This is a genomic window from Rhodobacter sp. Har01, assembly GCF_020564565.1.
Classification (GTDB): domain Bacteria; phylum Pseudomonadota; class Alphaproteobacteria; order Rhodobacterales; family Rhodobacteraceae; genus Pseudogemmobacter.
The window spans coordinates 275753-328120 of sequence record NZ_JAJCTD010000005.1; the positions used below are offsets into that span (position 1 = coordinate 275753).

The 52368-nt window shown below is 68.5% G+C and carries 53 protein-coding genes and 2 pseudogenes (1 of these 55 running past the window's edge); 21 read left to right on the forward strand and 34 right to left on the reverse strand.

All coding sequences use genetic code 11. The features are described from left to right. The 4 genes from LHP98_RS14225 to LHP98_RS14240 all read right to left on the reverse strand — a co-directional run. On the reverse strand, positions 1 to 685 hold the 5' portion of the coding sequence (locus LHP98_RS14225) for a hypothetical protein (protein ID WP_227253202.1). 662 nt of this gene lie to the left of the window's left edge; the window shows 685 of its 1347 coding nt (coding positions 1–685); it begins with the start codon at positions 683 to 685; the stop codon falls past the left edge of the window. Between the two features lie 290 nt (positions 686 to 975). Next, positions 976 to 2208 carry a DUF2201 family putative metallopeptidase gene (locus tag LHP98_RS14230; protein WP_227253203.1) on the reverse strand — a complete coding sequence of 411 codons (1233 nt, stop codon included), beginning with the start codon at positions 2206 to 2208 and terminating at the stop codon, positions 976 to 978. Beyond that, the gene (locus LHP98_RS14235; RefSeq protein WP_227253204.1) at positions 2205 to 3305 is read right to left on the reverse strand and encodes an AAA family ATPase; all 1101 of its coding nucleotides are present in this window, start codon (positions 3303 to 3305) and stop codon (positions 2205 to 2207) included. Before LHP98_RS14235 ends, LHP98_RS14230 begins: the two co-directional genes overlap by 4 nt. Beyond that, positions 3302 to 3988 (reverse strand): hypothetical protein, encoded by a 687-nt coding sequence (locus LHP98_RS14240; protein WP_227253205.1) that lies wholly within the window; start codon positions 3986 to 3988, stop codon positions 3302 to 3304. Before LHP98_RS14240 ends, LHP98_RS14235 begins: the two co-directional genes overlap by 4 nt. A gap of 334 nt (positions 3989 to 4322) precedes the next feature. Between LHP98_RS14240 and LHP98_RS14245 the strand changes: the two genes are divergently transcribed. The 4 genes from LHP98_RS14245 (at position 4323) to LHP98_RS14260 (ending at position 9223) form a co-directional block, all read left to right on the forward strand. Then, a complete protein-coding gene (locus tag LHP98_RS14245; RefSeq protein WP_227253206.1) occupies positions 4323 to 5324 on the forward strand; it encodes a TRAP transporter substrate-binding protein in 1002 nt (333 codons plus the stop codon). Between the two features lie 71 nt (positions 5325 to 5395). Then, positions 5396 to 6076 (forward strand): TRAP transporter small permease, encoded by a 681-nt coding sequence (locus tag LHP98_RS14250; protein ID WP_227253207.1) that lies wholly within the window; start codon positions 5396 to 5398, stop codon positions 6074 to 6076. Between the two features lies 1 nt (position 6077). Further along, the gene (locus tag LHP98_RS14255; RefSeq protein WP_227253208.1) at positions 6078 to 7400 is read left to right on the forward strand and encodes a TRAP transporter large permease; all 1323 of its coding nucleotides are present in this window, start codon (positions 6078 to 6080) and stop codon (positions 7398 to 7400) included. A 755-nt stretch (positions 7401 to 8155) separates the two neighbouring features. After that, complete coding sequence (locus tag LHP98_RS14260) at positions 8156 to 9223, forward strand: YeeE/YedE family protein (RefSeq protein ID WP_227253209.1); 1068 nt, start codon at positions 8156 to 8158, stop codon at positions 9221 to 9223. A gap of 102 nt (positions 9224 to 9325) precedes the next feature. Here the strand turns inward: LHP98_RS14260 and LHP98_RS14265 are convergent, their stop codons facing one another. The 13 genes from LHP98_RS14265 to LHP98_RS14325 all read right to left on the reverse strand — a co-directional run bounded on the left by LHP98_RS14265 (position 9326) and on the right by LHP98_RS14325 (position 21027). Continuing rightward, positions 9326 to 10270, reverse strand: coding sequence for an MBL fold metallo-hydrolase (locus LHP98_RS14265; protein WP_227253210.1), 945 nt, complete (start codon positions 10268 to 10270; stop codon positions 9326 to 9328). Continuing rightward, the gene (locus LHP98_RS14270; protein ID WP_227253211.1) at positions 10270 to 11172 is read right to left on the reverse strand and encodes an MBL fold metallo-hydrolase; all 903 of its coding nucleotides are present in this window, start codon (positions 11170 to 11172) and stop codon (positions 10270 to 10272) included. The genes LHP98_RS14265 and LHP98_RS14270 overlap by 1 nt, the downstream gene beginning before the upstream one ends. Before the next feature lie 63 nt (positions 11173 to 11235). After that, positions 11236 to 12498, reverse strand: coding sequence for an NAD(P)/FAD-dependent oxidoreductase (locus tag LHP98_RS14275; protein ID WP_227253212.1), 1263 nt, complete (start codon positions 12496 to 12498; stop codon positions 11236 to 11238). A 59-nt stretch (positions 12499 to 12557) separates the two neighbouring features. Next, positions 12558 to 13283: a c-type cytochrome gene (locus LHP98_RS14280; RefSeq protein WP_227253213.1), complete on the reverse strand. Its 726-nt coding sequence runs from the start codon at positions 13281 to 13283 to the stop codon at positions 12558 to 12560. A 3-nt stretch (positions 13284 to 13286) separates the two neighbouring features. Further along, complete coding sequence (locus tag LHP98_RS14285; protein WP_227253214.1) at positions 13287 to 14339, reverse strand: c-type cytochrome; 1053 nt, start codon at positions 14337 to 14339, stop codon at positions 13287 to 13289. Continuing rightward, positions 14323 to 15594, reverse strand: a complete 1272-nt coding sequence (soxC, locus tag LHP98_RS14290) for a sulfite dehydrogenase (protein WP_227253215.1) — start codon at positions 15592 to 15594, stop codon at positions 14323 to 14325. Before soxC ends, LHP98_RS14285 begins: the two co-directional genes overlap by 17 nt. Positions 15595 to 15614: 20 nt before the next feature. Next, positions 15615 to 17306 carry a thiosulfohydrolase SoxB gene (gene soxB / locus LHP98_RS14295; RefSeq protein WP_227253216.1) on the reverse strand — a complete coding sequence of 564 codons (1692 nt, stop codon included), beginning with the start codon at positions 17304 to 17306 and terminating at the stop codon, positions 15615 to 15617. Between the two features lie 107 nt (positions 17307 to 17413). Beyond that, positions 17414 to 18277, reverse strand: a complete 864-nt coding sequence (gene soxA, locus LHP98_RS14300) for a sulfur oxidation c-type cytochrome SoxA (protein ID WP_227253217.1) — start codon at positions 18275 to 18277, stop codon at positions 17414 to 17416. A 27-nt stretch (positions 18278 to 18304) separates the two neighbouring features. Continuing rightward, the gene (soxZ, locus tag LHP98_RS14305) at positions 18305 to 18634 is read right to left on the reverse strand and encodes a thiosulfate oxidation carrier complex protein SoxZ (RefSeq protein ID WP_227253218.1); all 330 of its coding nucleotides are present in this window, start codon (positions 18632 to 18634) and stop codon (positions 18305 to 18307) included. A gap of 23 nt (positions 18635 to 18657) precedes the next feature. Next, positions 18658 to 19074, reverse strand: coding sequence for a thiosulfate oxidation carrier protein SoxY (gene soxY / locus LHP98_RS14310; protein ID WP_227253219.1), 417 nt, complete (start codon positions 19072 to 19074; stop codon positions 18658 to 18660). Between the two features lie 28 nt (positions 19075 to 19102). Beyond that, on the reverse strand, positions 19103 to 19576 hold the full coding sequence (gene soxX, locus LHP98_RS14315; RefSeq protein ID WP_227253220.1) for a sulfur oxidation c-type cytochrome SoxX: 474 nt from the start codon (positions 19574 to 19576) through the stop codon (positions 19103 to 19105). Positions 19577 to 19708: 132 nt separating this feature from the next. Beyond that, positions 19709 to 20275: a SoxW family protein gene (locus LHP98_RS14320; RefSeq protein ID WP_227253221.1), complete on the reverse strand. Its 567-nt coding sequence runs from the start codon at positions 20273 to 20275 to the stop codon at positions 19709 to 19711. Between the two features lie 14 nt (positions 20276 to 20289). After that, the gene (locus LHP98_RS14325) at positions 20290 to 21027 is read right to left on the reverse strand and encodes a cytochrome c biogenesis CcdA family protein (RefSeq protein ID WP_227253222.1); all 738 of its coding nucleotides are present in this window, start codon (positions 21025 to 21027) and stop codon (positions 20290 to 20292) included. Between the two features lie 84 nt (positions 21028 to 21111). Here LHP98_RS14325 and LHP98_RS14330 point away from each other — a divergent pair, with 84 nt between their 5' ends. From LHP98_RS14330 to LHP98_RS14345, 4 genes are all read left to right on the forward strand, one after another. Beyond that, on the forward strand, positions 21112 to 21504 hold the full coding sequence (locus tag LHP98_RS14330; RefSeq protein WP_227253223.1) for a thioredoxin family protein: 393 nt from the start codon (positions 21112 to 21114) through the stop codon (positions 21502 to 21504). Positions 21505 to 21561: 57 nt separating this feature from the next. Further along, positions 21562 to 21927 (forward strand): ArsR/SmtB family transcription factor, encoded by a 366-nt coding sequence (locus LHP98_RS14335; protein WP_227253263.1) that lies wholly within the window; start codon positions 21562 to 21564, stop codon positions 21925 to 21927. A gap of 45 nt (positions 21928 to 21972) precedes the next feature. Further along, on the forward strand, positions 21973 to 23016 hold the full coding sequence (locus tag LHP98_RS14340; protein WP_227253224.1) for a YeeE/YedE family protein: 1044 nt from the start codon (positions 21973 to 21975) through the stop codon (positions 23014 to 23016). A 92-nt stretch (positions 23017 to 23108) separates the two neighbouring features. Next, a complete protein-coding gene (locus LHP98_RS14345; RefSeq protein ID WP_227253225.1) occupies positions 23109 to 23684 on the forward strand; it encodes a CIA30 family protein in 576 nt (191 codons plus the stop codon). A 30-nt stretch (positions 23685 to 23714) separates the two neighbouring features. On the opposite strand, the gene LHP98_RS14350 is transcribed toward LHP98_RS14345, so the two are convergent. The 4 genes from LHP98_RS14350 to LHP98_RS14365 form a co-directional block, all read right to left on the reverse strand. Continuing rightward, positions 23715 to 24749, reverse strand: a complete 1035-nt coding sequence (locus LHP98_RS14350; RefSeq protein WP_227253226.1) for a lipocalin-like domain-containing protein — start codon at positions 24747 to 24749, stop codon at positions 23715 to 23717. Next, the gene (locus LHP98_RS14355; RefSeq protein ID WP_227253227.1) at positions 24739 to 27126 is read right to left on the reverse strand and encodes an FtsX-like permease family protein; all 2388 of its coding nucleotides are present in this window, start codon (positions 27124 to 27126) and stop codon (positions 24739 to 24741) included. The genes LHP98_RS14350 and LHP98_RS14355 overlap by 11 nt, the downstream gene beginning before the upstream one ends. Next, the gene (locus LHP98_RS14360; protein WP_227253228.1) at positions 27123 to 27773 is read right to left on the reverse strand and encodes an ABC transporter ATP-binding protein; all 651 of its coding nucleotides are present in this window, start codon (positions 27771 to 27773) and stop codon (positions 27123 to 27125) included. The genes LHP98_RS14355 and LHP98_RS14360 overlap by 4 nt, the downstream gene beginning before the upstream one ends. 274 nt (positions 27774 to 28047) lie before the next feature. After that, complete coding sequence (locus tag LHP98_RS14365) at positions 28048 to 28557, reverse strand: DUF2478 domain-containing protein (protein ID WP_227253229.1); 510 nt, start codon at positions 28555 to 28557, stop codon at positions 28048 to 28050. Between the two features lie 491 nt (positions 28558 to 29048). Between LHP98_RS14365 and modA the strand changes: the two genes are divergently transcribed. From modA to modC, 3 genes are read left to right on the forward strand one after another with little or no spacing between them, the layout of a single operon-like run. Continuing rightward, positions 29049 to 29837 (forward strand): molybdate ABC transporter substrate-binding protein, encoded by a 789-nt coding sequence (gene modA, locus LHP98_RS14370; protein WP_227253230.1) that lies wholly within the window; start codon positions 29049 to 29051, stop codon positions 29835 to 29837. A gap of 46 nt (positions 29838 to 29883) precedes the next feature. Beyond that, on the forward strand, positions 29884 to 30582 hold the full coding sequence (gene modB, locus LHP98_RS14375) for a molybdate ABC transporter permease subunit (protein ID WP_227253231.1): 699 nt from the start codon (positions 29884 to 29886) through the stop codon (positions 30580 to 30582). Beyond that, positions 30579 to 31670: a molybdenum ABC transporter ATP-binding protein gene (modC, locus tag LHP98_RS14380; RefSeq protein WP_227253232.1), complete on the forward strand. Its 1092-nt coding sequence runs from the start codon at positions 30579 to 30581 to the stop codon at positions 31668 to 31670. Before modB ends, modC begins: the two co-directional genes overlap by 4 nt. 102 nt (positions 31671 to 31772) lie before the next feature. Here modC and LHP98_RS14385 read toward each other — a convergent pair whose 3' ends face one another. Both LHP98_RS14385 and LHP98_RS14390 read right to left on the reverse strand, forming a co-directional pair. Then, the gene (locus tag LHP98_RS14385; protein ID WP_227253233.1) at positions 31773 to 32531 is read right to left on the reverse strand and encodes an SDR family NAD(P)-dependent oxidoreductase; all 759 of its coding nucleotides are present in this window, start codon (positions 32529 to 32531) and stop codon (positions 31773 to 31775) included. A 59-nt stretch (positions 32532 to 32590) separates the two neighbouring features. Beyond that, positions 32591 to 33382, reverse strand: coding sequence for a DeoR/GlpR family DNA-binding transcription regulator (locus tag LHP98_RS14390; RefSeq protein ID WP_227253234.1), 792 nt, complete (start codon positions 33380 to 33382; stop codon positions 32591 to 32593). Positions 33383 to 33622: 240 nt separating this feature from the next. Here LHP98_RS14390 and LHP98_RS14395 point away from each other — a divergent pair, with 240 nt between their 5' ends. The 8 genes from LHP98_RS14395 (at position 33623) to LHP98_RS14430 (ending at position 39721) form a co-directional block, all read left to right on the forward strand. After that, complete coding sequence (locus LHP98_RS14395; protein WP_227253235.1) at positions 33623 to 34897, forward strand: aspartate aminotransferase family protein; 1275 nt, start codon at positions 33623 to 33625, stop codon at positions 34895 to 34897. 4 nt (positions 34898 to 34901) lie between these two features. Beyond that, a complete protein-coding gene (locus tag LHP98_RS14400; RefSeq protein WP_227253236.1) occupies positions 34902 to 36521 on the forward strand; it encodes an aldehyde dehydrogenase family protein in 1620 nt (539 codons plus the stop codon). 3 nt (positions 36522 to 36524) lie between these two features. Then, a complete protein-coding gene (locus LHP98_RS14405; RefSeq protein ID WP_227253237.1) occupies positions 36525 to 37130 on the forward strand; it encodes a BMC domain-containing protein in 606 nt (201 codons plus the stop codon). Beyond that, positions 37127 to 37387, forward strand: a complete 261-nt coding sequence (locus LHP98_RS14410; RefSeq protein WP_227253238.1) for a hypothetical protein — start codon at positions 37127 to 37129, stop codon at positions 37385 to 37387. Before LHP98_RS14405 ends, LHP98_RS14410 begins: the two co-directional genes overlap by 4 nt. Next, on the forward strand, positions 37387 to 37644 hold the full coding sequence (locus LHP98_RS14415; RefSeq protein ID WP_227253239.1) for a EutN/CcmL family microcompartment protein: 258 nt from the start codon (positions 37387 to 37389) through the stop codon (positions 37642 to 37644). The genes LHP98_RS14410 and LHP98_RS14415 overlap by 1 nt, the downstream gene beginning before the upstream one ends. Positions 37645 to 37669: 25 nt before the next feature. Further along, the gene (locus LHP98_RS14420) at positions 37670 to 37951 is read left to right on the forward strand and encodes a BMC domain-containing protein (RefSeq protein WP_227253240.1); all 282 of its coding nucleotides are present in this window, start codon (positions 37670 to 37672) and stop codon (positions 37949 to 37951) included. Positions 37952 to 37969: 18 nt separating this feature from the next. After that, entirely contained in the window at positions 37970 to 38632 is a 663-nt protein-coding gene (locus LHP98_RS14425; RefSeq protein WP_227253241.1) for a hypothetical protein, read from the forward strand. 63 nt (positions 38633 to 38695) lie between these two features. Continuing rightward, complete coding sequence (locus LHP98_RS14430) at positions 38696 to 39721, forward strand: phosphotransferase enzyme family protein (protein WP_227253242.1); 1026 nt, start codon at positions 38696 to 38698, stop codon at positions 39719 to 39721. Between the two features lie 73 nt (positions 39722 to 39794). Here the strand turns inward: LHP98_RS14430 and fabG are convergent, their stop codons facing one another. From fabG to katG, 10 genes are all read right to left on the reverse strand, one after another. Next, the gene (gene fabG / locus LHP98_RS14435; RefSeq protein WP_227253243.1) at positions 39795 to 40565 is read right to left on the reverse strand and encodes a 3-oxoacyl-ACP reductase FabG; all 771 of its coding nucleotides are present in this window, start codon (positions 40563 to 40565) and stop codon (positions 39795 to 39797) included. A gap of 16 nt (positions 40566 to 40581) precedes the next feature. After that, the gene (locus tag LHP98_RS14440; protein WP_227253244.1) at positions 40582 to 41271 is read right to left on the reverse strand and encodes a cysteine hydrolase family protein; all 690 of its coding nucleotides are present in this window, start codon (positions 41269 to 41271) and stop codon (positions 40582 to 40584) included. A gap of 9 nt (positions 41272 to 41280) precedes the next feature. Further along, positions 41281 to 41691, reverse strand: coding sequence for a diol dehydratase small subunit (locus LHP98_RS14445; RefSeq protein ID WP_227253245.1), 411 nt, complete (start codon positions 41689 to 41691; stop codon positions 41281 to 41283). Continuing rightward, entirely contained in the window at positions 41688 to 43949 is a 2262-nt protein-coding gene (locus LHP98_RS14450; protein WP_227253246.1) for a propanediol/glycerol family dehydratase large subunit, read from the reverse strand. The genes LHP98_RS14445 and LHP98_RS14450 overlap by 4 nt, the downstream gene beginning before the upstream one ends. Further along, entirely contained in the window at positions 43946 to 44761 is an 816-nt protein-coding gene (locus LHP98_RS14455; protein ID WP_227253247.1) for an ABC transporter permease, read from the reverse strand. The genes LHP98_RS14450 and LHP98_RS14455 overlap by 4 nt, the downstream gene beginning before the upstream one ends. Then, complete coding sequence (locus LHP98_RS14460) at positions 44758 to 45675, reverse strand: ABC transporter permease (RefSeq protein ID WP_227253248.1); 918 nt, start codon at positions 45673 to 45675, stop codon at positions 44758 to 44760. Before LHP98_RS14460 ends, LHP98_RS14455 begins: the two co-directional genes overlap by 4 nt. A 3-nt stretch (positions 45676 to 45678) precedes the next feature. Further along, complete coding sequence (locus LHP98_RS14465; protein WP_227253264.1) at positions 45679 to 46773, reverse strand: ABC transporter ATP-binding protein; 1095 nt, start codon at positions 46771 to 46773, stop codon at positions 45679 to 45681. 103 nt (positions 46774 to 46876) lie between these two features. Further along, the gene (locus tag LHP98_RS14470) at positions 46877 to 48022 is read right to left on the reverse strand and encodes an ABC transporter substrate-binding protein (protein WP_227253249.1); all 1146 of its coding nucleotides are present in this window, start codon (positions 48020 to 48022) and stop codon (positions 46877 to 46879) included. 55 nt (positions 48023 to 48077) lie between these two features. After that, positions 48078 to 48245, reverse strand: a complete 168-nt coding sequence (locus tag LHP98_RS14475; protein WP_227253250.1) for a hypothetical protein — start codon at positions 48243 to 48245, stop codon at positions 48078 to 48080. A gap of 343 nt (positions 48246 to 48588) precedes the next feature. Beyond that, on the reverse strand, positions 48589 to 50763 hold the full coding sequence (katG, locus tag LHP98_RS14480) for a catalase/peroxidase HPI (RefSeq protein WP_227253251.1): 2175 nt from the start codon (positions 50761 to 50763) through the stop codon (positions 48589 to 48591). A 151-nt stretch (positions 50764 to 50914) separates the two neighbouring features. Here katG and LHP98_RS14485 point away from each other — a divergent pair, with 151 nt between their 5' ends. Next, the gene (locus tag LHP98_RS14485) at positions 50915 to 51805 is read left to right on the forward strand and encodes a hydrogen peroxide-inducible genes activator (protein WP_227253252.1); all 891 of its coding nucleotides are present in this window, start codon (positions 50915 to 50917) and stop codon (positions 51803 to 51805) included. A 136-nt stretch (positions 51806 to 51941) separates the two neighbouring features. On the opposite strand, the pseudogene LHP98_RS14490 reads toward LHP98_RS14485, so the two are convergent. After that, positions 51942 to 52091 (reverse strand): annotated as a pseudogene (locus tag LHP98_RS14490) (IS5/IS1182 family transposase); the annotation flags it as partial. 35 nt (positions 52092 to 52126) lie between these two features. Between LHP98_RS14490 and LHP98_RS14495 the strand changes: the two are divergent. Then, positions 52127 to 52368 (forward strand): annotated as a pseudogene (locus LHP98_RS14495) (transposase); the annotation flags it as partial.

Consider the following 52368-nt stretch of genomic DNA (forward strand, 5'->3'; position numbering starts at 1 on the left):
GGCTGAAGGCGACCAGGTCTTGGTGACGCGGCAAGGCCGCCAGCAGCAGGGCTGCGGCCAGCGCCCCCAGCCAGACCGGTACGGCGCGGCGCAGGCCGCCGGGCGCCGGCAGGCACAGCTGCCAGGCCAGCAGCAACAGCGGCACGATCAGCGCCGTCTCGCGGGCCAGCGGCGCCAGGGCCGCAGACAGGAAGGCCGCAACGGGCCAGGGGCGCGGGCCGGTCGCCGCCCAGAGCGCGGCAAGCGACAGAACCCCCGACAGTCCGGCAGAGCGGCCCGAGACGTAGCTGACGGTTTCAGCCGAAGCCGGATGCACGGCCCAGAGCGCGGCCGTCAGCGCAGCCAGGCGCAGCGCGGCGAGCTCGGGCGTTCCGGCCAGGGTGGCGGCCCGCCGGACCAGCGCCAGGACCAGGGCGGTTGCCACCAGGTGCAGCGCCAGATTGACCGCGTGAAAGCCGAAGGGGTTTGGCCCGTGCAGCGCATCCTGCAGGGCGTAGCTGGCCTTGAGCAGCGGCCGCGCCATCTGCGGCAGGCGCTGGAAGAACTGCCCGGCCTGCGCCGAGGGGTTCCGCACGACATCGTTGAAGTCGTCATAGACAAAGCCGCCCCAAAGCGCCGGGGCATGGGCCAGGACCGCCAGACCCAGCACCAGCGCACAGACCCGGCGCGCCGACCGGTCCGGCATGTCGGGCCGGTTGGCAGCGCAGCTGGCGGGGGGTGATGGACCTTGGCGCTGCACCGGCGAACCCGACCTTTCCGCAGCCCGGCCCGGGCCGACGCCGCGACGCTAGCGCAGCGCCGAAAACCCGTCCATCCCGGGCGGCCGGACGGACCCCGCCGATCCCCTGCGCCACGCCGAAACCGCGGCCTGCCCGCTGCCCGCCGGAGAATGGCATGATCGCGTGCGGTCCGGACGCTGCCCGAAGATCGGGCCGCAGCCGAACATCCGATTGGCCGAATGCCGCGGCGGTCGGCTCACGCGCATCCCTGGGCATCGCCGATGCGAAGCACCCGGCCATAGGGCGGATCGGTCCCCGCGCGCGGCACCGCCCAAAGCAGGGGAAACCCCGGTGCGGGGGGCAAGGGCGCGTCGAGATCGGTCAGGATCACGGCAAGCGAGGGGCGCAGCTTTGCGGCCTTATGGAACAGATCATGAAAATCGGTGCCGCCGCCGGTGCGGAGCTGCCCGTCGCGCAGGCCAGTCCAGCCGGTCTGGTCCAGCCGCTCTTCGGCGAAGACCACCTCGTCGAAGGCCAAGAGATGCGCCTCGGCGCCGGTGCGGCGGGCAATGGCCTCGGCCTCGGCGGTGAACAGCCGCAGCGTCTGGGCGTCGATCGATGACGAGGTGTCGAGGCCGATCACGATGCGGGGGCGGTGGTCCATCCGCTGCCGGCCCGGTTCGAACACCGGGACGGGGCCGCCGGTGCGCTCGGCCTCGGCCATGCGGGCGACCCAGCGGCCCGAGGGGCGGCGCCAGCTGAGGTGCGGGCGTTCGGTCAGCGCGCGGGCCAGAAGGCCGCGCAGGTGCACCTCCCACGGCACGCTGTCGGGGGCCAGGTCGGCCAGGATCGCGCCCAGCCGGCCGATGCCGGTGCCGGCCTTGCGCCCGGCCTCAAGCGCGCGGAGGATGTGGTTGCGCCAGTCCGAGGCGGATTGCGCGCGGCCTTCGTCCTGTGGTTCCCCGGCGGCCAGGTCCACCGCAAAGCCCCGCGTCCTGCCCCAGTCGCGCAGCCGTTCGGCGCGCTTGGGGTCGCTGTGCAGGGCCATCGCCAGGCGGTCGGCGTCCCAGCGTTCCAGCGCGGCAACGGGGCTGGGTTCGGGTATCCCGGCCTGCTCCAGCAGGTCGGTCAGGGTGACGGCAGGGCGCGGGATGGCGTGGCCGGCCAGGATCAGCGTGTCGTTGATGATGCCGTCGGCAGCCAGGCCGAAGAGGGCGGCGTCGAAGGCCGTGCCAAGGCGTTCGGCCAGCGCCGCGGACCGGGCCGAATGGCGCAGCGCCACATGCAGGACGTGATGCGCGACAAGGCCCACCTGTTCGGGCAGGGCCAGCCGCTCGAAAGCAGGGCCATAGGTGATGGTGTCGCCCTCGGTGCGGGTCAGGCCGTCGCCGTCGCGGTGGCGGCACCACAGCGCCAGCACGGCAAGGGCGGCGTCCACCTCGCCCAGGTGCGCAATCGCCCGGGCCGCGCGGGCAGAGGGGCCGGTCACGGCAGGCCGGCAGCCTGCCGCTCGGCGGCGTATCCGGCATAGGCGTCCGAAGTGGCGAAGGCCTCTTGCCAGCCCTTGTCCAGCGCGCGGCCGATCAGCAGTTCGAACCCGAAGCTGGCCAGGTCGGCCAGCGGCAGGCCCGGCGGAGCGCCGGGCAACCCGCGCAGGTCGGCGAGGATCTCGATGGCCTGCGGAAGGGTCTGTTCGGTGACCGACCCCACCAGGCCATAGACCAGCGCGGTCAGCCCGTGCAGCGTGCGGGGATACAGCGCTGCACGGTCTGCCCGCGGGGCGGCCAGCAGTGCGTCGATCTGCACGGTCGCCGCGATCTCGTCGGCCAGCAGCGCGAATTCCGCGGCGGGAGCGGCACCCACCGTGCCCGCGATCATCACCTGCCGCAGCGCCCGGTCGGACATACAAGTCATGATCTGGCTGACGCGGGTCCAGCTGCGCGGGGTGCAGGCGATCATCTGGCCGCGGCGCAGACTGTCTTCGGTGGTCTCCAGAAGGTCGGGCCGGGTGCGGATGAAGGCCGCGACCGAGGGGTGAATGCCCGCCGGCACGGCGTAATTCTTCAGCCAGTCGTCGGGGTTGGCCTGCATCACCATGTGGATCAGCCGGTCGCTGAGGGCGGTGCCCATGTCATAGGCGATGGCGCCGTCTTCCACCCGGTTGCCGGCGGCCACCACCAGCACGTTGGCGGGCAGCCGGTGGCGGCCGACGCGGCGTTCCTGCAACAGGCCATAGACGGTGGGCTGCAAGGCCGGCGCGGCCGAGGTCAATTCATCGAGGAACAGGATCGCCGGGGCCTCGGTATCGGGGAGGTCTTCGGGGCGATACCAGACGGTCTTGGCGGTGGCGTGGTCAAAGTAGGGCAGGCCGCGCAGATCCTGCGGCTCGATCGTGGTCAGGCGCAGATCGTACAGCTCGGCGCCGATGCGCCGGGCCAGGGTCTGCACAACCTCGGTCTTGCCGACGCCGGGGCGGCCGTGCAGCATCCAGCTTGCGGTCATGCCGCCGGCGCGCTGCGCCTCCCACCCGGCGTGCAGCACGCGCAGCGCCTCGCCGGCCGAGATGGTGGTGGCATTCACGCTCATGATGCGGCTTTCTTTTCCAGGAAGGCGGCCAGCCGGGCATGGGCCGAAACCGCGCGCGCCTCTTGCGCGATGTCGCGGATGTAGGTGACGTCGCGGTGGTTGACGGCCAGCAGATCGCGCTCGGTGAAGCCGGCATCGAACAGGCCGTCCCGCAGGGCCGCACGGTCCGCCGCGTCCAGCGACAGAAGGCGCGGCTCCGGCGTGTCGGTCTGCACCGAAACAAGGGTCAGCGGCGGAACCCGGGCCAGTTCGGACTGCTCGACGACAAGGCGCAACTGGCCCTCGGTCAGGTTCTGGCGGGCGGCGATGCGGCGCAGGCAGGCACGGGCGCGGAAGGCCAGCGTGTCCAGCCGCCGGGCGGCCTCATCCGCGCCCACGGTGCGGGCGCGGGCGGCTTTCGACAGGCGCAGCAACTTAAGCTCGACCAGCGCGACCACGACCAGCATCAGGGCCGGCGCCTGCATCACCAGCAGCACAAGGTCGCGCGACAGGAGGGGCATCACCACGAAAGGGCTGAGCGCCACCAGGTAGCGCAGCAGCTGCATTTCCACCATAAGCCGCAGCCAGACCCCAAGGCTCGCCCGGCGCGGCACCAGCAACACCCGGCCGAGGAACTTCTTCGGCAGGCTGCGGGTCTCAAGGACGCCGCGGTTGGCAATGGTGGCGTCCGTGACGATCAGCATGGGGTCTCCGCCGCTTGTGCAATCATATAGCGGTGGTCGCAGGGGCGGCCAGTGCCCTGACGCCCGTATGGGGCGGAAGGCCGGCTTGCGCGGCTCCCCTGGAGAATGCTCCCGGACGCCCGCCGATCAGGGGGCCGGCCATTCCAGGCCAGGCCTTCGACACCTGCGGCACAGGCGGCCCCCTGCCACAGGAACAGGCCAAGGCCCCCGGCAACCCGGCGCCTCGCACTGCGGCAAAGTCGTCCAGCGCGAATATCCGGAATTGCGCGGGGGCGGGCGAAGGGCGCAAACAAGGACATTCCGCCGAGGAGGGCGGAGACCAGAGGAGATTCGCATGCTGACCCGTCGCACCCTGGCTGCCCTTGCGGGCGCCTCTGCCCTGAGCCTTGCCCTTGTCGCCCCGGCCCTGGCCGAGCCGATCGTCATCAAGTTCAGCCACGTCGTCGCCCCCGACACGCCCAAGGGCAAGGGCGCCGCCAAGTTCGAGGAACTGGCCGAGAAATACACCAACGGCGCGGTGGACGTCGAAGTCTACCCCAACAGCCAGCTGTACAAGGACAAGGAAGAGCTTGAGGCGCTGCAACTGGGCGCCGTGCAGATGCTGGCGCCGAGCCTTGCCAAGTTCGGCCCGCTGGGCGTGCAGGACTTCGAGGTGTTCGACCTGCCCTTCATCTTCCCCAGCTACGAGGCCCTGCACAAGGTGACCGAGGGCGAGGTGGGCAAGATGCTGTTCGGCAAGCTGGCCGAGAAGGGCATCACCGGCCTGGCCTACTGGGACAACGGCTTCAAGATCATGTCGGCCAACAGCCCGCTGAACACGCCCGACGATTTCCTGGGCCTGAAGATGCGCATCCAGTCGTCCAAGGTGCTGGAAGCCGAGATGAACGCGCTGGGCGCGGTGCCGCAGGTGATGGCCTTCAGCGAGGTCTACCAGGCGCTGCAGACCGGCGTGGTGGACGGCACCGAAAACCCGCCGTCGAACATGTTCACCCAGAAGATGAACGAGGTGCAGACGCACGCCACGGTGTCGAACCACGGCTACCTGGGCTATGCGGTGATCGTGAACAAGCAGTTCTGGGACGGCCTGCCCGCCGACGTGCGCGCCGGGATGGAACTGGCGATGGTCGAGGCCACCGCCTATGCCAACGGCATCGCCAAGGAAGAGAACGACAAGGCGCTGCAGGCGATGAAGGATGCCGGCACGACCGAATTCCATGACCTGACCGACGAAGAGCGCGCCGCCTGGGTGGCCGCGCTTGAGCCGGTGCATGACGAAATGGCCGAACGCATCGGCGCCGAGACCATCGCCGCGGTGAAGGCCGCGGTCAGCCAATAGACCCCGGTCGTCCGGGCGGCCCCTGATCCGGGGCCGCCCTTTCCCCCCTTTCCTGCCGTATGGGGGCAGCCATGCTGCGCTTTCTGGACCGGGCCGAGGAAATATTGATCGGCGCGCTGATCGCGGCGGCGACGGTGCTGATCTTCGTCTCGGTCACCCACCGCTATTCGCTGGGCCTGACGGCCGATGTCGTCGGCTGGTTCAAGGCGCATGACATGCCCGATGCCTCGGCGGCGGCGAAGTCGTTCTACTTCGCGCTGCGCAGCATCAACCTGGTCTGGGCGCAGGAACTGACCATCATCTTCTTCGTCTGGATGGCCAAGTTCGGCGCCGCCTATGGCGTCCGCACCGGCATCCATGTCGGCATCGACGTGCTGATCAACCGCCTGGACGCCCCGAGGCGCCGCTTCTTCATCCTGTTCGGCCTGGGCGCCGGGGCGCTGTTCACCGGCATCATCGCCACGCTGGGCGCCAACTTCGTCTGGCACATGTATCACGCCTCGGCCACCTCGCCCGATCTGGAACTGCCGATGTGGCTGGTCTACCTGGCCATCCCGCTGGGGTCGGCGCTGATGTGTTTCCGCTTTCTGCAAGTGGCGGTCGGCTTTGCCCGCACCGGGGAATTGCCGCACCACGACCACGGCAAGGTGGATGGCGTGGACGAAGACGCGGGCATCGACGATCTGGGCGAGGCCTTCCTGGCCAGCCCGCTGACGCCGCGCGACCTGTCCGAGAAGCCGAAGGAAGACTGAGATGAGCGCGCTGATCATCTTCGGGCTGCTCATCGTCCTCATGCTGACCGGGATGCCGATCTCCATCTCGCTTGGCCTGACGGTGCTGACCTTCCTGTTCACCATGACAGAAGTGCCGATCGACACGGTGGCGCTCAAGCTGTTCACCGGCATCGAAAAGTTCGAGATCATGGCGATCCCGTTCTTCATTCTGGCCGGCAACTTCCTGACCCATGGCGGGGTGGCGAAGCGGATGATCGCCTTTGCCACCGCCATGGTCGGCCACTGGCACGGCGGGCTGGGCCTGGCCGGCGTCATCGCCTGTGCGCTGTTCGCGGCCGTCTCCGGCTCGTCGCCCGCCACGGTGGTCGCCATCGGCTCGGTCATCCTGCCGGCGATGGTGGCGCAAGGCTTCCCCAAGCAGTTCGGCGCCGGGGTCATCACCACTTCGGGCGCGCTGGGCATCCTGATCCCGCCGTCCATCGTGATGGTGATGTATGCGGTCGCCACCAGCGGCATGCAGGTGCAGGGCCCCGATGGCGAGATGGTCGATTCCGCATCGGTGGGCGAATTGTTCATGGCCGGCGTGGTGCCCGGGCTGATGCTGGCGGGGTTCCTGGCCCTGACCACCTGGTACCGCGCCCGAAAGTTCGGCTATCCGCGGCTGACCCGCGCCAGCCTGCGCCAGCGCTGGCTGGCCTTCCGCGAGGCGCTCTGGGGCCTGTTGCTGATCATCGTCGTCATCGGCGGCATCTACGCCGGCATCTTCACCCCCACCGAGGCGGCGGCGATGAGCGCGGTCTATGCCTTCGTGATCTCGGTCTTCGTCTACAAGGACCTGACCCTGCGCGACGTGCCGCGGGTGCTGCTGGCCTCGGCCAACATGTCGGCGATGCTTCTCTACATCATCACCAACGCGGTGCTGTTCAGCTTCCTGCTGGCGCATGAGAACATTCCGCAGGCCCTGGGCCAGTGGATGGTGGATGCCGGCCTGTCGTGGTGGATGTTCCTGATCATCGTCAACATCCTGCTGCTGGCCGCCGGCAACTTCATGGAGCCGTCGTCCATCGTCCTGATCATGGCGCCGATCCTGTTCCCGGTGGCCATCCGGCTGGGCATCGACCCGGTGCACTTCGGCATTATGATCGTGGTCAACATGGAGGTGGGCATGTGCCACCCGCCGGTGGGCCTGAACCTCTATGTCGCCAGCGGCATCACCAAGATGGGCATCACCGAGCTGACCATCGCGGTCTGGCCCTGGCTGCTGACGATGCTGTTCTTTCTCTTGCTGGTCACCTACGTGCCCGCGATCAGCCTGTTCCTGCCGCAGCTTCTGGGCATGTGACGTCGCCTGGACGGATGATGTGGCGGCGGCCGCACGACCTGAGCTTCCGATCGAGGCGATCGCCGGCAGGGACAGCCCGGGCCACCGCGTGGGACCGGACAGTCCGAAGACAAGCCGGGGATCCGGTTCGGACATGATCCACGGCATGGCATCAATCTCTGCCGCAAGCCTGTCTTTGCGCCGCGCAGAGACCGCCAAGCTTTGCATCCTGGCCCCTGCCCCGGCAACCTTTACCCTTGCGGGCACCGCGCGCCTGGATGTCCGGCCAGCACACCCGAGGGTCGGCAGCGCTGTTCCCAGTCGGGTGATCCGCAGGCTCCGGCACCGGTCGTTCAGCGCCGGAACGCCGGCTCGGGTGACACGTGGCGGGGGGCGGTCGTCGCCTTGCCCGGGGGCGTGTCGGACAGCCGAGACCCGGTGGGGATGGGTCTGCCGGCGGTCCTGCCCCCCTCGCCGGCTTCGGAAGCCGCGGGCGGGACTGGACTGGCACCTGCGCGCTTCCCGCGGCGGTCGGCAACCAGGACCCCGGTCTTTCCTTGCGCAACCGGGGCAGCCCAGACGGGCCCCAGTCTTTGGCCACAGCGACCCCGCGCATCGCAAAAAGCCTGCTCTTGCGTCTTGGAAGATGCTATCTCATGCAGGAAAGAAGCTGGTCTTTCGGGATCGTAGCGCAGGGGAAAGCGTCGCGCCCGGGTCACATCGACCCTGACCGCAGCGCCGGACGACTGCCTTCGCGGGACCAGCGGGAGGTGCGAATGGATCTGCTGCCGCTGCTGGACCACTTCGACGAAGCCGAGCTTGCGGCCCTGATGGGGCTGCTGACCGGTGCCGTCTTCGGGTATGCGGCCCAGCGGTCATCGTTCTGTCTGCGCGCGGCGACGGTTGAGTTCGCCCGGGGCCGGATGGGGCCGCGGGTTGCGGTCTGGCTGCTGACGTTCTCGACCGCACTGATCTGGGTGCAGGGCGCGCAGGTGCTCGGCCTGTTCCGGGCGGAAGATGCCCGCATGATGGCCGTCGCCGGGTCCTGGTCGGGCGCGGCCATCGGCGGGCTGATGTTCGGCGCGGGGATGGTGCTGGCGCGCGGCTGCTCGGGGCGGCTTCTGGTGCTGGCGGCGACCGGCAACCTAAGGTCGGTGGTGTCGGGCCTGATCTTCGCCGTGGTGGCGCAGATGTCGCTGCACGGCTGGCTGGCGCCGCTGCGCGGGTGGCTGGCAGGTCTTTGGGTCACGCCGGGCGGGCAGAACGTGGACCTTCTGGCGATGATCTCGCTTCCCAAAGAGGCGGGCCTGCTGATCGGCCTGGCCTTCGCCCTGCCGGCCTTCTGGCTGGTGGTGCGCAACCGGATTGCCTGGTCGACGGTGGTCTTCGCCTCGGGCGTGGGCTTTGCCGTCGCGCTGGGGTGGGTGCTGACCTTCAGCCTCAGCCAGGTGGCGTTCGAGCCGGTCAGCGTGACCTCGGCCACCTTCTCGGGGCCGTCGGCCAATACGCTGATGTTCTTCCTGACCGAGAACCCGGTGCTGGATTTCGACATCGGGCTGGTGCCGGGGGTGTTCCTGGGGGCCTTTCTTGCGGCGGCGGTGCGGCGCGAGTTCCGGTTCCAGGGCTTCGACGGGGAAAGCCAGATGCGGCGGTCGATGTTCGGGGCGGTGCTGATGGGGTTCGGAGCCATGCTGGCGGGGGGCTGCGCGATTGGGGCGGGGGTCACCGGCGGGTCGATCTTCGTGGCGACGGCCTGGCTGGCGCTTCTTTGCATGTGGATCGGGGCGGTCATCACCGACCGGATGGTGGACCAGCTAGGCGGGCGGGTGCCGGCGCCGATTTGAGGTGTCCCATGATGGGACACCATCTCGGCTGAACGAGTCCAATGGCTTGCGCGCGGACTTTAACCGAATCTTAAGATTCGGCGCAGCCGCAGGGCACCAGGCTCACTCGAACTCCATCTCGGAGAACACCACGCCGGCGTTCCTGGTGGCCAGTTCCTCGAAGGTGTCGAGGTGCTGCCAGCGCGACTGGTCCACGTAATAGGCGCCCGCCAGATCGCCGCCTTCGTCGATGTGCGCGGCGATCTTTTCGCGCAGGTCGGCCACGTAGTCGCGGGTGTAGCGGGTGACCTGCGCCAGGTTGGTGGGGTGGCCGTGGCCCGGGATCACATAGGTCGGCGCCAGCGGCGCGAACTTCGTCTCCCAGGTCTCGATCCAGCAGGAGGTGCAGGTGCCTTCGAAGATCGGCGGCATGCGTTCGTGAAAGGCGATGTCGCCGGCGATCATCATCGACCACTGCGGAATCCAGACCTGGGTGTCGCCGGGCGAATGGGCCGGGCCAAGGTGCAGCACCTGCACGGTGACCTCGCCCAGGATGATGGTCTTCTCGTCGGTGAAGGTCTCGGTCGGCGCCACCACGGTGGTGCCTTCGGCGTTCTCGCGGGCGTAGCCGCGCAGCGCGATCAGCGCCTGGTCGCCGGTTTCCGCGAATTCGGCGGCGGCCTCTTCCTGGGCAAGGATCGGCACACCCTGCGCCGCCCAGTAGCTGTTGCCCAGCATCGAATGGCCCTGGCCGTTCTCGTTCACCACCAGTTTCACCGGCTGGTCGGTGACGGCGCGGATCTCGGCGTGCATCGCCTCGGCCAATTTCCACGACGCGCCGCCGTTCACGACAATCACCCCGTCACCGGTGACGATGAAGGACAGGTTGTTGTTGTGCCCGGCGTTTTCATAGGTGGGCGGCGCGGTGGCGCCGATGGCGGAGAAGACGTGCGGGATCACCTCAACCGGTTTCGAGTAGAGGACCGAGCCGGGATATTGGTCGGGGATGTCTTCAGACGCGAAGGCCGCAGAGGACATGAGGCAGGCGGCAAGGGTCAGGCGCAGCATCACAGATCCTCGACGAAACGATAGCCGGTGTCGGCCTTTTCGGCCCGGCCGATGCCGCCGCCGGGCAGGTGGTAGCCGATGATGGCGTGCTGATCGGCCGTCAGCCGGTCCAGCAGCGCGACGCGGGTGGCGGCGGCCAGATTCTTGTCCTGGTCCGAGCCGCTGGCCCAGTCGGGGCGCTCAAAACCGACGTGATGGTTGCCGATGCAATCGCCCAGAACCATGGCCGGCGTCGGGCCGGCAATCTCAAAGGCCAGGTGGCCGGGGGTGTGGCCCGGCGTCAGGCGGGCGGCGATGCCGGGAATCGGTTCTTCGGCATCGGCCAGCAGGCGGACGCTATCGGCAATGACGGCCAGCCTGCGGGCGGCGCCGACGGCAAAGGTGGTGCGCGCCTCACCGATGCTGGCCACGGTATCGGGGTTGGTCCAGTAGTCGAACTCGGCCTGGCCGATCATGTGCTGGGCATTGGGGAACACGGGTTCGTCGAAGTCGTCCAGCAGGCCCCAGAGGTGGTCGGGGTGGGCATGGGTGAAGAGGACATGGGTCACGTCCTCTGGGGTCAGGTCAAGGGCGGAGAGCGCCTCGAGCAGCTTGCCGGCGGTGGGCTGGAAATCGGGGCCGGAGCCTGCGTCGAACAGCACCGTATTGGTGCCGTCGCGCAGAAGGGTGACGTTGCAGGGCGGCGTCAGCCGGTCGGTCGGCAGGCCGTATTTCGCGACGATGGCCTGCATCTCGTCCTGCGGCATGCCGCCCAGGATGAAGTCGCCGGGCAGGACAAGGCTGCCGTCGGACAGCGTATCGATCTGCACGCTGCCCAGAGTCAGCGTGCTGGCGGCCCAAAGCTGGCGGGGCGCGGCAAGGGCCGCGGCGGCGGCGGTCAGAAGGAAGCGGCGGGTCAGCATGGGCCGGGCCTTTCCGGGAAGGCTGCGGGCGCACGGAGAGGCGCCCGCAGGTCAGGCGGCAGGTCAGCCGAAGATGTCGGCGGTGATCCCGGCATACCAGCCGAGCGATTCCTCGTAGGTCGCCTTGCGCAGGGCGGCGTCTTCGCCGGTCGCCGAGATGAAGCTGTCGACCGAGGCGATCTTTTCCGGCGTGGGTTCATACGAGGCGCCGACCTTCACGCCGTCGTCGGTGTCGATCAGCGACCAGCAGGTGTTGGTGTACTTGGCCGGAAAGACCTTGGAGCCGGTCAGTTCGCCCCGGATCGCCATTGCGGCGACCTTGGCCTGCGAATTGGCCGAGAAGGCGGATTTCGGCATGTCGCCCTGGGCGGCGGCATCGCCCAGCACCCAGATGTTTTCATCGGCCTTGGCCTTCATGCTGTCGGGATGCACCGGCGCCCAGCCGCTGTCATCGGTCACCCCGGCGAGGGCCGCGATCTTGCCGGCGACCTGGCCGGGAATGACGTTGCAGACATCGACCTTCTGCGCCTCGCCCTCGACCACGACCTCCATCGTGTCGGGGCGCACCTCGACCGCGCCGCCGCCGAAGTCGGGGCCGACCCATTCGACCATGCCGTCGTAGTGCTTGCCCCAGCCTTCCTCGAACAGCGGCTGCTTCGAGAACTTGTCCTTGGGGTCCAGGATCAGGATCTTGGCGGTGGGGTTCGTCGCCTTGAGCACATGGGCGACCATGGAGATGCGTTCGTAAGGCCCGGGCGGGCAGCGGTAGGGGTTGGGCGGCGCGACCATGGCGAAGGTGCCGCCTTGCGGCATTTCCTCGACCATCTTCTTCAGCAGCTGGGTCTGCGGGCCGGCCTTGTAGGCATGCGGCATGATCTCGGCGGCGTCCAGCGACCAGCCGGGAACCGAGCCGTCCTTGAAGTCGATGCCGGGCGACAGCACCAACCGGTCATAGGGCAGCACCTGGCCGCCGGCCAGGGTGACGGTCCTGGCGGCGCGGTCCACCGCGGTGGCCATGTCGTTGATCACGGTGATGCCGGCGCCGGCCAGCTTGTCATAGCCGTGCTGCAGGCTTTCGAATTCGCGGAAGCCGCCGATGTAGAGGTTGGAAAAGAAGCAGGTGGTGTAGATCGGGTTGGCGTCGATGAGCGTCACCTCGACCGCGCCCTCGCTGTCCTTGGCGATGTAGCGGGCGCAGGTGGCGCCCCCTGCCCCGCCGCCGATGACCACCACCTTGGCCTTGGCCTGGCCCCAGACCGTGGGGGCCGCGAGAAATGCGCCAGTGGCAAGGCCGGTGGCGATGAAATGCCGTCTGTTCAGGGTCATGCGGGGGCTCCTCCGGGATGTAGGGTTGGGCGGCGCAGTTGGCTCTGCGCGCGTGGGCTTCAGTCGAGTGTGGCGAAATAGGCCGCCAGTGCCGCGATCTCTTCTTCGGTCAGGCGGCCGGCCATCATCTGCATCACCGGATGCGGCCGCAGCTTCTGCTTGTAGGCGTGCATGGCGATGACGAAATCCTCGACCGGCCATTGGGTGATCGAGGGGATGCCCTGGTCGCTGCCGTCGCGCTGGTGGCAGGTCTGGCATTCGGACGAGAGGTATTCGCCGTATTCCGGGTCGCCCTCGATGGCCAGCACGGTGGGCGACAGGTCGGGGTCGGTCTTGCGGGCGGTGGGTTCGGCCTCGGGGATGTTCTGCGGCTTGTCGGACCATTCGCGCAGGAAGGCCAGCAGGGCCGCGCGGGCCTCGGGGTCCGCCATGCCCCTGTAGGCCATGCGGGTGCCCGAGACCAGCGCCTTGGGGTTCTCGATGTAGGGGTCCAGGGTTTCCAGCGTCCAGGTCAGCCCGTCGGCGCCCATGCGGGCCATCGACCTGGAATAGGCGTAATCCGGAACGCTTGCGGCGCGGCGGCCGAAGAGGCCGGTCAGCCGCGGGCCGACGCGGTTCTGCGCCTGGGCCCCGATCTGGTGGCAGGCACTGCACTGGCGCTGGAACAGGGTCGCGCCGCGTTCGGCATCGCCGATTGCCTCGGCCGGGGCCGGAGCCGGGGCCAGAGCCGGGGCCAGTCCGGCCGCCAGCCCGGCAAGCGTTGCAAGGATCGCGGCCCGGCGCATCGGCTATCCGCCGAAGGTGGCGAGATAGGCGATGACCGCCGCACGGTCTTCGGGTTTCTTCAGGCCCGCGAAGGACATCTTGTTCTTGGGGATATAGCCCTTGGGATCGGCCAGATAGGCGTCGATGGTGGCGGCATCCCAGACCAGACCGGCCGCGCCCTTCTCGGCCATCGGTTTGGAATACTTGAAGCCTTCGCCGGTTCCGGCGGTGCGGCCGATCACGCCGTTCAGCACCGGCCCGGTCGAGTTCTTGGCCCCCTCGCCAAGTCTGTGGCAGGCCGAGCAGACCTTGAACACCTTTTCTCCGGCCGCGACCAGCGCCTGGTCTGCGCCGGCGGCGGGCGGCGCGGACGAAGCCTCGGCCGGGGCAGCCGGGGCGGCGGCCGTGACCAGCGGCAGCGAACCCGCCGGCCGGCCGTCGGGGTCTTCGGGCGTGACGTTCAACTCGATGGCGCGCTTGGTCACCTGCGGCGGCGCGGAGCGGCAGCTTTCCATGCAGGGCTGCACCGTGAACAGCGGGTATTCGCTTTGTGCCCGGTCGTCGGGGTAGAAGCCATCGGCGTTGGGCAGGGTGACGGTGGTGAAATTCTCTTTCGAAAGCTCGAAGTCGTCTTCGACCAGGCCATTGGAATACAGCAGGAAGGCCGCGATGGCATAGGTCTCGTCGGTGGTCACCGTCTGCGCCGAGCCGAAGGGCATCGAGCGGTGGACGTAGTCGAAGACGGTCGAGAGATGCGGCCAGTAGCTGCCGATGGTCTTGACCGGCCGCGCGTCGGTCAGCGTGCCCGCCCCCCCGGCCAGCACCGGCCAGGCATCCAGGCCTTCGGCAAACTCGCCGTGGCAGGTGGCGCATTTCTCGGCAAACACCTCTTCGCCGGTCAGCACGTCGCCGCTGCCTTCCGGCAGGCCGGTGCCGTCGGGCAGAACGGCCAGGTCCCAGGCGGCGACTTCCTCGGGCAGGGCGGGCCGGCCAAGGCCCAGCTTGTCGGCCAGCGCGGGGCCCGCAAGGCAGGCCGCAGCGACCGAGGCCAGCAGAAGGTCACGCGATCTCGACATTCTCGACCTCCCCATCCGGCTTGACCCACCAGGTCTGGATGGCGTTGTTGTGGTAAACGTTGTTCACGCCGCGAATGGCGCGGAGCGCGTCCTTGGTGGGCTGGACATAGCCGGTCTCGTCGGTGCAGCGGGACATCAGGAACATCTCTGACCCATCCCAGTTCAGGTCGAAATGGAACCGGGTCAGCGCCTTGGCCTTGACCTCGCCCGACAGCCGCGCCGGAACCCAGGTGTTGCCGCCGTCAATCGAGACATCCACGGCGGTCACCTTGCCAAGGCCGCTCCAGGCCAGGCCGGTGATGACCAGCGGCCCGGCGCCGTGGCGGATGGGGGCCTGCGGGCTGGGCGAGGTGATCACCGACTTTGCGTCCATGATCCAGGTCCATTTCCGCGCCCGGCCGTCCGGCATCAGGTCGGTGTATTTCGAGGTCTCCTCGCGGCTTTCCACCGCCTGATCATAGACCCCGATGCGGCGCAACCACTTGATCCACATGTTGCCTTCGAAGCCCGGCACGACCAGCCGGACCGGGTAGCCATGTTCCTTGCGCAGCGCCTCGCCATTGGCGAAGAAGGCGACCATGACGTCGTCCAGCGCCTTTTCCAGCGGCATCGAGCGGCCGTTCGAGGATGCGTCGGCGCCTTCGGCATAGATCCACTTGCCTTCGGGTTTCACCCCCGCCTCGGCCAGAAGGTCGCGCAGCATGACCCCGGTGTATTCCATGTTGTGGATCATGCCCTGGGTGAACTGGCAGCCCTCAAGCTGCGCCCCGCCCCATTCCATGCCGCCATTGGCCGCGCATTCGCAGAAGGCGGTCAGGACGTGGCGGGGAAACCGGGTCAGGTCTTCGTAGGTGAAGACCAGCGGCGTTTCCACCAGGCCGTTGATCATCAGCCGGTAGTCGGGTTTTGACAGTTCGATGGCGCCCGAGTGGTGCCGTTCGAAAGCGCAGCCCTGCGGGGTGATGGTGCCTTCAAGCGCGTGGATCGGCGTGAAGTTGATCGACGAGGCGGTGCTTTCGGTCAGCCATTCGACGTTGCGGCGCACGACATGGGATTCGAATTCGATCGGCATCCCGTAGGGCGTGGCATCCACCGGGTCGCCGAAGGCCGAGGCCCAGGGCTGCACTTCGGTGATCAGCGGGTCGGGGTCGGCGGCGCGGGCCACGCTGGCGCCGGCCACCAGCCCCGCCCCGGCCAGCGCCGAGTGCCGCAGAAAGGCGCGGCGGGAGGGTCCGGTCTGCGGGTCGTCGGACATTTACGAACGCTCCTTCGGTTTCATATCCCGGTCACGCGGACCGAGGTGTTCGGGTCAAGCCGGACGGTGCCCAGCTTGCGGACATGGGCTTCGACCACGTCCCAGATCTGCGGGCCTTCGGTGCCCTCGTTGACCGAGGCCCAGCCGGCGACGGTGTAGGACTTCGCCGCGTCGATCGCCTCGCCGGTGCCGGACAGCGTCATCTCGGAGATGCGGTTGCCGATCGGCTGCGACACGTCGCAGGCAAAGCCCATGCCGCCGACGCGCACCATGTCGCCGCCCTGCTGATAGTAGGGGTCGGTGTTGAAGATGTTGTCGGCGACGTCTTCGAGGATGGTCTTGAGCATCTCGCCGGTCATTTCGGACCGGTAGACCTGGCCGTAGGTCATCGAGGTGACGTTGTGGATGTCTTCGCGGGTGATGGCGTCGCCGGGCAGCAGCGACGGCCCCCAGCGCACGCCGGGCGACAGGGCGATCTGGGCATCACGCTCGCTGCGGACGGCGTTGCATATCAGGTCATCCCAGGTGCCCTGGAAGTTGCCGCGGCGGTAAAGCAGGCTTTCGGTGCTGCCGATCTGCTCTTCCAGTTGCGCCTTGAAGGGCGCGCGCTCGGCGTCGATCAGGGCCGACATTTCGGGGTCGGGCGTGATGACGTCGGCGAAGATCGGGATCAGCTTGTGGCGGAAGCCCATCATCCGCCCGTCGCGGACGTCGAGGTCCAGCCGGCTGACGAACTTGCCGTTCGAGCCGCTGGCGATCAGGATGGTATCGCCGATGATCACCGGTTCGGGCACCGCGTCGTGGGTGTGGCCGGTCAGGATCACGTCGATGCCGGTGACGCGCGACACCATCTTGCGGTCAACGTCAAAGCCGTTGTGCGACAGGCAGACCACCAGATCGACGCCGTCGGCGCGGACCTCGTCCACCAGTTCCTGCATGCGCTCTTCACGGATACCGAACGAATATTCGGGAAACATCCATTTCGGGTTGGCGATCGGCATGTAGGGGAAGGCCTGGCCGATGACGGCGACGCGCAGGCCGGCGGTTTCGAAGATCTTGTAGGGTTCGAAGGCGGGCTCGTCCCATTCGGCATCGAAGATGTTGGCGCCAAGGAAGGGGAACGGCAGCGTCTCGACGATTTCCTTCACCCGTTCGGTGCCAAGGGTCCATTCCCAGTGGCTGGTCATCGCCTGAACCCCCAGCAGGTTCATGGCGTTCACCATGTCCTGACCGCGGGTCAGCAGGCTGGTCATCGAGCCGTGCCAGGTGTCGCCGCCGTCCAGCAGAATGCTGTCGGGCCGGGCGGCGCGGATCGACTTGACCACGGTCGCCACCCGGTCAAGGCCGCCCATCTTGCCATAGGCGCGACCAAGGGCGGCGAAATCCTCATGCGTCAGGGCATAGGCTTCGGGGCTGCCGGGGGCGATGCCGAACATGTCAAGGAAGGCGCGGCCGACGACATGCGGCGGCACGCCCTTCGCCGCGCCGACGCCGATGTTCCATTCCGGCTCGCGGAACCAGACCGGTTTCAGTTGCGCATGCAGGTCGGTAATGTGGATCAGCGTGAGATTGCCGAAATCGTCGAACTGCAGCAGTTGATCTTGCGTCAGGGCCTGCTGGGCCGCCAGCCGCGACCAGGTGCCGAAGCCCGAGGCGCCGACGATGGCCGAGGCGGCAAGCGAGGCCTGCAGGAATTCGCGCCGGGTGATCATCCGGGTCTCCTTGGCAAAGCGGGACAGGGCGACCGGACGCGCCGGCGCAGCGGGGTTGGGAAAGGACGAAGCTGCGGCCACCGGGGAGGACGGCGGCCGCAGGGGGCCTAGTGACGGACCGAGACGCCCTCGACCGTCAGGCCATTTCCGCGCGAGGCAACGTAAAGCTCCAGCGCCTTGAACTCGTCCGAGTTGGGCTTGAAGGTTTCGGCGCGGGTGTCGCGGACGCAGCCGACAAAGCGCTGCTGCGCCGTCAGGATGCCCGAATCCTTGAGCCGGTAGGCCGGGAAGCCGTTGATCTGGCCCTGGCTCAGGTGGTCGGCGCGGATCATCTTGCCCTGATACTGCTCATGGCACGAGGCGCAGGCCATTTCGAGCTGGCCGTAGCGGGTGTAGTAGATTTCCTTGCCCTTTTCCCAGAACGGTGCCGCCGCCCCGTCGATGGCGACGTTGACCGCCATGCCGCGCGACTGCATCGAGATCAGCGCCACGATGTCCTTCATCTTGTCGCCGGTCCAACCCCAGGCTTCGAGACCCATCCGTTCGGTCACGCACAGGTCGATGTAGTTCTCGACCGTCATCAGCGCGCCGGTCTTTTCGTCCACCCGCGGCGTCACCGCGCGCAGGCCCGCCATGGTTTCCGGCCCCTGGTGGCAGCCCATGCAGCTTTCGCCGTTCTTGCCCAGGGCCTTGTTCCAGGTGTCCAGGCCACGGTCCACGAAGACCATGCCGGGATTGTCGAAGTCGTCGCGCTGCAGATCGCGGGTCTCGTCCTCGCGATACAGCCAGCCCGAGTAGATGACCGCCATCTTGTCCTTGATGTGGTCGGGCGCCGGGGCGCTGGTGACGAACTCGATGGCGCCGTCATCGGTTTCGACCACCAGCTTGTCGTCGACCGGATCGGCGGAAGCCGCGCCCGAAAGGGCAAGGCCAAGGGCCAGAACGGCCCAGGATGTGACGCTGCGGTGCATGCCGTTCCCTCCCTCTGCCATGTCCGCTCAGGCGACTTCGATCGGCTTGGTGTCTTCGTAGACCGAGCCGTCGTCGTCATACCAGGTGAACTTGAACTCGCCCGCCGCGTCGACACGCGCGTCGAATTCGAAGTAGGGGTTGGTCGACACGGCCGGGTCGATCGCCACGTCCACCACGTTCACGCCGTTCAACTCGCAGGTGAAGCGGTTGATGATCGAGCGCGGGATCAGGTTGCCTTCGGCATCCTTGCGCTGGCCGGATTCCATCTTGTGGCTGATCAGCGCCTTGATGGTGACGACTTCGCCGGCGGCGGCCGACTTCGGCACCTTCACGCGGGGTTTTGCATCATCTGCCATGGGTTCTCTCCTGTTTCCTGACCTCAGCCGCCGCAGCCGCCGATGGTGACCTTGACGGTGGCCTGCGCCTGGACGATCGAGCCATCGGCCATCCTGGCCATGGCGATCACATCCTGGGTCTTGGCCAGGCGGATGCGGGTGGCGGCGCGCTGGCTGCCCGCCGCGGGGCCGAAGGTGAAGGTGGCAACCGCCGGCTCGGGGTTGCCCGAGGCCAGCAGCATGATCGCCACGGCACCCGGCGCATCCACCTCGACCGGCACGGTATTGCCGTTCTCGGCGATCTCGGGCGTGGTCAGGGTGATGCCGCCGGTGCCGGCAGCGGCGCCACCGGTGAAGGCGGAGGTCAGTTCTTCGACGGTGGCGGCAAGGCTGGCACCGGGCATCGCCACGGCCAGCCCCGACAGGGCCAGCCAGAGCGCTTCGCGTCTTGAAAGGGTCATGTGCTTCTCCATCAGCTAGCGGGGCCTGTCACTGCTTCAGCGTGACCAGATAGGACAGGACGTCCTCGATCTGCTGCGCGGTCAGGATCGGCGGCAGGTCGCCTTCGGGCGCCTTGCCGGAATAGGCGGCACCGGGGCGGATGAAGCCCTCGGTCTTGTAGAAGGCCGGCATGAAGCTGGCCTCGAAGGTCATCTTCGAATTGACGAGGATGCCGCGCAGTTGCGCTTCGGTGTAGCGGCTGGCGGCGCCGTCCAGCGCCGGGCCGATGTTGCCCGGGAACTGGACATTCGGCAGCGCCGCGACGGTGTGGCAGGCCACGCAATTGCCCAGCGCGTTGGTGGTCATCACCTTCACGCCCTCTTCCGGGTTGCCCGGCGTGCCGGTCAGCGAAGCCTCGATGGCCCCCTCGACGAAGGACAGGTCCTTGGGCGCAATTTCACAGACAGCGGGCGACGCGGCGCACAAAGCCACCGCGGCAGCCAGCCAGGAACGGCTGGTCATCGTGATCCTCCCTCAGTTCTCCCTGACCTTGACGATAAGCAAGGAGTCCCACCTCACGCAACATAAATATTAGCATCCGTGAATATTCCTATGTTCATTTGTATAGCAAGGACTTGCCGGCGGCTGCTGCAGTCAGTTGCCGGCGTTCATCTGCTCGGCGACGAATTTCTGGAAGTTCTCGCCGGTGTCATAGCCGTGGTCGCGGACCCAGATCAGCAGCGCCTTGGTGGTGCCCTTGCCAAAGGCGCCGGGCATCATCGCGACGGCGGCGTCGGCGGCGGTCTGGCCCTCGGGCACGGTCTCGGGCAGGAAGATCAGGGTGGGCGTGAACATCACGCCCCAGCGCATCGCCATGTCCTTTTCGGTCAGCACGGTGCCGTCGAAATCGGTCACCTCGACATCGCCGAAGAGGTTGAGCTGGACCACGAAGTAATGCTCGAGGATCAGCGCCTCGATGGCGGGATCGGGGAACACCTCTTCGTGCATCTTGGTGCAGTAGATGCAGCCGCGCTGTTCATAGGTCACCAGCAGGCGCTTGCCTTCCGCATTGGCCTCGGCCAGATCTTCGCGCAGGTCCTTGAAGGTTTCGCGCAGCCAGGCCGGCTTGTGCAGGCCGTCGTCGCCCAGGTCCACGGCAAGCGCGGGCGAGGCGGCCAAGGTCAAGGCCAGGGCGACGAAAAGGGTTTTCAGGCGGATCATGGCAATGGCTCCGGTCATGTCAGGGTTGCGGACCAGTCGAAGGTCTGGATCAACCATTCGGCAATGAGGTTGACCGAGTTGGTGGCGATCAGGATGCCGAAGACGATGAGCATCACCCCCATCGCCTTTTCGACATGGCCCATCAGCGCGCGGTGGCGGGCGACCCAGGCCAGGAACGGCCCGGCGAACAGCGCCGCCGCCACGAAGGGCAAGGTCATCGACAGGCCATAGACCAGAAGCAGCAGGCCGCCGCGCCACAGTTCTCCCATGCCGCTGGCGACCATCAGGATGGCGGCCAGGGCCGGGCCGACGCAGGGTGTCCAGCCAAAGCCGAAGGCCAGGCCCATGACATAGGCGCCGATCAGGGTGGTGGGCCGGGTTTCGGTCTGCACCCGCGCTTCGCGATACAGCAGGCCGATCTTCAGCACGCCCAGGAAATGCAGGCCGAAGACGATCAGCACGCCGCCGGCCACCCAGGACAGGGTGTCTTTCCACTGCGCGAAGCTGCGCCCCAGCGCGGTGGCGCCGAGGCCCAGCAGAACGAAGATCGTCGTCACGCCAAGGGCAAACAGCACCGCCTGGATCACCAGACGGCCCCTGGCCCCCGGCGCGACGGTGCCGCCGTCGCGCAGTTCCTTGACCGTCAGACCGGCCATGTAGGACAGGTAGAACGGCACCATGGGCAGGATGCAGGGCGACAGGAACGACAACAGCCCCGCCAGCGCCGCGCCGCCAAAGCTGACGTCCAGCATCGCCCCCTCTCCCCTTGAAGCGGTGCCTTGCCGAAGCGGCAAAGTTACATTAGCATATTTCTATGTTCATATGAGGCTGTCAACATGGCCTTTCGCTTTGCGGTTGCACTGGCGATCCTGCCCCTGGGGGTGACCGGCGCCGGCGCGGCCGGGCTGGAGCTGCTGATGTTCGAACAGCCCGGCTGCATCTACTGCGCCCGCTGGACCGAAGAGGTCGGCCCGGAATATCCCCTGACCGCCGAAGGCCGGGCCGCCCCGCTGCGCCGGCTGCAACTTCGCGACCCTCTGCCAGAGGGGCTGTCGATCGGCGCCCCGCCGGTGTTCACGCCAACCTTCGTGCTGGTCGCCGACGGGGTGGAAACCGGCCGGATCGAGGGCTATCCGGGCGAGGATTTCTTCTGGCCGCTGCTGGCCGACCTGATCGAAAAGGCGCCCCGGACGGCGCCCGGGGCGGCGCTTGATGCGGCCGCGGACTGAGGTTTCGATTGCCGTCCGCCGCGGCAGGCGGCAAGAAGGGGCACGGTGCATCGGATCATGGAATTGGCAGACCTCGGCAATCCGTTCGACACGACCGCCCCGCCCGCGGGGCTGGAAGCACTGGTCGACCGGGCCGAGGCGGCGTCGAACTTTCTCAAGGCGCTGGGCCATGACGGGCGGCTGACCATCCTGTGCCACCTGCTGCGCGCGCCGCACAGCGTGACCCAGCTGGAGAACCTGTTGTCGTCGCGCCAGGCGGTGGTCAGCCAGCAACTGGCGCGGCTGCGGCTGGAGGGGCTGGTCTCGGCCCGGCGCGAGGGTCAGACCATCATCTATTCGCTGCTTGACCCGAAGGTGGCAGAGATGATCCGGTTGCTGTGCAGTCTCTATGGCGACCCGGCACAAGACCGGACGCAAGGCTGACCCGCCGCCGTTCGCAAGCGCGGCGGCAGACAGGAGGAGAGGACGATGGACGGCTTGCCGATGGGCGTGCTGGCGGCGCTGGTCGGACTGATCGGCGGCGCAGTAATGGGACTGGCCGCGCGGCTGGGCGATTTCTGCACGCTGGGCGCATTGGAAAGCGCGGCCTATGGCCATGACCAGCGCCGGATGCGGCTGTGGGGAATCGTGCTGGGCGTGGCGATCCTGGGCACCCAGTTCGGCGCCATGGCCGGGCTGATCGACCTCGACGCGAGCTTCTACCATACGATCAGCTGGAACCCGATGGCCTCGATCCTGGGCGGGCTGGTCTTCGGCTACGGCATGGCGCTGGCCGGCAACTGCGGCTTTGGCGCGCTGGTGCGCTTTGGCGGCGGCGACCTGCGGTCGATGGTGGTGGTGGTCGTGATGGGCATCTTCGGCTTTGTCGCGCTGTCGGGCCCGCTGGCCCCGCTGCGCCAGATGCTGTTCCCGCAGCCCGATGCCGCGGGGCCGCAGGGCATTGTGCACGACCTTGGTGCGTTCGGCATGCCGGCGTGGGCGGTGGTGACGGTCCTTGGCCTGGCCTGCCTGGGCGTGGCGCTGTCGCATTCCGGGCTGCGGCACAGCCCGAAGATGATCGCCTGGGGCGTGGCGGCGGGTCTTGCCGTGGTGTGGTGCTTTGCCGGCACCACCTGGGTCGCCGACCACAGCCTGAGCGAGGTCGCGGTCGAGGGCCCGTCATTCACCGCGCCGGTCGGGCGCACGCTGATCTACCTGATGACTTCGACCGCGGGCGGCATCACCTTCTCGGTCGGCTCGGTGCTGGGGGTGATGCTGGGGGCACTGATCGGCTCGATGATCCGCGGCCTGTTCCGCTGGGAGGCCTGCGAGGACCCGCGCGAACTGGGCCGGCAGGTCAGCGGCGCCGTGCTGATGGGCATCGGCGGCGTGGTCGCGATGGGCTGCTCGATCGGCCAGGGCGTGACCGCCTTCGCCGCCCTGGCCTGGTCGGGGCCGGTGACCCTGGTCGCCATCGTCCTGGGTGCCCTCCTGGGCCTGCGGCAACTGATCTCGGGCTTTCAGCCTGGCTGACCGCCGGCGCTGGCGGCGCTGGCAATGCGGCGGACTTCGTGTTCCTCTGAAAGCGCGCGCGGTCGGTGTCGCCGTGACGCCAGGAGGTGTCGATGCGCAGACGATTCCCCGTCGTCCTTGCGGCGGTTCTGCTGACCGGGGCCTTGCCCTGCGCCCTGGCCCTGGCCCCGGCCCTTGCAGACGATATCATGATCGAGGATTTCACCATGCAGCCCGAAACCCGCTGGCGGTTCTTCACGGACCAGGTGATGGGGGGCGTCTCGACCGGCCAGGTGGCCTTTCTGCAGGAAGGCGGCACGCGCTTTGCCCGCATGACCGGCCAGGTCAGCACCGCCAACCGGGGCGGCTTCATCCAGATGCGGCTTGATCTGCCCGCCCCGCCGCCCGAGGGCACGACCGGCCTTCGGCTTGTGGTCCGCGGCAACGGGCAGCGCTATTTCGCCCATCTGCGCACGGCCGGCACGCTGCTGCCCTGGCAATACTATCAGGCCGGATTCGAGGTGACGGAAGCCTGGACCGAAGTGCGGCTGCCGTTCGAGGCCTTTGCCGCCTCGGGGGCGATGCTGCGCAGCGTGCCCCGGGCAAGCCGGCTGACCTCGGTCGCCGTGGTGGCCTATGGCCGCGACCATGACGCCCGGATCGACGTGCGCGAGGTGGGATTCTACTGACCGGGCGGGGCTTGGCCTTGCCCGGGCAGGTCAGTCGTAGCCGGTCATCTCTAGATACCCCACGCCGCCGGAACTGCCCGAGATCGTCACCGGACCTTCCCAGTAGGGCACCGAGGTCGCCATCCAGGCCTGCGGGTTCAGCGCCTTGACCGTGACGTCGATGCCGCGGCCGGGCAGCCTGACGCGCCATTCCACCGGCACCTCGCGCCCCGAGACGGTCTGGCGGGCCAGGGGTTCGGCCGCAAAGGCGCCGTCGGGGTAGGCGGTGGTCTGGCCGTCCGCCGTGATCCAGGTGGCGGCGGTGAAGTTCCGCTCACCGCGCAGCACGAAGCCCATCAGCTTGTCGCCGCTGTCGAAGGACAGCGAGAACCAGTCCCAGCCGCGCTGGTCTTGCGCCAGGGGTTGCGAGGACCATTCCCGGTCAAGCCAGGCGGTGCCGGTGACCGCGACCGGACCCTCGGGCAGGGTGAGGCTGCCGCTGACCTGATAGAACGGCTGCGAGTAGTAGTGGCTGGCCTGCCCGGCGGCGGATTTCACCGAATAGCCCTGCTGGCCATGCAGCACCAGCGGCCCGGTTGCGACCAGTGCCACGTCATAGGCGAAGTCGGGGCCAGAGGCGGCAAGGCGAAGCGTGTCGAAATCCGGCCCCGCCATCTGCCAGTCGTCGATCCAGGCCGCGAACGGGGTGGCGGTGACCCCGGCCTGGCCGATGCCGCCGCGGGCCAGCCGCTCGGCCACGAAATGCGCCTGCGGCGTGGTAACGGCGGCATGCCCCATCCAAAGCTGCGGGCTGGCCCATCCCGGCCCGTCGCCGGGGGCGAGGGCGCTGCGGAACAGCGTCCATTGCAGCCCGTAGGGCGTGCCGTCCGGGCCGGTCAGGTTGGCCGTCAGATACCACCATTCGATGCGAAAGGCGGGATGCGCGCCGTGATCGGCCGGAAACTGCAGGACGGTGTCGCGGCTGGGCCGGGCGAAGCTGTCATCTTCGCTGCCCAGCCCGGCAAAGCCCTGCGCCAGCGCCTGCACCGGCAGCCACAGCAGAAGGATCAGAAGCCTAGCGTTCATGGCGGAACACCCCCAAAAGGCGCGCAGGCGGCATGCGTGACAATTGCCACGCCGGCCAAAGCGCGGCCAGCGCCGCCGCCAGCAGGGCCAGCCCGCCCAGCCGCAGATAGTCACCCGGGAAGAGATACATCGGCAGGCGCCAGCCGAAGGCCTCGACATTGACCACCGCCAGCAGCGCCCAGGCCAGCGCCAGGCCCAAGGGCAGCGCCAGCACCCCGGTCAGTGCCGCCAGCACCACCGCCCGCGCCAGATCCAGCGCTGCCAGCCGGCGCCGGCTGACCCCCAGCGCCCAGACCGGAGCCAGCTGCGGCAGGCGCATCGCGGCCAGGGTCAGAAGGCTCATCAGCAGGGCGAAGCCGGCGACCGCCAGGGTCAGGACGTTCAGCGCCGCGGTGACGGTGAAGGTGCGCTCGAACACCGCCAGCGACAGCGCCTTGATCGCCGCCTGGTCGATCATCGCGGTGTCCGGCACCCCTGCCCGGTCGCGCAGCGCGGCCTGCATGGCGCCGACCTGTGCGGGGTCAAGCCGCAGGCCGAAGCGCAGCGGGGTCACCTGCGGAAAGGCGCGCTGGAACAGCGCCTCGGTCACGATCACCTGCCCGACCGGATTGCCGTAATCGCCGTAGATGCCCAGCACGGGCAGCGCCAGGCCGGGGGCGATCTCGACCGTGTCGTCCAGGCCAAGCCCGGCGCGGCGGGACAGTTGTTCGTTGATCAGCACGCCCTCGGCCCGCGCCAGGGCGTCCCAGACATCGGGGATCGCCTGCAGAAAGCGCCAGTTCTCGCGGTAGGTGGCGTGATCGCGGGCGCCGAAGACCTCGGCCGGCAGGCCCGCCACCGTCCGCTCGACCAGGACGATGGGCAGCACCGCCTGCGCCTGGCCTTCGGCCACCGCGACAATCGCGCGGGCCTGGGCGGGGTCGGTGGCGGAGACATAAAGCTCCGAGGCCAGCCGCTGGTCGAGGAAGCCGGTGAAGGTCAGCCGGAACGACGAGACCATGGTGGACACACCGACATTTGCCGCCATCGCCAGCAACAGCGCCATCAGCGCCAGCGCCAGCCCCGGCAGTTGCTGGCGCGTGTCGGCCCAGAACCATTGTGCCAGGGGGGCCTGCGCACGCGCCTCGGCCCGACGCAGCAGCCCGGCCAGCAGCGGCGGCAGCGCCAGCGCCCCGCCGATCAGCAGCGCGCCCAGCATCGCAAAGCCGGCCCGCAGCCCCTGCCCCCAAAGCGCCAGTGCCGCTGCCACACACAGCAGCGCCAGCGCCAGCAGGGCCTGGCCCCGCTGGTGCCGGGCCATGGCCCAGGCCCGCGGCTGGGCGCTGGCCAAGAGCGGCATCCGCACCAGCGCCCAGAGCGCTCCGCCGCCCGCCACCGCGGTGCCTGCCAGCGCCATCGCCAGCCCCGACAGCCACCAGACCGGCCGCAGGGCAAGCTGGCCCGAAACCTCGGCGCCATACAGTCCGCGCAGGGTGGCCGCCACGTCGGGCAGCAGCGCCGCCGCCACCAGATAGCCAAGCGCCACGCCAAGCAGGCCCGCGACCAGCGCGAGTGCCGCCAGTTCCAGCGCCATCAGCCCGATCAGCCGCCGCAGCGGCGCGCCCAGCGCCCGCAGGGTGCGCACCATCGTCCGACGCTGCTCGAACGCCAGACCGATGGCTCCGTGCACGATGAACAGCCCCACCGCAAAGGACAGCAGGCCGAAGGCGGTGAGGTTCAGGTGGAAACTGTCGGTCAGCCGGGCGACATCGCTGCCGCCTTGCGGCGCGGTCTCGACCAGATCGGGGGCGACCTCGGCCAGCGGGCGGCGGGTCAGCGGCTGGTCTGGCAGGACCAGCAGGCGGTCGATCTGGTCGGGCCGGTTCAGCAGCCGCTGCGCCAGCCCGATGTCGGTGATCGCGGTGTTCGGAGCGATCTCGGGGGTGACCACGGGTTCGGCGCCGGTGTCAGGCAGCCGGGCCAGCGTCTCGGCACGGGCAAAGACCTGCCCATTTCCGGAAAGAAACGCCCCCAGATCGGCCCCGTCCGGCAGCGGCCCCGGGCCGGTCCCGCGCGGGGCGGTCAGCGGCTCGATCCCGATCAGCCGCACCGCGCCCAGCTTGCCCTCGATCACCGGCGACACGTTCCAGCCCGCGCGCCGCAGCGCGACATAGGTCTGTTGCGCGATCACCCCGCCCGGCAGCGCGGTGATCTGGGCCAGGTTGCCCTCGCCCAAGGCGCCGGCGGCGGCATCGTAGCTGGCGCGCGCCTCGGCATTGATCGCCTGAACCCCGGACCAGAGCGCCGTTCCCAGCGCCAGCCCCGCCAGAAGGGTGAACAGTTGCAAGGGGTTGCGCCACCAGTGCGAGAGCAGCGCGGCCAGGATCACCCGGTTCACGTCAACTGCCCGGCGCTGAGGTGCATCCGGCGGCGCATCCGCGCCGCAAGCCGCTCGGAATGGGTGACCAGGATCAGCCCCGCCCCGGTTTCCGCCACCAGCTCGCAGAGCAGCGCGAAGACGGTGTCGGCGGTCGCCTCGTCCAGGTTGCCGGTCGGCTCGTCGGCCAGCACCAGCCTGGGCCGCGGCGCCAGAGTGCGGGCGATGGCGACGCGCTGCTGCTGGCCGCCCGAAAGCTGCTCGGGGTATTTGTCCAGATGCCCGGCCAGCCCCAGCCGCTGCGCCAGCGCCTGCGCATGGGCCGCGTCATGCCGCCCCGCCAGGCGGGCCTGGAAGGCGATGTTGGCCGCCACCGTCAGCGAGGGGATCAGGTTGAACTGCTGGAAGATCACCCCCACCGTGCCGCGCCGCAACCGCGCGCGGCCGGGATCGTCCAACGGCGTCAGGTCGGTGCCGTCAATCGCCACGCTGCCGCTGTCGGCCGTATCCAGCCCGCCGATCAGATGCAGAAGCGTGCTTTTGCCCGAACCGGATTCGCCGGTCAGCGCCAGCATCCCGCCTGCCTCAAGCGCCAGCGACACGCCGCGCAGCACGGCGGTCTCGGCCCCCGGATAGGTCTTCGTCACCTCGCGCAGACTGAGCAGCATCGGGCATCCTCCTGACCCGAACATAAGCCGGGTCAGGCCGATGGAAAGCGCGGCCTTGCGGCAAGGCCCGATCCTTGCGGCAGCCCGGCACTGGAAGCGATCGGCTGGCCTGTCCTGCAAGACCGCCGGGGGGCGCCCCGTGCAGGCGATGAACAACCTGTTCGCCCCGCCGCGGGTGACGGCCACACCCGGCCGCCGCGCTGAACAAGGCCAACTGCGGGATCGACACGCGACCCCGAGACCAACCCCGAGACCGGCCCCACCGCCGGGCCTGTCACGCCCGGGCGGCCGCGCGGGCGCGCCGGCACCAGGTCAGCAGCGCCGGCAGGTCGGCCGGCAGGGTCTTGGCCAGCCCGCCGGCAAAGCGCTCCCAGGCCGGCGCGTGGCCTTCGCGCACGGCCACCAGAACGGGAACCCCGATCTGGCAGGCCTGCTCGATCACGGCGCGGACGCCATGGCCTTCGGCCTCGGCCTGGCCGAACCGCGGAATGACCAGAAGGTCGGCGCCGGACTGAAGGCCGCCAAGCGCGGCACCGGCGGCTTCGGCCAGGCCGCGGGGGTCAAGCTTGCAGCCCTGCGCTGCCGGCCCCAGGTTCTGGGCGATGCCGAAGACCTGGCCCGAGACCAGTTCGCACACCGCCATGTCGCCGCAACTGCTCCGCGTCTGCAGCAAGCCGGCCACCCGCCAACCTTCGGCGGCAAGGGTCGCCACCAGCGCCGCGAGCTTGGGATCGATCTCGGCCTTGTCCGCCATGAACACCGCTGCGATGCCAGGGTTTTCCATGACCTGCCTCCTGCGCCGGGACCGAGTCTGGCGGTCGTTGCCCTCAGGCCCCTTGGCGTTATGGTCGCGAATATATAGCGCCTGTCAACCGGCGCGTGCCATTCTGCCCCGCCGGGGCCGCGCTGCGGTCTGGCCAAAGAGAGACCTGCGGTGGTTTCATCGACAATGCCGCGCGGGTCCGCGGATGGCCACCAGGCGCCCGCCGGGCGTGGTCGGATCGGGAAAGGCCGCGCTTCTGGCGCCGATCCCTGCAACCGGCCTGATCGCTGCTGCCGGACGCCAGATGGCGGTGCGCGACAAACCGGCCTGGACGCTGGTCAAGCAGGGGGCCTCATCGGGCCGATCCGCACCGTCTTTGCCCAAAATCCAGCCGTTGCTGAGGCGATTGTGCGCCCTGCGGTCAGACTGGATATGTCCGGCGGAAAATAGCCCTTGCCTTGCCAGAACCGACCAGGTGATGTGTTTCCAGAACCATATCGACAGGAGGAATCATGTCCCGCCGCCTTGCCGCATCCCGTCTTGCCCCCTCCCGTCTTGCCCTGGCCTCCGCGCTTGCCGTGTCGCTGGCTGCGCCTGCGTTTGCCGAAGAGGTGGTGGTCTTCGCCGCCGCATCCATGAAGACCGCGCTCGACGCGGTGGCCGCGGATTTCCAGGCCGCCACCGGGCACGGCGTGATCATCAGCTACGGGGCATCGAACGCGCTGGCCAAGCAGATCATTGAAGGCGCTCCGGCCGACATCTTCGTCTCTGCCGCTGTCAACTGGATGGACGAAGTGGAAAAGGCCGGTCAGGTGGTGGACGGCACCCGCAGGGATCTTTTCGGCAACGCGCTGGTGCTGGTGGCCCACGGCAAGGACGCGGCTGCCGTCGCGATCGGGCCGGGGTTCGATCTGGCCGGGCTGCTGGGCGATGGCAAGCTGGCGATGGCGATGGTCGATTCCGTGCCGGCCGGGCAATATGGCAAGGAAGCCCTTGAATCGCTGGGGATCTGGTCGGCGGTCGAAGGTGCAGTGGCACAGTCCGAAAACGTCCGCGCTGCGCTGACGCTGGTGTCAACCGGCGAGGCCCCCTACGGCATCGTCTATGCGACGGACGCGGTGTCGGATGACAACGTCACCGTGGTCGGCACCTTCCCGGCCGACAGCCACAAGCCCATTGTCTATCCTGGCGCGCTGCTGACCGGGGCCGCAGACGACGCGGACCGCGCCTTCTTCGAGGCCTTGTCCCTGGACGCCGGAGACGCGAAGTTCGTCGAGCAGGGCTTCGTGATCCTGAACTGAACTGAACCGACCGGGTCGGGCTGACCCGACCGAGGCGAAGGGTGGAATGGCGGACTGGCTTACCCCTGACGAATGGCGCGCCGTGGCCTTGTCGCTGCGGGTTTCGTTCTGGGCGACGCTGGTCAGCCTGCCGCTGGGCGTGATGGTCGCCTATGCCCTTGCGCGGTGGGATTTCTGGGGCAAGCAGGTGCTGAACGGCATCGTGCATCTGCCGCTGATCCTGCCGCCGGTGGTCACCGGCTATCTGCTGCTGGTGACCTTCGGCCGCAAGGGAACCGTCGGCCTGTATCTGGACCAATGGTTCGGCATTGTCTTCGCCTTCCGCTGGACCGGGGCCGCGCTGGCCGCCGGCATCATGGCGTTTCCGCTGATGGTGCGGGCGATCCGCCTTGCCATCGAGGCGGTGGACCCCAGACTGGAACAGGCCGCCGGCACCCTGGGGGCCTCGCGGCCCTGGGTTTTCGCGACGGTGACGCTGCCGCTGATCCTGCCCGGCATCATCGCCGGCGCCATCCTGGCCTTTGCCAAGGCGATGGGAGAATTCGGCGCGACGATCACCTTCGTCTCGAACATTCCCGGCCAGACCCAGACCATGCCCTCGGCGATCTATGCCCTGCTGCAAGTGCCCGGCGGCGATGCCCAGGCGGCGCGGCTGGTCTGGATCGCCATCGCCATCGCGATGTCGGCGCTGCTGCTGTCGGAATGGGTGGCGCGGGCCGTGGCCCGCAGGATCTCGGGCACATGACGCTGCAGATCGCGCTTCGGCATCGCTTTGCAGGCTTTGTCCTGGACGTCGCCTTCGAGGCGCCCGCCGGGGTGACGGTGCTGTTCGGTCGATCCGGTTCCGGCAAGACCACCGTGATCAACGCCGTCGCCGGGCTGCTTCGCCCGGATCAGGGCCGGATCACCGCCGACGACGTGGTGCTGCTGGACACCAAGGCCGGGACGAACCTGCCCCCGCATCGGCGCCGGATCGGCTATGTCTTTCAGGACGCCCGGCTTTTCCCGCATCTGACGGTGCGGCAGAACCTGCTTTACGGGCGCTGGTTCGCGCCCAAGGGGGCGGCGGCGGTGGAGCTTGGCCGCATCGTCGATCTGCTGGGCATCGGCGCCTTGCTGAACCGCCGCCCCGGCGCCCTGTCGGGCGGCGAGAAGCAACGGGTCGCGATCGGCCGGGCCATCCTGTCGAACCCGCGCCTGCTGGCGCTGGACGAACCGCTGGCCGCCCTGGACGAAGCGCGCAAGGCCGAAATCCTGCCCTATCTGGAACGTCTGCGCGACGAGTTGCGGCTGCCCATCCTTTACGTCAGCCATGCCATTTCCGAGGTCGCCCGGCTGGCCACCACGGTTGTGCTGATGGAGGCGGGCCGCGTCACCGCCGCCGGCCCCACCGCCGCAATCCTGTCGGACCCGGTGACGGCCCCGCTGCTGGGCCTGCGCGAGGCCGGCGCGATCCTGCTTGCGACCGTGGTAGCACAGGATGACGACGGATTGACCCGGCTGGTTTGTGCCGCCGGGCCGCTGTGGCTGCCCCGCGTGGCCGCCCCCGTCGGGGCAAGCCTGCGCGTCCGGATCCTGGCACAGGACGTGATGCTGGCCACCACCCGGCCGATCGGCATTTCGGCCCTGAACGTCTTGTCCACGACGGTCCGCGACGTCCGCATGGGCGACGGCCCCGGCGCGCTGGTGCAGCTGGAGGCAGGCGACGAAATGTTGCTCGCCCGCGTCACGCGCCGGTCAGTCGATGCGCTGGGCCTGGCCGCGGGACAACCGGTGTTTGCGGTTCTGAAGGCCGTCTCGGTGGCGCAAGAGAACGTCGGAGCGACCGGATGACCGCCGCGAGCGCGACCGCCGGATCGCGATGTGCTCTGGCCCGAGCGGACCTGCGGGGGCATCGGCAGGCTGAGACCGGACGAGGTGCCGGGGCCGGACGGGTCAGAGGCTTTCGGCGCCGTCGATCACCAGGGCGTGGCCGGTCATGAAGGCCGAGCGGTCGGAGGCCAGGTAGAGGATCGCTTCGGCAATCTCGTCCACGCTGCCCCAGCGGCCCATCGGAATGGTCTCGGCGACATAGTTCTCAAGCGCCGCGCGGCCGCCCATCTGGGCCTGGAAGCCGGCGTTGAAGGGGGTGTCCACAAAGCCCGGACACAGCGCGTTGCAGCGGATGCCGTCGCGGGCATGGTCCACCGCGATCTGCCGCACCATCGCGATGGCGGCATGCTTGGTGGTGCAATAGGCGATCATCCCGCGGTCATACTGCACGCCGGAATTCGACGCCGTGACGATGATCGAGCCGCGCCGCTGTGCCCGCATCGGCCCAAGCGCGGCCTTGGCCGCCACGAAATGCGCCCGCACGTTCAGCCGCCAGGACAAGTCCATCTCCTGCACGCTGGCCTCGGCCAGCCCGCCCGAGACCTGCACTCCGGCGTGCGAATGCAGGATGTCCAGCCGGCCGTGCCGGGCCGCGGTTCCGGCAATCGCCTCGGTCAGCGCCGCGTCGTCGGCAACGTCCACGGCCTGCGCCTCGGCCCGGCCCCCGGCAGCGGCGATCTCGGCGGCCACCGCCCGGGCCGCCGCCCCGTCGCGGTCGGTCACCACCACCAGCGCCCCTTCGCGGGCCATCGCCAGCGCCCCTGCCCGCCCGATTCCGGACCCCGCGCCGGTGACGAAGGCCAATCGATCTTTCAGGATCATGTCGCGCACTCCTTTCCGGGTCACCTCCGCCGTCCGGCGCCGTTCGCCAAGGCTGTCGGTCACTCGCCGCCATCGGGCGTGGCCAGGGTGAACGCGGCCCCGGTGCGGGTGATCGCCGCGGCGATCTCGAGCGCCGGCGGGCTGTCGGACACCAGTTCGACCCCGGGCCCCCAGCGGCCATACAGCTTGAGCGCGCGCACCCCGAACTTGCTGCGATCCGCGACGATGGTGGTGCGCTCGGCACAGGCCATCATGGTGGAATAGACGGCGGCCGCGTTGACCTCGGCGTTGCTCATGCCCTCGGCGGTGATGCCGGTGGCCCCGATGATCGCCCGATGCGCGCCGAAGCTTTGCAGGAAGGCCACCGTATCGTGCCCGACCAGCAGGCCCTCACGCGCATCGTATTCGCCGGGTGCGCAGATGACGGTGAAGCTGGCATTGGCGGAAAGCGCCGTCACGATGTCGAAGGCGTGGGTGATGGCGGTGATCCCGCGGTGGTCGCGGGCGATGCGGCGGGCGACATGCAGCGTGGTGGCGCCGCCGCCGAACAGCAGCACCTCTTCGTGCCGGACGCCGGCCGAAACCGCCGCCGCGATCGCCTCGCGCTCTTCGATCATCATCGCGCGGCGTTCGGCCAGCGCGGGTTCGGCGACGAAGTTGCGCACCGCGCCGCCGTAGGTGCGGCTGATCAGCCCGCGTTCGTCCAGTTCGCGCAGGTCACGGCGGATGGTCTCGCCCGAGACGCCCAGCGCCTCGACCAGTTCGCTCAGGCGCAGGCTGGGGGTCGAGGCGAGGGTGTCGATGATGCGCTGCTGGCGCGCGTCCTTGGCATAGCGGTAGGCCCTGGTCATGCCATTCCTCGCACCCTGGTGTCCCGGTCATCCGACTGTCTAGCGCAATGCCGGCCGGAATTGAAGGAGATGCCCCGCCCGGTTTGCCTGTTCGGCAGATTTTGCCCGCATCTCCGCGAATTTGCGGGGGCAGCCGGGGTGAACTTGGCAATTCTGACATGGTTTCTTTGACAGTCACACGAATGTTTGCGAGTATTCCACAGAAATGTGAGTCGCGACGGTCACGTCGGCGGGGGAGTCATGCTGGACTACGGGCTGTTCCGATACACCTCGAAGGAAGAGGTGCTGGAGAAGTCGATCCGCTACTGGAACCCGGGCAAGACCCGGTTCTGGCAGGAGACCGGCGTCGATCTGGTGATGGGCCGGCGCGAGGGCTACATCATCCACGACATCGACGGCCGCCGGCTGATCGACCTGCACATCAACGGCGGCACCTACAACCTGGGCCACCGCAACGCCGAACTGATCGCGACGCTGACCACGGCGCTGGAATATTTCGACATCGGCAACCACTGGTTCCCCTCTGTCGCCCGCACCGCGCTGGCCGAGGCGCTGGTGAACTGCTCGCCCGGGATGTCCTACGCCGTCTTCGCCCCCGGCGGGGCCGAGGCGGCGGACATCGCCATCAAGTCGGCCCGCTATGCCACCAAGCGGCGCAAGATCGTGTCGATCATCAAGGGCTACCACGGCCACGCCGGGTTGTCGGTTGCCACCGGGGATGACCGTTTCACCAAGATATTCCTGTCCGACCGGCCGGACGAATTCATCCAGGTGCCGTTCAACGACCTGGCCGCGATGGAGGCCGCGCTGAAGGGCCGTGACATTGCGGCGGTGATCCTTGAGACCATCCCCGCGACCTATGGCTTTCCGATGCCGGCGCCCGGCTATCTGCAGGGCGTGCGCGATCTGTGCACGAAATACGGCACCCTCTACATCGCCGACGAGGTGCAGACCGGCTTCATGCGCTGCGGGCAGATGTGGGGCTGGCAGGTGTTCGGCGTGCAGCCGGACCTGTTCATCGCCGCCAAGGGCCTGTCGGGCGGGCTTTATCCCATCGCCGTCTGCATGCTGGGCGAACGCGCCGGCGGCTGGCTGCACGAGGACGGCGCCGCGCACATCTCGACCACCGGCGGCGGCGAGGTGGGCTGCTTCGTGGCGATGCGGGTGCTGGAGATCCTGCAGCGCCCGGAAACCCGGGCAAACACCCGTGCCGTCTCGGAATTCTTCGCCGAGGGCTTCGCCGACCTGATCCGCCGCCACCCCGATGTGGTGGTGGGGCTGCGCCAGATGGGCACCGTGATGGGGGTGGAATTCGACCACCCCGAAGGCGCCGTCGCCGCCAGCCGGGCGCTGTATGAAACCGGCGTCTGGGCGATCTTCTCCTCGCTGGACAAGCGGGTGCTGCAGTTCAAGCCGGGCGTGCTGATGAGCCGGGCCTTGTGCGAAGAGGTGATCGAGCGCTTCGACGCCGCGATCCCGCGGTTGCGGGCGCTGATCGCCGAGATGAAGGGATAGCGCGATGGACGGCGGCAAGCCCTTCCTGACCTTCGCGCAGAACCCCCTTGACGGGGTGATGGAGCGCGCCCGCTGGGCCGCCGGCGCCTTTGCCGAGCTGGACCGTGCCACCACCTTGCGCATCGCCAGGGCGGTGGCCGAAGCCGGTCATTCCCGCGCCCAGGCCGATGCCGAGGCGGCGGTGCGGGAAACCGGCTTCGGCGTGGTCGCCCACAAGCGGCTGAAGAACGAGTTGTGTTCACGCGGGGTGTTCGACACCTACGCGGGGCAGGATTTCGTCGGGCCTTTGGCCGAACCCGACCGCAGGATCGTGAAACTCGCCCGGCCCGCCGGGGTGATTCTGGCGCTGACGCCTTCGACCAACCCGATCGCCACGCTGAACTTCAAGGCGGTGCTGGCGATGCTGACGCGCAACGCGGTGGTGTTCAGCCCGCATCCCTTGGCCAAGGGCTGTTCCATCGCGGCGGCCGAGGCGCTGGCCGAGGCCGCGCGCAAGGCCGGCGCGCCGGATGGCGCGATCCAGGTGCTGCGCGAGCCGACCATTCCGCTGGTCGAGGCGGCGATGTCGGATGCGCGGGTGGATCTGGTGCTGGCGACCGGCGGGCCGGCGGTGGTGCAGGCGGCCTATCGGTCGGGCCATCCGGCCTATGGCGTGGGGCCAGGCAACGCGCCGGCCTATGTGCATGAAAGCGCCGATCCGGTGGCGGCAGCAAAGCGGCTGGTGGACTCAAAATCCTTCGACAACTCCATTCTCTGCACCAATGAATCCGTCGTTCTGGCCGACCGCGTCCTTGCCGACCGCCTGCTGGAGGCTCTGCGCCAGGCCGGCGCGCATGTCTGCTCGGAGGCCGAGGCCGACCGGCTGCGCGCCCTGCTTTGGAACGCAGAGGGCGGCTTCAACGTCACCGGCGCGCTGGGCAAGGATGCCGCGGTGATCGCCCGGGCAGCCGGAATCACCGTGCCGCCCTCGACCCGCATCCTAGTGGTGCCCTTTGCCAAGGTGCAGCCCGAGGAACCCTTTGCCCGCGAAAAGCTGGCCCCCGTGCTGGGCTTCGCCCGCGTCGATGGCCCGGGCGAGGCCGGCCGCGCCGCCCGCGCGATGATGCGGCACGCCGGAACCGGCCATTCCGCCGGCTTCCACGGCCGCGACGAGGCCGCGCTGATGGCCTTTGCCCGCGCCGCCCCGGCCTTGCGCGTTGCCGTCAACGTGCCGCTGTCGCAGGGTGCCGCGGGTTTCGGCACCAACCTCGGCCCGACCATGACCATCGGCACCGGCTTTGCCGGTGGCTCGGCGCTGGGCGAGAACCTGCGGCCCGACCATCTGGTGAACTGGGTGCAGATCGCGCAAGCGGCCGACGCCGAACCGGCGCGGTTCGATCACATCTCACCCTGGCGGGCCGAGCCGCTGTTGCCGGCCGAGGCGCCGATTTCCTACAGCCAGGGCAACCCGCCCGGCGGCCCTGTGGGCGGCAAGCGCGCCCCGGTGCCGGGGGTGGACCTGCCGTTCGGCGGCAGCGCCGTCACCGCCCGCGGGCCCGCCGCCCAGGACGACATGGCCGCACTGCGTGCCGAAATCCGCGCCCTCGTCCTTGAGGAACTGCGCGCCGCCCTGCAGACGGCCTGAGGGATGGGCAACCTGCGGTCCTTCATCTTCCTTGATCAGCTGCAGCCGCAGACGCTGTGCTATCTGGGCACCTGGATCAAGGGCATGCTGCCGCGGTCCAACATGGCCGCGCAGATCATCGAGGTGGCGCCGGGCCTGGACATCGAACCCCTGACCGACGTGGCGCTGAAGGCCGCCGAGGTGCAGGCCGGCATCCTGGTGGTGGAACGGCAGTTCGGCTACCTGGAAATCCACTCCCGCTCGACCGCCTCGGTACGCGCGGCGGCCGAGGCGGTGGCCGAGGCCCTGGGCGCCAGCCCCTCGGACGCGATGCGGCCCAAGGTGCTGGCGTCGCGCATCGTCACAAGGATCGACCCGCAGCACGCCTTTCTGATCAACCGCAACCGCGCGGGGTCGATGGCGCTGGCCGGGGAAACCCTGTTCGTGCTGGAGATGGAGCCGGCATCTTATGCCATCCTGGCCACCAACGAGGCCGAGAAGGCCGCCGAAATCAAGGTGGTGGACTACCGGATGATGGGCGCCACCGGACGGGTCTACCTGTCGGGAAGCGAGGCCAGCATCGCCGCCGCCGCCGAAGCCGCGCAAGCCGCGCTGGAGACCCTGCAATGACCGGACCCGACCGCGAAACCCTGCGCCGTCTGGTGCGTGAGGCAATTGCCGAGGCCCTGGCCGAGTTGCGCCCCGAACTGCGCCCCGGGACGGCCGCGGCCACCGGCGCCGCTTCAGACCTGCGCGTCGTCACCGAAAAGACCATCGCCGCCCTGCCCGAGGGCAGCACCCTGCGGCTGGCCCCCGAGGCCGTGGTCACCCCGCTTGCCCGCGACCGCGCCCGCGCGCGGCGCATCACCCTGGAAAGGACACGCTGATGCTCAAGGCCACCGTGATCGGCCGCGTCTGGTCCACCAAGCGGCTGGACGACGTGCCCGCCGGCCCCGTGCTGGAGGTGCAGATCGAGGATTCCTCGTCGCGCCTGCTGGCCTTTGACCCGCTGGGCTGCGGCGACGGCGAGAAGGTCATCATCGCCACCGGCTCGGTCGCGGCCGGCTGGTTCAAGGGCAAGGCCCCGCCGATCGACGCGCTCATCATCGGCTCGATCGACGAAGCCGCCACCAAGACATCCTGAAACCCCGTTCCGAAGGAGAACCCCCATGTCCAGCAACGCCATCGGCATGATCGAAACCAAGGGCTATGTCGCCGCACTGGCGGCCGCCGACGCCATGGTCAAGGCCGCCAACGTCACCATCGTCGGCCGCGAGCAGGTGGGTGACGGGCTGATCGCCGTCATCATCAACGGCGACGTCGGCGCGGTGAAGGCCGCAACCGAGGCCGGCGCCGAGGTGGCAGGGCAGGTCGGCCAGCTGGTCTCGGTCCACGTCATCCCGCGGCCGCATGCCGACCTGACCAAGCATTTCATGGCCGGCCAGTCGTAACGCCCGGGCACAGCCGCCATGTCCTCCCGGCCAAAGCCCGCCAAGGCGCCCGCGGGCGAGTTGCGCGTCTATCTGCAGATCCCCGATCTGCAGCCGCAATTCGCCGCCGCGATGGCCACGCCCACCCGGGCGCGCGGCTACCCGCCGCTGGCGGGCGACCATGCGCTGGTGATCGAGGTGGCGCCGGGCCTCTTGATCGAGCGGGTGATCGACCTGGCGCTGAAGCAGGACCCGGACCTGGAGCCCGGCATCCTGTTCGTCGAACGCCAGTTCGGCGTTCTGGAGTTGCACGGAGGCGACCGCGACCGGCTGGATCGGGCCGGGGCGGCGATCCTGGCGGGCCTTGGCCTTGCGGCGGCCGATCAATTGCGGCCGCGGGTGCTGTATTCCGACATCATCGAGGATATCGCCGACCAGCACGCCATCATCATCAACCGCAACCGCCAGGCCTCGATGATCCTGCCGGGGCAGACGCTGCTGTTGGCCGAGATCGTGCCGGCGCTGTTCGCCGCCATGGCCGCGAACGAGGCGGAACGCGCAGCACCCGGGTTGACCATCGTGGATGTGCAGATGATCGGCGCGGCGGGGCGGATCTACATGGCGGGCACGCCCGAGCAGGCGCGAAAGGCGCTGGACCGGATCGGTCAGGTGCTGGCGGCGATCCAGGGCCGCGACGGCTGAGGCTTGCCCCAGGGGCCCGGGGTGGTGCAGCCTTGGGCGGGGCAAAGGAAGGGGAGACGGGGCATGACGGCAGGGCCAGCGGACTTCGACCGGCTGTCGCATGACGAACAGCTTGCCGCCTTGCAGGAGCTGGCGCAAGGCGCGCTTTCGCTCTGGGACATTGGCGGCGCGCCGAAGGTGCGGCTCCTGAACCTGTCCGAGAACGCGACCTACGCGGTGGACGGCGCCGGGGACGGCCGCCGCTATGCCCTGCGCATCCACCGCGACGGCTATCACAGCCGCGAGGCCATCGGTTCGGAACTGGCCTGGGCCATGGCGCTGCGCCGGGACGGGGTGGTGATCACGCCGAATCCGCTGCCGGGGCGGAACGGCAGCCTGATCCAGGACATGGCGCATGCCTCGATGGCACGCGCCCGCCACATGGTGCTGTTCGACTGGGAAACCGGGGTGGAACCGGGCATCGGCGACGACCTGATCGGCCCGTTCGAGACCCTGGGCGCAGTGACGGCGCGGATGCACGCGCATGCCCGGACCTGGCCGCGCCCACCGGGATTCACCCGCCTGACCTGGGATTTCCAGACCAGCCTTGGCGAGGATGCCCCGCACTGGGGCCGCTGGCGCGACGGCATGGGAATGGACGCAGGCAAGGAGGCGCTGTTCCGGCGCACGGTCGACCTGATCGGCCGCCGCCTGGCCGACTATGGCCAGGGGCCGGGGCGTTTCGGCCTGATCCACTGCGACCTGCGGCTGGCAAACCTTCTGATCGACGGGCCAGAGGTCAAGGTGATCGACTTCGACGACATGGGGTTCGGCTGGTTCCTGTATGACGCCGCCACGCCGGTGTCGTTCTACGAACACGAACCGCAGGTGCCGGCGCTGATCGCGGCCTGGGTGCGCGGTTACCGCAGCGTGGCGCCCTTGGCGGCCGAGGACGAGGCCGAGATCCCCACCTTCGTCATGCTGCGCCGGCTCTTGCTGGTGGCCTGGATCGGCTCGCACGCCGAGACCGACCTCGCGCAGTCGATGGGCGTGGCCTATACCGAAGGCACGGTGGCGCTGTGCGAGGCCTATCTGAAGCGGTTCGGCTGAGGCCTAGGACCGGAATTCGAAGTCGAATTCCGTCCACGATTTCCGACTTCGGAAATCGTTTCCGGCCAGGGCCTCAGGCCGAGGCCAGAGCCTCGAGCGATTCCGGCACGATCTGGCCGCCGTCCACCACCAGCGCCTGCCCGGTGACGTAACCCGCCTCGCGCGAGGCGAAGAACAGCGCGGCATGGCCGATGTCGTCCACCGTGCCCAGCCGCTTCAACGGCACCGAGGCCGCCATCGACCGCTGGTATTCCTCGCCCATGCCGGCCAGACCCTCGGTGATGATGTTGCCGGGCAGGACGGCGTTCACCGTGATGCCGTATTTCGCCAGTTCGATGCAGGCGGTGCGCATAAAGCCCAGCTGCCCGGCCTTGGTGGCGCCGTAGTGCGTCCAGCCGGGGAAGCCCGTGACCGGCCCGGTGATGGAAGAGGTCAGCACGATCCGGCCCTGATCCGAGGCCTTCATCAGGGGCAGGAAGGCCTTCACGCTCAGGAAGGTGCCCTTGAGGTTGGTGTCCACCACATGGTCCCAGTCGCCCTCGGTCATCTCTTCCAGCTTGGCGGGGGGAAAGATGCCGGCGTTGGCGCAGAGCACGTCCACGCCGCCGAAGGCCTTGGCGACCTCGCCGGCCGCCGCCGCCAACGAGGCCGCATCGGTCACGTCCGCCGCCAGCCCGATGGCCCCGTGGCCGATTTCGGCCGCCGCCGCCTGTGCCTGGTCGCCGTGCCGCGCCAGGATCGCCACCTTTGCGCCGGCTTCGGCGAAGACCCGCGCGATGCCCTTGCCGATGCCCTTCGACCCGCCGGTGACCACCACCGACCGCCCCGCTACCGAATGTGCCATGAGACCCTCCCTTGTCTTAGCCCGCCAGCGCCCGGAACTCGTCCGAGGACATGACGTGGCAGTAGATCATGTTGATGATTTCCAACTCTTTGCAGTGCAGTTCCATCGAACCCGCGGCGCACAGGTCGTGCAAGACGATCACCTGAAAGCTTTCGTCGGCCAGGCTGCGCACGGTGGAGGCGACGCACTGGTCGGTGAAGATGCCGGCGCAGACCACGGTCCTGATGCCCAGGTTGTGCAGGATCAGCCGCAGGCTGGTGCCGGTCAGCGCGGAATCGGTGGTCTTGGTGACCACGATCTCGTCGCCCACCGGGGCCAGTGCCGGCACGATCTGCGAGGCCGCTTCGTCCTTGGGCAACAGCAGGTTGTTCCACCCCGGCATCTCTTGCGAAAGCGAGCGGTCGCGGCCATCGGCGGTGTGGCAGGCGATGCGGGCGAAGAGGCATTCGATCCCGCGGCCGCGGCACCAGTCCAGCATTTCCGCCGTGCCGGGGATCACCTGGCCCTGCATCCGGTCATGGAACGGGGTCCAGGCGTCGTAGCGGCGCCGCTCATCCGCCGAGAGGCCCGAGGGATCGGGGCGTGCAAGGTAGGTGTTCTGCACGTCGATCACCAGAAAGGCGGTGCTGGCCGGATCGATTGCCGGGTCGTCGGGTTCCGGCGCGCCGTCGTAGTAGATGGATCTGAACTCGGTCTTCCAGCCCATGCGGGACCTCTAGTAGCGGAACGTGAACAACCCGCGGCGGTCATAGACCTCGGCGGCCTCGGCGATGAAATCGGCGATGCGATCGGCGCCCCAGCGGCTGCGGAATTCGGCCGCCAGCGCGTCCAGTTCGGCGCGCGATTTCGCCCGTCCGGGGCGAAGCATCTCATAGGCGCGCATGATCTCGGCATCGGGGACCGCCACCAGATCGGCGGCGCGGTCGAAGTTGCGGGCCAGCGTGGCCCGGCCCGCATCGCGCGCGATCTGCGCCTGGCGCTGCAGGGTCGTCGCGTCGATGGCCAGGTCGTCCATGCCGATCTCGCCCGCCAGCACGGCCTGCAGGGTGATGCCCGACAGCGGCTTGCCACTGCGGGCGCGCAGGGTTTCGGGGGCGGTTTCGGACAGCGGATAGGTTGCGGTCATGGCACCTCCTGGAATTCCACCGCCACCTCTTCCGGTGCCGCCCCTTCGCTGCAAAGCGCGGTTTCGATGGCGTAGATCAGCGCCACTTCGGCGTGGAAGCGGGCGCCCATCGCCTCGCCTCGGGTGGGCACGACAACCGGTTCGGGGTCGCCGCCCTGCGCAAGGGCGGCGGCGTTTTCCCCAAGGCGCCGGTAATGGTCCAGCGTGGTGATCGGCGCGTTGGAAAAGAGTTCCAGGTTGTGATGCGGCAGACGGCCGGCGCGGTGGATCACCGCCGTCCCCTTGGCCTGCAAGCCGATGCCGATGCCCGACCCCGACAGATGCGCCGCCGACAGCCCCAGGAACGAGGTGTCGGCGGTGTGCCGCATCCGCACCACGCGCGGGGTGCCGCCGCCGTCGCGGATGCCCTGCACCACCGCCCGCAGCATGACCGAGACGCCCTCGCCCGCCAGGGTGCGGAAGAGCTTCGTGCCGAAGGCCGGGCTGATGCCCACCACCACCTCTGGCCCGCCCTGCCCCGCCTTCGCCGGGCCAAGGCTGCTGTAGGCGGCGCGCCTGGCCTCGACCTTCTCGACCATGGCCTGCGAGCGCAGCACCTCGCGTTCGTCCAGCACGTCGCGAATCTCGACGATCTCGGCCCGCCGCTCTGGCGTCAGGCGGTAGCCGGTGCCGGGGCCGAGGTATTCGTTCGGGTCGTTGATCGCCGACAGCACCCGGCCGTCGCGCACCAGCGCCGAGGTCTGCAGGGCGTCGCCCGACAGCCGCAGCCGCACCATGGCCAGCAGGTTTTCGGCCTCTTCGGTGAAACCGCGGGTGGCCAGCGCCCGGATCGCGTCGATCACCGTGATGCCGCGGGTGCGGATCGATTCAGAGATGCGGCTGGCGTCGCCGGGGGTATAGCTGTCGGTCTCGGCCGAGCCGGAGGCGGCGGCGACCGAGGCCAGCATGGCGGGCGTCGGCCGGGCCAGGCCCAGTTCCCCCAGCACCGCCGCCACGGCCGCCAGCGCCCGCTCGCGCAAGCCCGAGGCGCGGTCTTCGGACAGGGGGGTCAGCCCGCCGTCGGCCTCGTAGTCGCGCTGCAGGACGAGGTAATCTTCAAGCTCCTCGCCGTTGATCAGCGACGGGTTGAAGGAGTTGTCGTATTTCAGGATCGACCCCATGCCCGAACAGATCAGGTCGGACCCGGCCATCAGGTAGGGCATGATCTTGGCGCCCACCCGCAATTCGCTTTCGGTGGGGCGGGCGTCGTTGCCGCTGGCGCATTCCAGGTCCAGCCAGACCGCGATCAGGTTTTCCGCCATCAGCTCGCGCCCGCCGCCCGGCACGCTCATGGTGACGGGCGCGCCGTCGATGCCGCCGTTCTGGGTGCCCTGCACGCCCATCGCGCGTTGCAGGCACAGGCAGCGCGCCTCGAGATAGAGAAGCGACTGCGACTGGTGAAAGCCCATCAGCAGCTCCGACCCCGCCCCCGAGGTCGCCCGCATCTTGACCCCGCGCGAGGCATAGGCGGACGCCAGAAACGCCTTTGACCAGGGCGTGTCGTCGCCGTCGATGAAGGCGCCTTCGCTGCCGTAGACCGAGACGGTTTCGGCATAGGAGGTGAAGCCGCGCATGGCGATCTGCAGTTCCTCGGCCTCTTCCGAGGAGCACTGGAACAGCGTGCCCCAGCGGCCCACGGACGCCCCCACGGCGCAGGCGAGCGCGTTCGACCAGGCGTTGCGGGCGACGCGCTGGGTGGTCTCGATCTCATCGAACCCCAGGCCCACGGCCACCGCGGCATCGGCGGCCAGTTGCAGCGGGTCGTCCTTGGCGTTGGTCACATGGGCCTGGTTGCCGGGGCTGCGGCGGGCGCGCATCTTGCCGTAGGCGAAGGCGATCTCCAGCGCGGAGAGGTGCCCCACCACCTCGGCCAGCCGGGCGGGGGTCAGGCCGCGGGCAAGGCGGACCAGATCGGCCCGCGGCACGTTCAGGTCGACCAGCATCCGCGCCAGATCCAGGCTGGGAATGGCCATCGCCTCGGCGGCCACCGCCGGGTCAAGGTGGTAGCGGGCGATGAAGCGGTCGATCAGGTCGAAGTCGGCCTCGGCCACGCCGTCCATCACCGTCACCCGGCCCTCGGCCACGGCGAGGCCCGGTGCCGGGTCGGCCGGGCTGGCCATCGCCTGAAACCCCTTCGCCGGGTCTTCGCGGGCGAACCGGTCCTGCCGCAGCGGCCGCGCGTCCCAGTCGGCAAAGCGTCTCCAGCGGTTGGCGGTCATTGCGCCGGCCTTTTCCGCAGCGCCCGCGCCAGGAGGCCCATGCCCAGCAGCACTGCCGCCGCCGCAATGGTCGCCATCGACCCCAGCGCCGGGACCATCGGCGTGTAGCCGGCGACCATCTTGGCATAAAGCCACTCGGGCACCGAGGTATCGGGGCCGGTGGTATAAAGCGACAGCGGGAAGTTGCCCCAGGACAGCAGGAAGGCGAAGAGCGCGCCCGACCAGATGCCGGGCCAGAGGATCGGCAGCGTCACCTCGCGCAGGACCTGCAGGCGGCTGGCGCCCAGATCGAAGGCGGCTTCTTCAAGTGCTGCATCGAAGCTGTACATCTGGATCGCCATGACCAGCGTCACAACCGGCACGATCCAGACCAGATGGGCGAAGACCGCCGTCTGCCACGACATCTGCATGCCCAGCGCGTTGAACCACAACAACAGTGCCAGCCCCAGCACCGGCTGCGGGAAGAAGATCGGCAGCAGCACCAGCTTCTGATACAGCCGCCGCCCCTTCCAGTCATAGCGCGCATAGGCCAGCGCGCCGAAGAAGGCGATCACCACCGCGATCACCGTCACCAGCCCCGCCATCGCCAGCGAGGTCCGCACCAGCATGCCGATCTCGATGGAATCGAAGGTCTTCTGCCACCACTCCATCGAGGTCTTGGCCAGAGGGAAACGGAAATACCGCCCCTTGTTCACCGAGGCGACAAAGCCGCAGAGGATGGGCGTGTAGATTGCCAGCACCACGAAGCCTGTCCACAGCGCGATGAACCGTGCGCTGCGGCGTTCGGCGCGGGCCTCGGGCGACAGGCTCATGACCGCCTCCCCAGGATGCGGTCCAGGTCCAGCCGGCCGATGCCGAGCACGGTCAGCACGCCGACGATCAGCGTCAGGATCACCGCCAGGGCGGAACCGAAGGGCCAGTTCTGCGCGTAGGTGAAGGCAATCTCGATGTCCTGGGTGATGACGATGACCGATTGCCCGCCCAGAACCTTGGATTCCGCCACCGCCCCCACGGCCAGGACGAAGGTCAAGAGCATGCCGATCAGGATGCCGGGCATGGCCAGCGGCAGTTCCACCTCGTGCCAGATCTGCAGCCGGCCGGCGCCCATGTCGCGGGCCGCGTCGATCAGGTCGCGCGGCACCATCGACAGGCCCAGCACCATGGGGAACAGCATGAACGGCAGGTAGACATAGACCATGCCGAAGAGGGTGGCGGCGGGCGTGAACAGGAATTCCGGCGCGCCGGGCAGGCCCATTGCCTTGAGCGTGCCATCCAGCACGCCGCCCTTGATGAAGAACAGCACCCAGCCGTAAAGCCGGATGTTTTCCGACACGAAGAGCGGAAAGACGAAGAGCACGCTGACCAGCCCGGCCGAGCGGCCGAACAGCCGCGCCAGGCCATAGGCGATGGGATAGGCGACCAGCGTCAGGATCGCGACGGTCAGCAGCGCCAGGCCCAGCGACCAGGCGAAGGACATCCAGACCGTGTTGGCCGGATCAAGGATCTGGCGGTAGTTCTCCAGCGTGAAGGTGCGGAAGACGTCGAACCCGCGCGGGGTGGCGAAGGAATAGGCCACCACCGCGAAGAGCGGCGCCAGGAACCCCAACGCCAGCAGCACATAGACCGGGATCGCGCAGCGCGCGCCGGCCGACAGCATCCGCTCACCGAACCGCGGCCCTGCGGCCCTGGCCTGCGCGATGGTGGGCGAGGCGACGATCTCGTTCATCGCTCAGGCCTCGACGAAGATCGCATCGCGGCTGTCCCAGCCGATGCTGACCTCGCGGTCCAGGTCCGGCATCGGGCCGCCGGCGCGCAGCTGCTCGACGATCAGGTGATCCTCGCCGACGTTCAGGCGGAACTGCATCCGCGAGCCCAGCGAATAGGAGTTGTAGAGCCGCGCCTCGATGCGGTTCTCGACGGTCTCGCCGGGGGCCACCAGGCGCATCGCTTCGGGTCGCACGATGATGAACCCCTCGGCCGCCGGATCGCCGGCCACCTGGAAGCGGCCCGGAATCCGGGTGCCGTCGAACATCCCGTCGCCGGCGCGGCGGACCGGAAAGACGTTCACCTCGCCCATGAATTCGGCCACGAAGCGGCTTTGCGGGCGGGTGTAGATCTCCTCGGGCGTGCCGACCTGCAGCATCCTGCCCGAGCGCATCACCGCGATCCGGTCGGACATCACCATCGCCTCTTCCAGGCTGTGGGTGATGTAGATGAAGGTCTTGCCGGTTTCCTTGTGGATGTCCTTCAGTTCCTTCTCCAGCTCCTTGCGCAGCTTGTAGTCCAGAGCCGAGAGCGGCTCGTCGAAGAACAGGATTTCCGGGTCATAGGCAAAGGCCCGCGCCAGCGCCACGCGCTGCCTCTCGCCGCCCGAGCAGCGCATCACGTTGCGGTCCACATAATGCGCCGGCAGCCGCATCAGGGCCATCAGTTCCTCGACCCGCGCCCGCCGCTTCTCGGGCGCGATGCCCTTCATCTTCATCGGAAAGGCGATGTTCTCGCCCACCGAGCGGTGCGGAAACAGCGCCAGCGACTGGAACACCAGGCAGGTCGGCCGGCGGTTCGGCGGCAGGTCGTTGATCACCTGGCCGCGCAGGGCGATCTCGCCCGAGGTCGGCAGTTCCAGCCCCGCCAGCATCCGCAGAAGCGTGGTCTTGCCGCAGCCCGAGGGGCCGACGATGGTGAGGAACTCGCCATCCGCGACGGCAAGGTCGATGCCGTCCACCGCCATGTAGGTGCCGAAGGTCTTGACCAGGTTGGTCAGGGTCAGGATCGACGCGCGGGTGGCGGCGGCGGACGGGTCTGTGACGGGCTTTGTCTGCATGTTCAAGAAATCAGATCCTCTGGGGCCCCGGCCATCCGGCGCCTGGAAGGGGGCGTGCGCCCGGGGAAGCCCCCCGGGCGCGCAGGCCGGACGGGCGGCTGTCTCAGCCCCGGTCGCGCTTGGCCGCGGTCATCAGGTCAAGCGCGGCGTCGTAATCGGGCACGATGTCGTATTCGGCCGAGCGCGCCATTTCCTCTTCCAGGCTGTCCCACTGGATCGCGTCCAGTTCTTCCGGCGTGAACAGGGCGAAGCAGTCGGGGTTGCCCATCTGGCTGACCGGGTTGAAGGTGCCCTCGGCGAAGGCGACGGTATGCGCGACCTCGGGCGCCTGCACGAACTTCAGGAACTCGGTTGCCAGCGGCGACAGGTTGGGGTTGTTCACGGTCGAGGTGATCTCGATCCAGGAGATCCCGCCCTTGCCCTCGATCGCGCTTTTCAAGGGCGTGATCGCGCGCAGGTTCGGGAAGCCGTCGGCGCGGGCCGGCGAGACCGAATAGGTGCCCCCCGTCAGGTGGAAGTCGATCTCGCCCGAGATCAGCGCCTGGTTCATGGTGGCGATGTCGCCGATCATCTTGGCGCCCTTGAAGATCCGCTTGGCGGTTTCCTCGAACTTGGCCATCTCTTCGGGCGTGTGCACCTTGAACGGGTCGATGCCGGCGACCATGAAGATGCAGAACACGTTCCAGTCGTCGGATTCCAGGATGCCGTACTTGCCGTCGTTGGCGGCGTCATTCCACAGGTCCCAGCCCTGGTCTTCGGCCGTGGCGCGGCTGATCTTGTCGGTGTTGACGACAAAGGAATACGGCCCATAGCGCTGCGCCATGCCCAGCAGGTCGTTGCCGTCATCCGACATCGCCCATTTGTAGGGCGGCTTGAAGCCGGGCATCATGGTCTCGAAGAACGGCTCGAAGGTGGCGCGGTCCAGCGCCTTGATCAGGCCCTCGGGGTGCATGATCTTGCGCGCCCAGGGGTTGTTGACGTTGATCAGGTCCCAGACGTTGGTTTCGCCCGCGCGCAGGCGGTTGATCATGGTCGGGTCGTTGGTCAGCGATTCCGCCTTGACCGTGGCGCCCTGCGCCTCGCGGAACGGGTCCAGCACCTGGGCCGAATTGTAGCCCTCCCAGCACAGGATGTTCAGTTCCTTCGACCGGTCCTGCGCCCAGGCCCGGCTGGCGAACCCCGGCCCCATGGCAGCGGCCGCACCGGCGCCGAAAAGGCGCATCACATCCCTACGCGAAAATTCGACCATCTTGATGACCTCCTGCTGTTGGAATTGTCCGACCCTCGCCGCCGGTTTCCACCGATCATCCGGGATCGACTTCTTGATTGACGGAAAGCAGACCATGGACTGTTGAGGTTTGCAAGATTCGTTTCATCTTGTGACCGGCCTCGGGCAGCGGCGGCACTTGCGGATGCGGCACCCGTGCCAGAAGCGACCCGCCGGCGGCAATCTCGGCCTGGGTCGTCAGCACCCGATCGACCGCCGGTCCCGGCCTTGCTGGAATGGCAATCGACCGGCGGAGCGGCCGTCAGGCGCCCTTTGCAGCAAGGGCCTTGACCGAATTCGGCTGCCGCACGGCAGCGGCTTGCGGCGCCCAGCAGAGCCATCGGTCGAGATCGGATCGGGCAGAAATGACAGAAGTCGGGCAAACTGCCCAAAATAGTGACGATCCCTGCACGGCGCGTGGAGGTCCGGAGGGGGGGCAGCACCGGCCTGGATGACGGGACGGCCCTAAGGGCATCGAAGGGACAGGCCGGCCGAATGCAAAAAGGCGCCCCGGTTTCCCGGAGCGCCCCCTGCCCCAGGCCCGACGATCAGGCCTGCAGATCGTAGCGGTCAGCGTTCATCACCTTGGTCCAGGCGGCGACGAAATCCTGCACGAAGCGTTCGGCGTTGTCGTCCTGGGCATAGACCTCGGCATAGGCGCGCAGGATCGAATTCGACCCGAACACCAGGTCGGCGCGCGTCGCCGTCCATTTCGTGGCCCCCGAGGTGCGGTCGACGACGGCATAGCTGTTCCGCCCGGTGGGCTTCCAGGCATAGGCCATGTCGGTCAGGTTGACGAAGAAATCGGTGGTCAGGGCGCCGACGCGGTCGGTGAACACGCCGTGCCGGTTGCCGCCAAAGTTGGTGCCCAACACCCGCATGCCGCCGACAAGGCAGGTCATTTCGCAGGCGGTCAGCCCCATCAGTTGCGCCCGGTCCAGCATCAGTTCCTCGGCGGAAACGACGTAGTCCTTCTTCTGCCAGTTGCGAAACCCGTCCGCGACCGGCTCCAGCCACTTGAAGCTGTCGGCATCGGTCATTGCGTCGGTGGCATCGCCGCGACCGGGGGAGAACGGCACCGCGACATCGAAGCCGGCGGCTTTCGCGGCCATCTCGACGCCCAGGTTGCCGGCCAGCACGATCACATCCGCGACCGAGGCGCCGGTTTCGGCGGCGATCGGTTCCAGCGCGGCCAGAACGCGGGCCAGGCGGGCGGGCTCGTTGCCTTCCCAGTCTTTCTGCGGAGCCAGGCGGATGCGCGCCCCATTGGCGCCGCCGCGGTAATCCGACTGCCGGAAGGTGCGGGCCGAATCCCAGGCGGTGGCAATCATGTCGGCCCCCGACAGGCCGGCGGCCGCAATCCTGGCCTTGACGGCCGCCACGTCATAGGCGGCGTTGCCGGCGGGAACCGGGTCTTGCCAGATCAGGATTTCCGTCGGGGCCTCGGGTCCGATGTAGCGGGTGTTCGGCCCCATGTCGCGGTGCGTCAGCTTGAACCAGGCGCGGGCGAAGGCGTCCGAGAAGGCCGCGTGGTCGTCGCGGAAACGCTCGGCGATCTTGCGGTAGGCCGGGTCGAAGCGCATCGCCATGTCGGCATCGGTCATGATCGGCATGACGCGAATGCTGGGGTCTTCCACGTCGACCGGCATGTCTTCTTCGGCAATGCCGATGGGCTGCCACTGCCAGGCGCCGGCAGGCGACTTGGTCAGCCACCAGTCATACTTGAACAACAGGTCGAAATAGCCGTTGTCCCAGCGGGTGGGATGGGTGGTCCAGGCGCCCTCGATACCGCTGGTCATGGTGTCGCGGCCGATGCCGCGGCTGGTGTGGTTCATCCAGCCCAGGCCTTGTTCGGCAAGGTCGGCGCCTTCGGGGCTGGGGCCGAGGTTGGCCGCGCTGCCGTTGCCGTGGGTCTTGCCGACGGTATGGCCGCCGGCGGTCAGGGCCACGGTTTCCTCATCGTCCATCGCCATGCGGGCGAAGGTCTCGCGCACCTGGGCGGCGGTCTTCAGCGGGTCGGGCACGCCGTTGACGCCTTCGGGGTTGACGTAGATCAGGCCCATCTGCACGGCGGCGAGGGGGTTTTCCATCGTATCGGGCTTGCCCACATCGCCGTAGCGGCTTTCGGACGGGGCCAGCCATTCCTTTTCCGAGCCCCAGTAGACGTCCTTTTCAGGATGCCAGATGTCGGTACGGCCCAGGGCGACGCCAAAGGTCTTCAGCCCCATGTTCTCATAGGCCACGGTGCCGGCCAGGATGATCAGGTCGGCCCAGGAGATCTTGTTGCCGTATTTCTTCTTGACCGGCCACAGCAGGCGGCGGGCCTTGTCAAGGTTGGCGTTGTCGGGCCAGGAATTCAGCGGCGCGAAACGCTGATTGCCGGTGCCGCCACCGCCACGGCCATCGGCCACGCGATAGCTCCCGGCCGCGTGCCAGGCCATGCGGATCATCAGGCCGCCGTAATGGCCCCAGTCCGCCGGCCACCAACCCTGGCTGTCGGTCAGCAGCGCATGCACATCCGCCTTGAGCGCGGCATAGTCCAGGGTCTTGACCTGTTCACGATAGTTGAACCCCTTCAGCGGGTTCGTCTTGGTGTCGTGCTGGTGCAGGATGTCGAGGTTCAGCGCGTTCGGCCACCATGCCATCACGTTGCTGCCCATGCTGGTCAAACCGCCATGCATGACCGGGCACATGCCCCCGTCCTTGATGTCGTTCCCGTCCATCCGATCCTCCGTTTGTGCTGCGTTGGTCTTGGCCTTGGCGACCCGCGGGCCTGCGCTGCCCGGGGTCGCCAGCTGATTCATGGAATCGTTCTAACTCGCTTCTTCGATCAATCCCAATTGCATTTTCTGAAAGTTTCGATAATTTAATCTTATGATCGGGTTGTCCATGCGCCACCTGCGCTATTTCGATGCGCTTGCCCGCCACAGCCATTTCGGCCGCGCGGCCGAGGCCTGTTCCATCACCCAGCCCGCCCTGTCGATGCAGATCAAGGAATTGGAGGATCTGATCGGTGCGCCCCTGGTCGAACGGGGCGGGCGGCAGGCGCGGCTGACCGACCTGGGGGCGGAGTTCGCGGCGCGGGTGCATGCCATCCTGCGCTCGGTCGATGACCTGGAGGACCTGGTGCGCGCCCGCATCAGCCCGTTGCTGACTCGCCTGCGCATCGGTGTGATTCCGACTGTCGCGCCCTATCTGCTGCCGCGGTTCATCGCGGAGCTTACAGCACTTTATCCCGGGCTGGACCTGCATGTGCGCGAAACGCTGACGCCGCGCCTGCTGGCTGAAATCGGCGAAGGCCGTCTGGATGCCGCGATCGTGGCGCTGCCCGTGAACCAGCCCGGCCTTGAGGAGGTGGCGCTGTTCAGCGAAACCTTCGTGCTGGTGCGCCCCGAAGGCGAGGCCGACCACCCGATGCCCGACCGCGACGCGCTGCGCGAGATGCGGTTGCTGTTGCTGGAGGAAGGCCATTGTTTTCGCGACCAGGCGCTGTCCTTCTGCGCCGCGACCGGCAGCCGGCCGCGCGAGCTGATGGACGGATCGTCGCTGTCCACGCTGGTGCAGATGGTGGGCGCGGGCATCGGCGTGACGCTGATCCCGGAGATGGCGGTGCCGGTGGAAACCCGCTCGGCGCCGGTGGCGGTGACGCATTTCGCCGACCCCGCGCCGCAGCGCACCATCGGCATGGTCTGGCGGCGCAGCAACCCGCTGGGCGCCGCGCTGACCCGGGTTGCGGACGTGCTGCAGCACGCAGCCCGGGGATAGCGGTCGGAAGTCCAAATTTTCCGCGTTCAGCGCGTTCTGCCGGATGAAATCGCGGCAGGGTTCCACCACCGCGGCAAATACCGGAACGGTCCTGCAGCCGACACGCCGCGGGTCTGAGCCCCGGATTCGTTGACAGTCAAGGCCAAGGCATGACGGTTGCGGCGCGGGCAACGGCAGAGAAGGCGTTTTCCGGACAGCTTTTGCAGCCCGCGGCTACCCGGCGCCGGTCTTTCAGACGGCCGGACGTGATCCTGATCCGGTTGCGGTGCTTGCAGTGGCACTTGTCGGATTCGCCGGGCCATCCGGACGTCTTGGCTGACGTTGCCCCCTCCGCTTGATCCGGTTCGAGGTGGACTCTGGCCCAACCGAGAGGACCGGATCATCGGCATTCTGAAAGCGCGTGAGGCCGGGGTTTCCGTCGCCGATCTGTGCCGCAGGCACGGCGTCAGCGATGCGACCATCTGCAAGTGGAAGGCCAAGTACGGCGAAGCGGCTGAAGCGGCTCGAGGACGAGAACGCCGGAAGCGGCGGCTGGCTGATGCGATGCTTGATAACGCGGCTGT

Excerpts from the sequence above, each read along its gene's own strand:
- LHP98_RS14235 (WP_227253204.1), bottom strand. The coding sequence starts at position 3,305 with ATGAGCGTGAATGCCACCACCATCTCGGCCGGCGAGGCGCTGCGCGTG.
- LHP98_RS14240 (WP_227253205.1), bottom strand. The coding sequence starts at position 3,988 with ATGCTGATCGTCACGGACGCCACCATTGCCAACCGCGGCGTCCTTGAG.
- LHP98_RS14245 (WP_227253206.1), top strand. The coding sequence starts at position 4,323 with ATGCTGACCCGTCGCACCCTGGCTGCCCTTGCGGGCGCCTCTGCCCTG.
- LHP98_RS14250 (WP_227253207.1), top strand. The coding sequence starts at position 5,396 with ATGCTGCGCTTTCTGGACCGGGCCGAGGAAATATTGATCGGCGCGCTG.
- LHP98_RS14255 (WP_227253208.1), top strand. The coding sequence starts at position 6,078 with ATGAGCGCGCTGATCATCTTCGGGCTGCTCATCGTCCTCATGCTGACC.
- LHP98_RS14260 (WP_227253209.1), top strand. The coding sequence starts at position 8,156 with ATGGATCTGCTGCCGCTGCTGGACCACTTCGACGAAGCCGAGCTTGCG.
- LHP98_RS14265 (WP_227253210.1), bottom strand. The coding sequence starts at position 10,270 with ATGCTGCGCCTGACCCTTGCCGCCTGCCTCATGTCCTCTGCGGCCTTC.
- LHP98_RS14270 (WP_227253211.1), bottom strand. The coding sequence starts at position 11,172 with ATGCTGACCCGCCGCTTCCTTCTGACCGCCGCCGCCGCGGCCCTTGCC.
- LHP98_RS14275 (WP_227253212.1), bottom strand. The coding sequence starts at position 12,498 with ATGACCCTGAACAGACGGCATTTCATCGCCACCGGCCTTGCCACTGGC.
- LHP98_RS14280 (WP_227253213.1), bottom strand. The coding sequence starts at position 13,283 with ATGCGCCGGGCCGCGATCCTTGCAACGCTTGCCGGGCTGGCGGCCGGA.
- LHP98_RS14285 (WP_227253214.1), bottom strand. The coding sequence starts at position 14,339 with ATGTCGAGATCGCGTGACCTTCTGCTGGCCTCGGTCGCTGCGGCCTGC.
- soxC (WP_227253215.1), bottom strand. The coding sequence starts at position 15,594 with ATGTCCGACGACCCGCAGACCGGACCCTCCCGCCGCGCCTTTCTGCGG.
- soxB (WP_227253216.1), bottom strand. The coding sequence starts at position 17,306 with ATGATCACCCGGCGCGAATTCCTGCAGGCCTCGCTTGCCGCCTCGGCC.
- soxA (WP_227253217.1), bottom strand. The coding sequence starts at position 18,277 with ATGCACCGCAGCGTCACATCCTGGGCCGTTCTGGCCCTTGGCCTTGCC.
- soxZ (WP_227253218.1), bottom strand. The coding sequence starts at position 18,634 with ATGGCAGATGATGCAAAACCCCGCGTGAAGGTGCCGAAGTCGGCCGCC.
- soxY (WP_227253219.1), bottom strand. The coding sequence starts at position 19,074 with ATGACCCTTTCAAGACGCGAAGCGCTCTGGCTGGCCCTGTCGGGGCTG.
- soxX (WP_227253220.1), bottom strand. The coding sequence starts at position 19,576 with ATGACCAGCCGTTCCTGGCTGGCTGCCGCGGTGGCTTTGTGCGCCGCG.
- LHP98_RS14320 (WP_227253221.1), bottom strand. The coding sequence starts at position 20,275 with ATGATCCGCCTGAAAACCCTTTTCGTCGCCCTGGCCTTGACCTTGGCC.
- LHP98_RS14325 (WP_227253222.1), bottom strand. The coding sequence starts at position 21,027 with ATGCTGGACGTCAGCTTTGGCGGCGCGGCGCTGGCGGGGCTGTTGTCG.
- LHP98_RS14330 (WP_227253223.1), top strand. The coding sequence starts at position 21,112 with ATGGCCTTTCGCTTTGCGGTTGCACTGGCGATCCTGCCCCTGGGGGTG.
- LHP98_RS14335 (WP_227253263.1), top strand. The coding sequence starts at position 21,562 with ATGGAATTGGCAGACCTCGGCAATCCGTTCGACACGACCGCCCCGCCC.
- LHP98_RS14340 (WP_227253224.1), top strand. The coding sequence starts at position 21,973 with ATGGACGGCTTGCCGATGGGCGTGCTGGCGGCGCTGGTCGGACTGATC.
- LHP98_RS14345 (WP_227253225.1), top strand. The coding sequence starts at position 23,109 with ATGCGCAGACGATTCCCCGTCGTCCTTGCGGCGGTTCTGCTGACCGGG.
- LHP98_RS14350 (WP_227253226.1), bottom strand. The coding sequence starts at position 24,749 with ATGAACGCTAGGCTTCTGATCCTTCTGCTGTGGCTGCCGGTGCAGGCG.
- LHP98_RS14360 (WP_227253228.1), bottom strand. The coding sequence starts at position 27,773 with ATGCTGCTCAGTCTGCGCGAGGTGACGAAGACCTATCCGGGGGCCGAG.
- LHP98_RS14365 (WP_227253229.1), bottom strand. The coding sequence starts at position 28,557 with ATGGAAAACCCTGGCATCGCAGCGGTGTTCATGGCGGACAAGGCCGAG.
- modA (WP_227253230.1), top strand. The coding sequence starts at position 29,049 with ATGTCCCGCCGCCTTGCCGCATCCCGTCTTGCCCCCTCCCGTCTTGCC.
- modB (WP_227253231.1), top strand. The coding sequence starts at position 29,884 with ATGGCGGACTGGCTTACCCCTGACGAATGGCGCGCCGTGGCCTTGTCG.
- modC (WP_227253232.1), top strand. The coding sequence starts at position 30,579 with ATGACGCTGCAGATCGCGCTTCGGCATCGCTTTGCAGGCTTTGTCCTG.
- LHP98_RS14385 (WP_227253233.1), bottom strand. The coding sequence starts at position 32,531 with ATGATCCTGAAAGATCGATTGGCCTTCGTCACCGGCGCGGGGTCCGGA.
- LHP98_RS14390 (WP_227253234.1), bottom strand. The coding sequence starts at position 33,382 with ATGACCAGGGCCTACCGCTATGCCAAGGACGCGCGCCAGCAGCGCATC.
- LHP98_RS14395 (WP_227253235.1), top strand. The coding sequence starts at position 33,623 with ATGCTGGACTACGGGCTGTTCCGATACACCTCGAAGGAAGAGGTGCTG.
- LHP98_RS14400 (WP_227253236.1), top strand. The coding sequence starts at position 34,902 with ATGGACGGCGGCAAGCCCTTCCTGACCTTCGCGCAGAACCCCCTTGAC.
- LHP98_RS14405 (WP_227253237.1), top strand. The coding sequence starts at position 36,525 with ATGGGCAACCTGCGGTCCTTCATCTTCCTTGATCAGCTGCAGCCGCAG.
- LHP98_RS14410 (WP_227253238.1), top strand. The coding sequence starts at position 37,127 with ATGACCGGACCCGACCGCGAAACCCTGCGCCGTCTGGTGCGTGAGGCA.
- LHP98_RS14415 (WP_227253239.1), top strand. The coding sequence starts at position 37,387 with ATGCTCAAGGCCACCGTGATCGGCCGCGTCTGGTCCACCAAGCGGCTG.
- LHP98_RS14420 (WP_227253240.1), top strand. The coding sequence starts at position 37,670 with ATGTCCAGCAACGCCATCGGCATGATCGAAACCAAGGGCTATGTCGCC.
- LHP98_RS14425 (WP_227253241.1), top strand. The coding sequence starts at position 37,970 with ATGTCCTCCCGGCCAAAGCCCGCCAAGGCGCCCGCGGGCGAGTTGCGC.
- LHP98_RS14430 (WP_227253242.1), top strand. The coding sequence starts at position 38,696 with ATGACGGCAGGGCCAGCGGACTTCGACCGGCTGTCGCATGACGAACAG.
- fabG (WP_227253243.1), bottom strand. The coding sequence starts at position 40,565 with ATGGCACATTCGGTAGCGGGGCGGTCGGTGGTGGTCACCGGCGGGTCG.
- LHP98_RS14440 (WP_227253244.1), bottom strand. The coding sequence starts at position 41,271 with ATGGGCTGGAAGACCGAGTTCAGATCCATCTACTACGACGGCGCGCCG.
- LHP98_RS14445 (WP_227253245.1), bottom strand. The coding sequence starts at position 41,691 with ATGACCGCAACCTATCCGCTGTCCGAAACCGCCCCCGAAACCCTGCGC.
- LHP98_RS14450 (WP_227253246.1), bottom strand. The coding sequence starts at position 43,949 with ATGACCGCCAACCGCTGGAGACGCTTTGCCGACTGGGACGCGCGGCCG.
- LHP98_RS14455 (WP_227253247.1), bottom strand. The coding sequence starts at position 44,761 with ATGAGCCTGTCGCCCGAGGCCCGCGCCGAACGCCGCAGCGCACGGTTC.
- LHP98_RS14460 (WP_227253248.1), bottom strand. The coding sequence starts at position 45,675 with ATGAACGAGATCGTCGCCTCGCCCACCATCGCGCAGGCCAGGGCCGCA.
- LHP98_RS14465 (WP_227253264.1), bottom strand. The coding sequence starts at position 46,773 with ATGCAGACAAAGCCCGTCACAGACCCGTCCGCCGCCGCCACCCGCGCG.
- LHP98_RS14470 (WP_227253249.1), bottom strand. The coding sequence starts at position 48,022 with ATGGTCGAATTTTCGCGTAGGGATGTGATGCGCCTTTTCGGCGCCGGT.
- katG (WP_227253251.1), bottom strand. The coding sequence starts at position 50,763 with ATGGACGGGAACGACATCAAGGACGGGGGCATGTGCCCGGTCATGCAT.
- LHP98_RS14485 (WP_227253252.1), top strand. The coding sequence starts at position 50,915 with ATGATCGGGTTGTCCATGCGCCACCTGCGCTATTTCGATGCGCTTGCC.